The 56,409-nt window shown below is 63.8% G+C and carries 53 protein-coding genes and 1 tRNA gene; 33 read left to right on the top strand and 21 right to left on the bottom strand.

Going from position 1 to position 56,409, the window contains the following annotated elements:
• Positions 1 to 21: 21 nt before the first annotated feature.
• From QQL24_RS00470 to QQL24_RS00450, 5 genes are all read left to right on the top strand, one after another.
• Positions 22 to 1,002: a substrate-binding domain-containing protein gene (locus QQL24_RS00470; RefSeq protein WP_284309910.1), complete on the top strand. Its 981-nt coding sequence runs from the start codon at positions 22 to 24 to the stop codon at positions 1,000 to 1,002.
• 18 nt (positions 1,003 to 1,020) lie between these two features.
• The gene (locus QQL24_RS00465) at positions 1,021 to 2,541 is read left to right on the top strand and encodes a sugar ABC transporter ATP-binding protein (protein WP_284309909.1); all 1,521 of its coding nucleotides are present in this window, start codon (positions 1,021 to 1,023) and stop codon (positions 2,539 to 2,541) included.
• A complete protein-coding gene (locus QQL24_RS00460; RefSeq protein ID WP_284309908.1) occupies positions 2,538 to 3,161 on the top strand; it encodes a beta/alpha barrel domain-containing protein in 624 nt (207 codons plus the stop codon). The genes QQL24_RS00465 and QQL24_RS00460 overlap by 4 nt, the downstream gene beginning before the upstream one ends.
• Positions 3,162 to 4,259: 1,098 nt before the next feature.
• Complete coding sequence (locus tag QQL24_RS00455; RefSeq protein ID WP_284309907.1) at positions 4,260 to 5,327, top strand: class II aldolase/adducin family protein; 1,068 nt, start codon at positions 4,260 to 4,262, stop codon at positions 5,325 to 5,327.
• A gap of 54 nt (positions 5,328 to 5,381) precedes the next feature.
• Positions 5,382 to 6,809 carry a pyridoxal phosphate-dependent decarboxylase family protein gene (locus QQL24_RS00450; RefSeq protein WP_284309906.1) on the top strand — a complete coding sequence of 476 codons (1,428 nt, stop codon included), beginning with the start codon at positions 5,382 to 5,384 and terminating at the stop codon, positions 6,807 to 6,809.
• Between the two features lie 332 nt (positions 6,810 to 7,141).
• On the opposite strand, the gene QQL24_RS00445 is transcribed toward QQL24_RS00450, so the two are convergent.
• From QQL24_RS00445 to QQL24_RS00430, 4 genes are all read right to left on the bottom strand, one after another.
• The gene (locus tag QQL24_RS00445) at positions 7,142 to 7,351 is read right to left on the bottom strand and encodes a cold-shock protein (protein ID WP_284309905.1); all 210 of its coding nucleotides are present in this window, start codon (positions 7,349 to 7,351) and stop codon (positions 7,142 to 7,144) included.
• Positions 7,352 to 7,585: 234 nt separating this feature from the next.
• The gene (locus QQL24_RS00440; RefSeq protein WP_284309904.1) at positions 7,586 to 8,614 is read right to left on the bottom strand and encodes a GntR family transcriptional regulator; all 1,029 of its coding nucleotides are present in this window, start codon (positions 8,612 to 8,614) and stop codon (positions 7,586 to 7,588) included.
• A gap of 22 nt (positions 8,615 to 8,636) precedes the next feature.
• Entirely contained in the window at positions 8,637 to 9,521 is an 885-nt protein-coding gene (locus QQL24_RS00435) for a substrate-binding domain-containing protein (RefSeq protein WP_284309903.1), read from the bottom strand.
• Positions 9,522 to 9,531: 10 nt separating this feature from the next.
• Entirely contained in the window at positions 9,532 to 10,638 is a 1,107-nt protein-coding gene (locus QQL24_RS00430; RefSeq protein WP_284309902.1) for a mandelate racemase/muconate lactonizing enzyme family protein, read from the bottom strand.
• 204 nt (positions 10,639 to 10,842) lie between these two features.
• On the opposite strand from QQL24_RS00430, the gene QQL24_RS00425 reads away from it, so the two are divergent.
• From QQL24_RS00425 to QQL24_RS00415, 3 genes are all read left to right on the top strand, one after another.
• Positions 10,843 to 11,874: an aldo/keto reductase gene (locus QQL24_RS00425; protein ID WP_284309901.1), complete on the top strand. Its 1,032-nt coding sequence runs from the start codon at positions 10,843 to 10,845 to the stop codon at positions 11,872 to 11,874.
• A 358-nt stretch (positions 11,875 to 12,232) separates the two neighbouring features.
• A complete protein-coding gene (locus QQL24_RS00420) occupies positions 12,233 to 13,504 on the top strand; it encodes an arsenic transporter (RefSeq protein ID WP_284309900.1) in 1,272 nt (423 codons plus the stop codon).
• Positions 13,505 to 13,933: 429 nt separating this feature from the next.
• Positions 13,934 to 14,059 carry a hypothetical protein gene (locus QQL24_RS00415; RefSeq protein WP_284309899.1) on the top strand — a complete coding sequence of 42 codons (126 nt, stop codon included), beginning with the start codon at positions 13,934 to 13,936 and terminating at the stop codon, positions 14,057 to 14,059.
• A 417-nt stretch (positions 14,060 to 14,476) separates the two neighbouring features.
• Here QQL24_RS00415 and QQL24_RS00410 read toward each other — a convergent pair whose 3' ends face one another.
• Positions 14,477 to 15,022 (bottom strand): dual specificity protein phosphatase family protein, encoded by a 546-nt coding sequence (locus tag QQL24_RS00410; RefSeq protein ID WP_284309898.1) that lies wholly within the window; start codon positions 15,020 to 15,022, stop codon positions 14,477 to 14,479.
• A gap of 478 nt (positions 15,023 to 15,500) precedes the next feature.
• Here QQL24_RS00410 and QQL24_RS00405 point away from each other — a divergent pair, with 478 nt between their 5' ends.
• Positions 15,501 to 15,800, top strand: a complete 300-nt coding sequence (locus QQL24_RS00405; protein WP_284309897.1) for a transcriptional regulator — start codon at positions 15,501 to 15,503, stop codon at positions 15,798 to 15,800.
• A gap of 17 nt (positions 15,801 to 15,817) precedes the next feature.
• Positions 15,818 to 16,129, top strand: a complete 312-nt coding sequence (locus tag QQL24_RS00400) for an HdeA/HdeB family chaperone (RefSeq protein WP_284309971.1) — start codon at positions 15,818 to 15,820, stop codon at positions 16,127 to 16,129.
• A 184-nt stretch (positions 16,130 to 16,313) separates the two neighbouring features.
• On the opposite strand, the gene gndA is transcribed toward QQL24_RS00400, so the two are convergent.
• Together gndA and QQL24_RS00390 are read right to left on the bottom strand one after the other, a co-directional pair.
• Positions 16,314 to 17,738: an NADP-dependent phosphogluconate dehydrogenase gene (gene gndA, locus QQL24_RS00395; RefSeq protein WP_284309896.1), complete on the bottom strand. Its 1,425-nt coding sequence runs from the start codon at positions 17,736 to 17,738 to the stop codon at positions 16,314 to 16,316.
• Between the two features lie 265 nt (positions 17,739 to 18,003).
• Entirely contained in the window at positions 18,004 to 19,473 is a 1,470-nt protein-coding gene (locus tag QQL24_RS00390) for a C69 family dipeptidase (protein ID WP_284309895.1), read from the bottom strand.
• 186 nt (positions 19,474 to 19,659) lie between these two features.
• On the opposite strand from QQL24_RS00390, the gene QQL24_RS00385 reads away from it, so the two are divergent.
• Entirely contained in the window at positions 19,660 to 19,842 is a 183-nt protein-coding gene (locus QQL24_RS00385) for a hypothetical protein (RefSeq protein ID WP_284309894.1), read from the top strand.
• A 50-nt stretch (positions 19,843 to 19,892) separates the two neighbouring features.
• Here QQL24_RS00385 and QQL24_RS00380 read toward each other — a convergent pair whose 3' ends face one another.
• Positions 19,893 to 20,177, bottom strand: coding sequence for a hypothetical protein (locus QQL24_RS00380; protein ID WP_284309893.1), 285 nt, complete (start codon positions 20,175 to 20,177; stop codon positions 19,893 to 19,895).
• 115 nt (positions 20,178 to 20,292) lie between these two features.
• Here QQL24_RS00380 and QQL24_RS00375 point away from each other — a divergent pair, with 115 nt between their 5' ends.
• Entirely contained in the window at positions 20,293 to 20,631 is a 339-nt protein-coding gene (locus QQL24_RS00375) for a hypothetical protein (protein ID WP_284309892.1), read from the top strand.
• A gap of 297 nt (positions 20,632 to 20,928) precedes the next feature.
• Here the strand turns inward: QQL24_RS00375 and QQL24_RS00370 are convergent, their stop codons facing one another.
• Complete coding sequence (locus QQL24_RS00370; protein ID WP_284309891.1) at positions 20,929 to 23,010, bottom strand: EAL domain-containing protein; 2,082 nt, start codon at positions 23,008 to 23,010, stop codon at positions 20,929 to 20,931.
• A gap of 567 nt (positions 23,011 to 23,577) precedes the next feature.
• Positions 23,578 to 23,652: transfer RNA gene (locus QQL24_RS00365), tRNA-Thr, on the bottom strand.
• A gap of 103 nt (positions 23,653 to 23,755) precedes the next feature.
• Between QQL24_RS00365 and QQL24_RS00360 the strand changes: the two genes are divergently transcribed.
• The 3 genes from QQL24_RS00360 (at position 23,756) to QQL24_RS00350 (ending at position 26,634) form a co-directional block, all read left to right on the top strand.
• Positions 23,756 to 23,929, top strand: a complete 174-nt coding sequence (locus QQL24_RS00360) for a hypothetical protein (protein ID WP_284309890.1) — start codon at positions 23,756 to 23,758, stop codon at positions 23,927 to 23,929.
• A 160-nt stretch (positions 23,930 to 24,089) separates the two neighbouring features.
• Positions 24,090 to 25,385, top strand: coding sequence for a UDP-N-acetylglucosamine 1-carboxyvinyltransferase (murA, locus tag QQL24_RS00355; RefSeq protein ID WP_284309889.1), 1,296 nt, complete (start codon positions 24,090 to 24,092; stop codon positions 25,383 to 25,385).
• Positions 25,386 to 25,806: 421 nt separating this feature from the next.
• Entirely contained in the window at positions 25,807 to 26,634 is an 828-nt protein-coding gene (locus tag QQL24_RS00350) for a transposase (RefSeq protein WP_431310619.1), read from the top strand.
• A gap of 43 nt (positions 26,635 to 26,677) precedes the next feature.
• Here QQL24_RS00350 and QQL24_RS00345 read toward each other — a convergent pair whose 3' ends face one another.
• The 3 genes from QQL24_RS00345 to hemA form a co-directional block, all read right to left on the bottom strand.
• On the bottom strand, positions 26,678 to 27,529 hold the full coding sequence (locus tag QQL24_RS00345; protein WP_284309888.1) for an alpha/beta fold hydrolase: 852 nt from the start codon (positions 27,527 to 27,529) through the stop codon (positions 26,678 to 26,680).
• Positions 27,530 to 27,793: 264 nt separating this feature from the next.
• Complete coding sequence (locus QQL24_RS00340; RefSeq protein ID WP_284309887.1) at positions 27,794 to 28,801, bottom strand: glycoside hydrolase family 25 protein; 1,008 nt, start codon at positions 28,799 to 28,801, stop codon at positions 27,794 to 27,796.
• 388 nt (positions 28,802 to 29,189) lie between these two features.
• Entirely contained in the window at positions 29,190 to 30,419 is a 1,230-nt protein-coding gene (gene hemA / locus QQL24_RS00335) for a 5-aminolevulinate synthase (protein ID WP_284309970.1), read from the bottom strand.
• Positions 30,420 to 30,757: 338 nt separating this feature from the next.
• Between hemA and QQL24_RS00330 the strand changes: the two genes are divergently transcribed.
• The 6 genes from QQL24_RS00330 (at position 30,758) to QQL24_RS00305 (ending at position 35,851) form a co-directional block, all read left to right on the top strand.
• Positions 30,758 to 31,345 (top strand): hypothetical protein, encoded by a 588-nt coding sequence (locus tag QQL24_RS00330; RefSeq protein WP_284309886.1) that lies wholly within the window; start codon positions 30,758 to 30,760, stop codon positions 31,343 to 31,345.
• Between the two features lie 203 nt (positions 31,346 to 31,548).
• The gene (locus QQL24_RS00325) at positions 31,549 to 31,983 is read left to right on the top strand and encodes a CHRD domain-containing protein (RefSeq protein WP_284309885.1); all 435 of its coding nucleotides are present in this window, start codon (positions 31,549 to 31,551) and stop codon (positions 31,981 to 31,983) included.
• A gap of 195 nt (positions 31,984 to 32,178) precedes the next feature.
• A complete protein-coding gene (locus QQL24_RS00320; protein WP_284309884.1) occupies positions 32,179 to 33,057 on the top strand; it encodes a DMT family transporter in 879 nt (292 codons plus the stop codon).
• A gap of 275 nt (positions 33,058 to 33,332) precedes the next feature.
• Positions 33,333 to 33,620 carry a co-chaperone GroES gene (gene groES, locus QQL24_RS00315; protein WP_284309883.1) on the top strand — a complete coding sequence of 96 codons (288 nt, stop codon included), beginning with the start codon at positions 33,333 to 33,335 and terminating at the stop codon, positions 33,618 to 33,620.
• A gap of 142 nt (positions 33,621 to 33,762) precedes the next feature.
• The gene (gene groL / locus QQL24_RS00310; RefSeq protein WP_284309882.1) at positions 33,763 to 35,403 is read left to right on the top strand and encodes a chaperonin GroEL; all 1,641 of its coding nucleotides are present in this window, start codon (positions 33,763 to 33,765) and stop codon (positions 35,401 to 35,403) included.
• Positions 35,404 to 35,578: 175 nt separating this feature from the next.
• Complete coding sequence (locus QQL24_RS00305; protein WP_284309881.1) at positions 35,579 to 35,851, top strand: type II toxin-antitoxin system ParD family antitoxin; 273 nt, start codon at positions 35,579 to 35,581, stop codon at positions 35,849 to 35,851.
• A gap of 119 nt (positions 35,852 to 35,970) precedes the next feature.
• On the opposite strand, the gene QQL24_RS36405 is transcribed toward QQL24_RS00305, so the two are convergent.
• Complete coding sequence (locus QQL24_RS36405; protein ID WP_348536416.1) at positions 35,971 to 36,192, bottom strand: hypothetical protein; 222 nt, start codon at positions 36,190 to 36,192, stop codon at positions 35,971 to 35,973.
• Between the two features lie 225 nt (positions 36,193 to 36,417).
• On the opposite strand from QQL24_RS36405, the gene QQL24_RS00295 reads away from it, so the two are divergent.
• Positions 36,418 to 38,262, top strand: a complete 1,845-nt coding sequence (locus QQL24_RS00295; RefSeq protein WP_284309880.1) for a monovalent cation:proton antiporter-2 (CPA2) family protein — start codon at positions 36,418 to 36,420, stop codon at positions 38,260 to 38,262.
• Between the two features lie 12 nt (positions 38,263 to 38,274).
• Here QQL24_RS00295 and QQL24_RS00290 read toward each other — a convergent pair whose 3' ends face one another.
• Both QQL24_RS00290 and QQL24_RS00285 read right to left on the bottom strand, forming a co-directional pair.
• Positions 38,275 to 38,691, bottom strand: coding sequence for a nuclear transport factor 2 family protein (locus tag QQL24_RS00290; protein WP_284309879.1), 417 nt, complete (start codon positions 38,689 to 38,691; stop codon positions 38,275 to 38,277).
• Positions 38,692 to 38,807: 116 nt separating this feature from the next.
• Positions 38,808 to 39,224, bottom strand: a complete 417-nt coding sequence (locus QQL24_RS00285) for a nuclear transport factor 2 family protein (RefSeq protein ID WP_284309878.1) — start codon at positions 39,222 to 39,224, stop codon at positions 38,808 to 38,810.
• 494 nt (positions 39,225 to 39,718) lie between these two features.
• Here QQL24_RS00285 and QQL24_RS00280 point away from each other — a divergent pair, with 494 nt between their 5' ends.
• Positions 39,719 to 40,918 (top strand): amidohydrolase family protein, encoded by a 1,200-nt coding sequence (locus QQL24_RS00280; protein WP_284309877.1) that lies wholly within the window; start codon positions 39,719 to 39,721, stop codon positions 40,916 to 40,918.
• A gap of 46 nt (positions 40,919 to 40,964) precedes the next feature.
• On the opposite strand, the gene QQL24_RS00275 is transcribed toward QQL24_RS00280, so the two are convergent.
• Entirely contained in the window at positions 40,965 to 41,396 is a 432-nt protein-coding gene (locus QQL24_RS00275) for a winged helix-turn-helix transcriptional regulator (RefSeq protein ID WP_284309876.1), read from the bottom strand.
• Positions 41,397 to 41,614: 218 nt separating this feature from the next.
• On the opposite strand from QQL24_RS00275, the gene QQL24_RS00270 reads away from it, so the two are divergent.
• From QQL24_RS00270 to QQL24_RS00255, 4 genes are all read left to right on the top strand, one after another.
• Positions 41,615 to 41,917, top strand: coding sequence for a SemiSWEET family sugar transporter (locus QQL24_RS00270; protein ID WP_284309875.1), 303 nt, complete (start codon positions 41,615 to 41,617; stop codon positions 41,915 to 41,917).
• Positions 41,918 to 42,139: 222 nt separating this feature from the next.
• Positions 42,140 to 43,078 carry a choline ABC transporter substrate-binding protein gene (locus QQL24_RS00265; protein ID WP_284309874.1) on the top strand — a complete coding sequence of 313 codons (939 nt, stop codon included), beginning with the start codon at positions 42,140 to 42,142 and terminating at the stop codon, positions 43,076 to 43,078.
• A 236-nt stretch (positions 43,079 to 43,314) separates the two neighbouring features.
• Complete coding sequence (locus tag QQL24_RS00260) at positions 43,315 to 43,806, top strand: (2Fe-2S)-binding protein (RefSeq protein WP_284309872.1); 492 nt, start codon at positions 43,315 to 43,317, stop codon at positions 43,804 to 43,806.
• Positions 43,803 to 47,312: a molybdopterin cofactor-binding domain-containing protein gene (locus QQL24_RS00255; protein ID WP_284309871.1), complete on the top strand. Its 3,510-nt coding sequence runs from the start codon at positions 43,803 to 43,805 to the stop codon at positions 47,310 to 47,312. Before QQL24_RS00260 ends, QQL24_RS00255 begins: the two co-directional genes overlap by 4 nt.
• Before the next feature lie 123 nt (positions 47,313 to 47,435).
• Here QQL24_RS00255 and QQL24_RS00250 read toward each other — a convergent pair whose 3' ends face one another.
• The gene (locus tag QQL24_RS00250; protein WP_284309870.1) at positions 47,436 to 48,638 is read right to left on the bottom strand and encodes a D-alanine--D-alanine ligase; all 1,203 of its coding nucleotides are present in this window, start codon (positions 48,636 to 48,638) and stop codon (positions 47,436 to 47,438) included.
• A gap of 278 nt (positions 48,639 to 48,916) precedes the next feature.
• On the opposite strand from QQL24_RS00250, the gene QQL24_RS00245 reads away from it, so the two are divergent.
• The gene (locus tag QQL24_RS00245) at positions 48,917 to 49,606 is read left to right on the top strand and encodes a Crp/Fnr family transcriptional regulator (protein WP_284309869.1); all 690 of its coding nucleotides are present in this window, start codon (positions 48,917 to 48,919) and stop codon (positions 49,604 to 49,606) included.
• Positions 49,607 to 49,684: 78 nt separating this feature from the next.
• Here QQL24_RS00245 and QQL24_RS00240 read toward each other — a convergent pair whose 3' ends face one another.
• Genes QQL24_RS00240 through QQL24_RS00230 form a run of 3 tightly spaced genes read right to left on the bottom strand, consistent with a single transcriptional unit; the run spans position 49,685 to position 52,409 of the window.
• Positions 49,685 to 50,272 (bottom strand): hypothetical protein, encoded by a 588-nt coding sequence (locus QQL24_RS00240; protein ID WP_284309868.1) that lies wholly within the window; start codon positions 50,270 to 50,272, stop codon positions 49,685 to 49,687.
• Positions 50,269 to 50,739: a c-type cytochrome gene (locus QQL24_RS00235; protein WP_284309866.1), complete on the bottom strand. Its 471-nt coding sequence runs from the start codon at positions 50,737 to 50,739 to the stop codon at positions 50,269 to 50,271. Before QQL24_RS00235 ends, QQL24_RS00240 begins: the two co-directional genes overlap by 4 nt.
• Positions 50,736 to 52,409, bottom strand: coding sequence for a thiamine pyrophosphate-binding protein (locus tag QQL24_RS00230; RefSeq protein WP_284309864.1), 1,674 nt, complete (start codon positions 52,407 to 52,409; stop codon positions 50,736 to 50,738). Before QQL24_RS00230 ends, QQL24_RS00235 begins: the two co-directional genes overlap by 4 nt.
• 196 nt (positions 52,410 to 52,605) lie before the next feature.
• Here QQL24_RS00230 and QQL24_RS00225 point away from each other — a divergent pair, with 196 nt between their 5' ends.
• The 5 genes from QQL24_RS00225 to QQL24_RS00205 all read left to right on the top strand — a co-directional run bounded on the left by QQL24_RS00225 (position 52,606) and on the right by QQL24_RS00205 (position 56,328).
• Positions 52,606 to 53,037 carry a DUF2948 family protein gene (locus tag QQL24_RS00225; protein ID WP_284309862.1) on the top strand — a complete coding sequence of 144 codons (432 nt, stop codon included), beginning with the start codon at positions 52,606 to 52,608 and terminating at the stop codon, positions 53,035 to 53,037.
• A gap of 303 nt (positions 53,038 to 53,340) precedes the next feature.
• The gene (hisD, locus tag QQL24_RS00220) at positions 53,341 to 54,639 is read left to right on the top strand and encodes a histidinol dehydrogenase (RefSeq protein ID WP_284309860.1); all 1,299 of its coding nucleotides are present in this window, start codon (positions 53,341 to 53,343) and stop codon (positions 54,637 to 54,639) included.
• A gap of 154 nt (positions 54,640 to 54,793) precedes the next feature.
• The gene (locus QQL24_RS00215; protein WP_284309859.1) at positions 54,794 to 55,276 is read left to right on the top strand and encodes a UPF0262 family protein; all 483 of its coding nucleotides are present in this window, start codon (positions 54,794 to 54,796) and stop codon (positions 55,274 to 55,276) included.
• Positions 55,277 to 55,282: 6 nt separating this feature from the next.
• A complete protein-coding gene (locus tag QQL24_RS00210; protein ID WP_284309858.1) occupies positions 55,283 to 55,717 on the top strand; it encodes an arsenate-mycothiol transferase ArsC in 435 nt (144 codons plus the stop codon).
• A 146-nt stretch (positions 55,718 to 55,863) separates the two neighbouring features.
• On the top strand, positions 55,864 to 56,328 hold the full coding sequence (locus tag QQL24_RS00205; RefSeq protein ID WP_284309857.1) for an META domain-containing protein: 465 nt from the start codon (positions 55,864 to 55,866) through the stop codon (positions 56,326 to 56,328).
• Positions 56,329 to 56,409 lie beyond the last annotated feature (81 nt).

Genomic DNA, 56,409 nt, shown 5'->3' with positions numbered 1-56,409 from the left:
GAAGAACCAAGGAGGAAAGAAATGAAAATGACGACTCTCGGCTCAAGCCTGATGGGCGCGGCAGCGCTCAGCGCCAGCATGCTTTTCCTGGGCGGAAGCGCGCTCGCTGCGCCCAAGCTGCCTTCGAACTGCAGTGAAGCAAAGCCGACCATCGGCGTCGCGCTGCCGAATACGGTCAACCCCTATTACATCGCGATGCAGGACAGCTTCCAGAAAAACGGCGCCAATCTCGGCTACGCCGTCAATGTCGCCATCGCCAACGACAATGATTCCAACCAGCTCTCTCAAATCGATGCCTTCGTCCAGCAGGGCGTCTGCGCCGTCGTATTGAATGCCGTCAATTCCGGTCCCGGCGCGGCCAGCGTGAAGGCGCTCAACGAAGCAGGCATCCCCGTCTTCACTGTCAACGTCATCGTTTCGGACGACGACCTCAAGGCCCAGGGCGCCTCGTTTGTCGAATATGTCGGCGCGGATCAGGTGGCAGGCGGCCGGCAGATCGGCGAGCAGCTTCTCAAGGATCTCGGCGACAAGGGCAACATCGTGGCGGGTATCGTCGGCGATCCCGATCAGATTCCGACGAACCAGCGCGACAAGGGCTTCACCGACGCCATCACCAAGAACCCCAACTCGAAAGTCGTGGCCACCGTCAACAGCAAGGTCGACCCCAATGTCAGCCTTCAGGTGACGGGCGATCTTCTGCAGGGCCATCCGGACATCAATATCATCTGGGCTGATACCGGCCCCGGAGCCGTCGGCGCTCTGCAGGCCATTACGCAGCAAGACAAGGCCGGCAGTGTCAAGCTCTACGCGTTCTGCGCGGCTGACGCTCCGCTGACCGCGACCTACGCCGCCTGCGCCGCCCAGGAACCCGCCGACTATGCGCGCATCGCGCTCGAGAACCTCAAAAAGTATCTCAGCGGGCAGGACGTGCCGCCGCAGGTGCTGCAGCCGCTCAAGATCTTCCTGAACGGACAGAAGCCCGGACCGGGTGAAGTCGGCTGATTGCCCCAAGGAAAGCGAATGCCGATGAGCGCCCGAGAAAGCCTGGTTGTGGCCGAGGTCTCCAAGGTATACGGAGCGACGAAGGCCCTGACAGATGTCAGTCTGGAGATTCCGGCTGGCCAAATCGTGGCGCTCATCGGCCACAATGGTGCGGGCAAATCCACGCTGTTGCGTCTTTTGTCGGGGGCCCACACGCCCACCACAGGTTCCATCAGCATCGATGGCCGGCCCGTCACCTTTCAATCACCGTCCGAGGCGAGCGCTGCCGGCATCGCCTGTGTGTACCAGGAACTCAGCTTGATCGACGAACTGACGGTCGCCGAGAACTTGTTTCTTGGCGCCGAAAAGCTGAAAGGCGCCCTCCTCGACCGCCGAACGATGAATCGGGAAGCCGACGCGCTTTGCGCGGAATATGGCATTCCCGCCACGTCCACCGATCGCGTCGCCAGCCTTTCCGTCGCCCACAGGCAGCTTCTCGAGGTCGCGCGTGCCATTCATCGGGATGTCCGCTACCTCCTGCTTGATGAACCGACAACGGCCCTCGAGCAAAAGCAGATCGAAGAGTTGCTCGCCATCATTCGGCGTCTGGCACGCGAGCGCGGGGTTGGCATCCTGCTTATCGACCACAAGCTCGACGAGGTTTTCGCCGTCGCCGATCATATTGTCGGCCTTGCAAACGGCCGGATCGTCTTGTCAGGCGACGCCACCAAGATCGGGCGAGAGGAGGTGGTGGAAGCGATTGTCGGCGCTGGCCACGACGGCAAACACGCGTCCGGACATCGCGGGCGATTGGTCGGGGGCGAAGCGATCGGCGATGTCGTCTTCGAAGCCCGCGATCTGGCCGGCAATGGCCTTCAAGGCGTCAGCCTGAAGGCTCGCGCTGGAGAAGTGCTTGGTATTTATGGGCTGATAGGTTCGGGTCGTTCACGCTTTCTGCGCACAGTATATGGTGCCGAGACGGCTCCCGAGGGAGGAATGACCCTGAATGGAAAGGCCTTCGCGCCGACAGAACCCGAGCAGGCCATAGCCGCCGGAATTGCCTTTCTGTCCGAGGAGCGCAAATCGGATGGCTTCATTCCTCAGATGACGTCGATCGATAACGTCCTTCTGCCCGTGCTCGACCGCTTTGTTTCATCGGGCCTGTTGAGATGGGGCCTGCTGCGCAAGGCAGCCATCGAGGCGCTGACGCATGTTCCTATCCGAGGCGACATCCGCCAGCCCATAACGGCACTCTCCGGAGGCAATCAGCAAAAGGTTCTCTTCGCACGCTCGCTCTTGCAGTCGCCAAAGCTACTGCTGCTCGATGAGCCGACCAAAGGCGTCGATATCGGGGCCAAGGCTGAGATATACGAGATTATCGGAAACTTCGCGCGTTCTGGCGGATCGGTGCTTGTCGTCTCCAGCGAGGAAGAGGAACTACTCGAAATAGCCAATCGGATTCTTGTCTTTCGGCATGGCGCTTGTGATGGGATCGCAATCCCGGAAGACGAACTTTCGATTGCAGCGCTTCGGCGTCATGCCTGGTCGCAAGCGGCATGAAGCTTTCTCCCAGCCTCTATGCCGCCGACCCCTTCCGACTGCATGAGGCGATCGCAGCGGTGGCCCCCTATAGCGCCTCGTTCCATGTCGACATCATGGACGGGCGCTTTGCTCCCGCCTTTGGCTTTGGCGAAAGCGTCGTCCGCCGCCTCGTCAAGGAATACCCGGTCCCGATCGATGTACACCTCATGGTGGAGCATCCCAAGGCATGGGCCAGGCGCTTTGCAGAATTAGGCGTCCGCAGCGTGGCGTTTCATCTTGAAGCTACTTGTGAACCCGAGGCGCTCCTTGATGCCGTGCGCGCGGCCGGAGCACGTGCCTATCTCGCCCTGCTGCCGGATTCCCCGATCGAGAAAGCAGAAGCCATCATGACCTCAGCCGATGGCCTGCTGCTGCTCACCGCCCCGCCTGGCGGCGGGGCTTTCTCCAGCGACGCACTGGCTCGGCTCCACAAGGTGCCTGCCACAACACGCGTCATCGTGGATGGCAACTTGCAGGCTGAGCAGCTTATCTCGCCGGCCCTATCGCGGGTTGAACTCGCAGTGGTGGGGAAGACGCTGTTCGAAAGCTCCAATATTGCCCAACGAGCACAAGAATTGTCCGAGATCCTGAAATATTAATTGCCAAAGAAACGAGGCTGGTGCCTGCAAGAGTGCGGAGCATGTTCCCACCGGCCCGGCTGTTGCATGCCGCCTGAGTCGTCAGGCTGAGATCGAGCTTCGAGCCTTCAGGATAGTGCCCGCACCCTTTAGCGCAAATGCCGCAACCGCTTCTTCCAGCGCTCGCCGGGACCCCATCCCCAGCTTTGCCGGGTGTTTGGGTGCTCTTCCCCAGCGGGCTGCGTTTCCGGCACGACCTGCACAGCCGGTGCTGATGGCGGAAACGCCTTCGGGACTGGCGCGGGCGGATCCTGTTGCGTTCGCGTCGCGGTAATGCCCGCCGGAGCCTTCGCTGCAGAGGCAGCTTTCGGGGGCCGTCCTTTCTTTGCGGGCGCCGTCGCAACCCGCACCTTCTTGGCACGAGGTTCGGGCAGCTTGGATGGCGCCGTTTCCTGTGCTGGCGCCATCTGCACCGGCGGTTCATCCGCCACGACTGCAACGCCGGAGGTCTCTGTCGTTACAGGCCGCGCTGGTGCTCGAAATACATTCTCGGCGCTGAAGACTTCCTCACGCTGGTTAGTTGAGGCGGTCGTCAAGGACCTGAATGCCTGCTCGGCCAACTGGCGTGCTTCGGTGTGAGAGGCAGGAACGGGAGGGGCGATCGTCTCGGCCAGTATGGGCTGCCGGATCTGGACTGGCTCTCTAGCCGAAATGCCGGAACGCGAGCGCTTCACCTCGACAACGAAAGGTTTGATTGGCGTCTTCATCGAGCAACAAGAATCTGGAGGGGAATAATCCTCAATAGAGCATCGCTCTCGCAAAAGCCATGGCCTATGAATCATTGATAACGGTCAATGACTCCAGCCCTTCCTGCTCGCTGTCTTGCCGGTCGACAGGCTCGTCCGCGCCATCAGATGTGACGGTTAAGTCGGCCAACGCCTCGGTGAGCAATCCGGAATCCGTGAACGCAGTTCCACAAGGAAAAGGTCATGTCCGTGGATTCCGGCGTCCTCCCTCACAAGTAAAGCCTATGAGGATACGCTACGCTGGAATGACGACACGCCCTCAACAGCCCGGCGTTCACGAACCCGCAGCCAGTACACTCGGAGACACCACTGCATGACCCATCCTATGGCTGCCAATAGCGAATTCCAGGCCCTCAACGCCTTCTCGGCAACGCTCGGCCAGAATTCCGACCGCACCCAGGCGGCGGGTGGCAACACCTCGCTCAAGCATGACGGCGCGATGTGGATCAAGGCCTCCGGCACCTGGCTCGCCCATGCGCTGGAGCGCGACATCATGGTGCCGGTCGTGCTGGCGGACTTCCTCGCCGCCCTAGCCGACAAGGATCCGCGAGCCGAGACCGCCGTCGATTTCGTCGACCAGGCCCGCAACAGCCTCAATTTGCGGCCCTCGATCGAGACGAGCGTGCATGCCGTCATTCCCCATGCCGTGGTCGCCCATATCCATTGCGTCGAGACGCTCGCCCATGCCGTGCAGCCGGGCTGCGAGGCTGAGATCGCCAGGCGATTCGCCACGCTCGGCGACGTTGCCTCGGCCTTCGTGCCCTATTGCCGGCCCGGCGTGCCGCTGTCGGAGGAGATCCTGGCGCGTTCGACGCCGGCCACCAACGTGCTGATCCTCGGCAATCACGGCCTCGTCGTCTCTGGCGCCAGCGTCGCCGAGGTCGAGGACAGGTTGAACCGTGTCTGCCAGGCCCTCGCTTTGCCGCATCGCCCGGCGCAGGAAGCCGATCTCGGCAAGCTCGCGGCGATCGTCGCAGGCACGAACTACCGGCTGCCCGCCAACCCGATCGTGCATGGCGTGGCGCTCGATCCGGTCAGCGCCGGCCATGTGCGCGGCGGCTCGCTTTATCCCGACCATGTCGTCTTTCTCGGCCCGGGCGTGATCGAGACCGACGACATCGCCGCCGGCGAAGCCATCCGCAAGCCCGAGGCCAAGGACGGCCCGCCGCCCATGCTGGTGTTGCCGGGGCTCGGCATCGTGCTGCATCGCCGGACCACGACCGCGGCCGACGCGCTGGCGCTCTGCCTCTGGAACGTCGCCTCGCGCCTGCCGGCCGGCGCCGCGATCCAGCGCCTGACGCCGGAACAGGATTATCAGCTCACCCATTGGGAAGCCGAGAAATACCGGCAGGCGCTCGACGCCAAGGCGAAGGCTTCATGAGGGCGACGGTTCTGTCATAATCCCGATAACGAGAAGAGGCCGGGGAGGCCTGAGATGACGGAGCCGCCGACCAATATCGCGCATCTGTTCGCCCAGGCGGCAAAGTTGGCCTTTGCTTTTCGCGCTGGGCTCGACGAGCGCCCGCAACGGCCGGAGGTTGGTTATGCCGAGGCTCTGGCCGCCTTCGAGATGCCGACGCCACAGACGGGCGAACCAGCCGAGACGGTGCTGGAAGACCTGGTGCGGCGCGCCACGCCCGGATTGCATGCCACCACGGGCAACCGCTTCTTCGGCTGGGTGATCGGCGGTTCCCACCCCGTCGGAGTCGTCGCCGACTGGATGACCTCGACCTGGGGTCAGAATGCCGGCAACCACACCGCCTCCCCCTCGGCCGCGGCCTGCGAGACGGTGGCAGCGCGCTGGCTGCTTGACCTGCTCGACCTGCCGCGGGAAGCCTCGGTCGGTTTCGTCACCGGCGCTACCGTCGCCAATTTCGTGGCGCTGGCGGCCGCCCGCAGCGAGGTGCTGCGTCGGCTCGGCTGGGATGTCGAGGCCAAGGGCCTGTTCGACGCGCCGCCGATCCAGGTGCTGATCGGTGATGCCGCGCATTCCACCGTGTTTTCGGCCCTGCAATATCTCGGCCTTGGCCACGAGCGGGTCACCCGTATCGCCACCGACAGGGAAGGCGCCATGCTGCCCGACGCCTTCACCAGGGTGATGCGCAATGTCGACTGGGACGCACCCCTCATCGTGGTCACGCAGGCGGGCCAGATCAACACCGGGGCCTTCGATCCGCATCCGGCGATCATTCACGCCACCCGCGTTCATTCCAATTGCTGGATCCATGTTGATGGCGCCTTTGGCCTGTGGGCCCGCGCCTGCCCCACGCGCGCCGCGCTGGCCGATGGCATCGAAGGCGCCGATTCCTGGGCGACGGATGGGCACAAATGGCTTCAGACGCCCTATGACTGCGGCTATGCCATCGTCCGCAACCCTGATGCCCATCGCCGTGCCATGATGATCGCGGCGAGCTATCTGCCCTCGGTGGGCGACGGCGAGCGAGATCCCTCCCATTATGTCCCGGAGCTGTCGCGCCGTGCACGGGGCTTCGCGACCTGGGCCATGCTCCGCCATTATGGCCGCGAGGGCATCGCCGCGCTGGTGGAGCACCATTGCCGCCTCGCCCGTCTCATCGCCGACACGCTGCGCGAAGAGCCCGGCATCGCCATCGTCAACGATGTCGTGCTCAACCAGGTCATCCTGCGCTTTGGCGCGGGGGAGGGAGCGGAAAAGGGCGACGACCTTACACGCCGCACCATCGCCGCCCTCCAGGAAGACGGCACCTGCTTTGCCGGCGGCGCCCAATGGCAAGGCCGCTGGGTGATGCGCCTCTCGCTCATCAGCGGGGAAACCAGTGAGGCCGACGCCCTGCGCTCGGCCGGCGCGATCGCTCAGGTGTGGCGGGGCGTGCGGGAGGGCTGACGACTTCTCCGATTGCCTTCACCGATGCACACAGGGCTGTCATCGCCGGCCGTATCCTCACAAGCTTTGCTTGTGAGTGCGCTCTTGAGCGAAGCGAGAGAGGGCGAGGGGAAGGGGATCCAGAGGCTCGTAAGGCTGAGACCTTAAGCCCCTGGATCCCCTTCCCTCGGCCTTCTCACACAAGCAAGCTTGTGTGGATCTCGCCGGGGATGACAGCCCTGTATGCACCGATGAACAGCCACTTGAGCTTCTACATCGGTGTCACGCGCAATAAAAAAGGCCGAGCTTACGCCCGGCCCTCTCGAAATCCGTGGTTGTCCGCGGCTGAGGTCTTACGCAGCCGAAAGGCGGTCAGCCGACATCTTGCCGGAACGGCGGTCCTCAACCAGCTCATAGCTGATCTTCTGGCCTTCCTGGAGATCGCGCAGACCAGCGCGCTCGACGGCGCTGATGTGGACGAAGACGTCCTTGGAGCCGTCATCCGGCTGAATGAAACCATAACCCTTCTGGGTGTTGAACCACTTCACGGTACCTGTGCTCATGATGAACCTTTCCTATGGGCACGTGCCTTTGCAGCGAGTGTGCAACAAAAGCGCTGTTGGTCGAAATTGGTAGGAAGGTCATCAGCGTGCACGGCCACAGGACCGCGCGGCCAAAACGTCCGGCCGAGTTCGATGGCGTTTTATGATGTCATTAACGACTAAATGCAAGTAGCGCGATCACATCCGTTCAATTTTACCTTAACTCCACCCAATAGATATAACCCCTTCGCGCCCTCAGGCCGGGTCGAGATACGGGCTGAGGCGCGCGTGATCGAGCGGCGGCAGACCGGCCAGCCGCCCGGGATTGTTGTCGGAGGATTCCCGGAGATGGCTCTCCAGCGCGCGGGCGGCATCTTCAACCCGACCCTCGCCGAGATGGCTCAGAATGGCCTTGTGCATGACGATCATTCGCGGAATGTCGGGCTGCTCCTGGGAGGAACCGAAGGACAAATGCGCCGTGATGAGCGGCAGCTGGCAGCGATAAAGCGTCTCGCGCAGCTCATCATTGCTGCATTTGAGCACGATGTCGTGGTGCAGATCGACTTCCAGGCGATGCAGCAGGGTCTGATCGGCGCGGGCCTGCGGTGTTTCGGCATCGCAAACACGCGCCAGCCCCTCGCGGATCATGCGCGGATCGAGCCGCGGCGCGGCCTGGCGGAGCGCTGGAGGCTCCAGCAGGATACGCATCTCGTAAAGCTCCTTGATGCGGTCCGGCGTCAGGGGCCCTGCATACCAGCGCGCATTGGCTTCCTGGCGCACCAGGCCGACCCGCTCCAGCCGGAGCAGCAATTCATGCGCGATGGTGCGGCTGACGCCGAAATGCTCCGCAAGGATCTGCGAGCGAATCTGGAAACGCCCGAACAGCAGGCAGGAAGCGACCTCCTTCTCCACCGACGAATAGATCAAGGCGCGCCAATTGCGGATGCGCAGTTCCGCCGCGATGTCCGGCGGCAGCGCGACATGGGCGCCGAGTTCGCCCAGCATCGAGATATCCGTCGGACGGGGACCCACGATCACTCCGCGCATGGCGGGCCGGCGGTGGACAAGGCCTTCGGCCTCCAGCCGCATCATCGCCGACACCGCGGGCATGCGGCCGATGCCGAAGAGATCGGTCACCGCCTTTTCGCGGATGACGAAGCCCTCCGGCAAGGCGCCGGAGCGGATGTGATCGGCCAGCACCTGGCCGACGATCTCGTTCATCCGGCGCCGTCCGCCGACAGAGGCGGCACCGGGCTCGCGACCGGCGGCGAAGGTTCCGCTCATGGCCTCTCCTCCTTGGATGGCCTCACCTGAAGCCGGCCTCCGACAGGGCGCCGATACGCGCGACATTGGTGCGATCGATGATAGCGGCGCCGGCGTCCATGTCGACTGGCAGCAGGCCATAGCGGATGTTCAGCACCAGCTGGATCACAGGATAGAGCCCCTGCGCATAGGGCTGCTGGTCGGTGGTGCAGGCAAGATGCCCGGCTTCGATCAGGCGCAGGATCGTCGGGGAGAGATCGAAGCCGGCGGCATAGACAGGCCGCGACATCCGCTCCGCCGCCAGTGCCGCACCCTCGGTGTCGGCCTGGCCGGTGGCGAGCACCGCGGAAATTTCCGGCCGCTGCGCGAGAATGCGCAGAACGTGCCGGGCCGCCTCTTCGGGGTAATGGCCGGTGATGGTCTCGACCCACTCGATGCCATGATTGGCGAGCCCCGCCTTGATGCCGTCGCGCCGTTCCTCCAGCGCGGAAATGCCGGGATCGTGCATGGTGAGCAGCACGGTGCTGCCCGGCCTGATATCGGCGGCAACGCGCCGTGCCAGGGCCCGGCCAGCAGCCGGAAAGTCCTGGGCGATGCTGCTGAGCGTGCCAGCCTTGCCCCGCCCGGCATCGATGTTGAAGGCGACGACCGGCACGCCGCGGCTGCGCGCCTCGGCGATCACCGGCGCGAAGGCATCCGCATCGAACACCACGATGGCGAGCCCGTCGACACCCTGTTCGAGCCCCCGCCGCGCGATCGCCGTCATCCCAGCGGCATCGACCCCTACCGTGCCCGTGAACTCGGCCTCCACCCCCATCTGCGCGGCGGCGTCGGCCATGCCGCGCCGGACGGGGCCGAAGAAATCCTCGTCGCAGTTCACGGCAATGAACAGGAGCTTCAGCCGCTTGCTGGATTCGAGAGGAGCCATGCGCCGCTCCTCAGGAAATCGCCCGCGCCGAGCCTTCGGCCTGGTGGCGGCCGAGCGCCTCCCAGTCCCAGTCGATGCCGAGCCCAGGCTCGGCGGACGGCACTGCATAGCCGGCTTCGATACGCATGCCGGTACGGGTCACGCCGTCGAGCTGGGGAATATATTCCACCCAGCGCGCATTCGGCACAGCACAGCACAGGCCCACATGCAGTTCCATCAGGAAATGTGGGCAGACGGCGACGTTGAAGCTCTCCGCCATGTGGGCGACCTTGAGCCAGGGGGTAATGCCGCCGATGCGCGCCACGTCCACCTGCACCACCGAACAGGCGCGGCGCTGCAGGTAGTCGCGGAAATGCGAGGCGCTGTAGAGGCTCTCGCCCACGGCGATCGGGATGGTGGTCGAGGCGGAAAGGCGCACATGCCCGTCGACGTCGTCAGCCGGCAGCGGTTCCTCGAACCAGCCAATATCGGCCTCGCGATAATGATGGGCGCGCCGGATCGCTTCGTCGACGGCGAAGGCCTGGTTGGCGTCGGTGAAGATCTCGAAGGCCCCACCCACCGCCTCGCGCACGGCGATAAGCCGGCTAACATCCTCGCGGATAGGGCGCCCGACCTTGACCTTGCACCCTCCAAAACCATCCGCCTTGGCCTTGAGCGAGTCCTCGACGATGGCCTGCGTCTCCAGTTGCAGCCAGCCGCCCTCGGTGGTGTAGAGCCGCACCTTTTCCTGTGCGCCGCCCGCCATCACATGGAGCGGCAGGCCGGCCTTGCGGCAGCGCAGGTCCCAGAGCGCGGAATCGACCGCCGCGAGCGCCAGCGAGGTGATGGCGCCAACCGTGGTCGCGTGGCTGAGGAAGAGGAGATCACGCCAGATCTGCTCGACCATGCCGGCCTCGCGTCCGATCAGCGCCGGGGCGAAGGTGCGGGCGAGGAGCTCCAGCACCGAATGACCGCCCGTGCCGATGGTGTAGCTGTAGCCGGTGCCGACGGCGCCATCGGCATCGATGATGCGCACGATCGGGGTTTCCTGCGCTACGAAGGACTGGATCGCATCGACCCGTTTCACCTTGGGCTCGAGCACCACCATCGAGAGCTCGACACGTGTGATCCTGGCCATGAGGCCTCCCTTGCTGAGCGCTCCCAACGCCGCTTTTCCCGGCGGCCTCCCGTCAGGCATACGCCCCGCTTCTTGACGGCGTCAAGAATATTGCATGAACTATGCAATATGAGCTGTCGCGGCGGGAATCGTGCCCGCTGAGCCTTGCGCGGATTGCGCCGGCGCGTTCAATTGGGCCAACAGCCAGAAAAGCGAGGAAACGCCATGAAGACACGCAAGGTCGGCCGCACCAGCGTCGAAGTCACCGAGTTCTCCTTCGGCTGCACGGGCATCGGCAATCTCTACAAGCCGGTCAGCCGCGACGAGGCGGCGGCCACGCTCCAGGTCGCCTGGGACGCCGGCATCCGCTATTTCGACACTGCGCCGCGTTACGGGCATGGCCTTGCCGAGCTCAGGCTCGGCGATTTCCTTTATGGCAAAGCGCGCGACAGCTATGTGGTCTCCACCAAGGTCGGCCGCGTCCTGCGCCCTGTACCGGAACATGCGGTGCCCGATTACGGCTTTGCCGATCCCCTGCCCTTCGCCGCCGACTACGACTACAGCTATGACGGCATCATGCGCGCCTTCGACCAGTGCCTGACGCGCCTCGGCCTCAACCGCATCGACATCGTCTATATCCACGATATCGGCGTTCTCACCCACGGTCAGGCAGAGAACGACCGGCATGTCCGCGCGCTCCTCGACAGCGGCTTCAAGGCGCTCGGCGAGCTGAAGAGCCGGGGTGCCATCAAGGCTGTTGGCGTCGGCGTCAACGAAGTGCGGATCTGCCTGGATCTGATGGATCATTTCCCGCTCGACTGCATCTTGCTGGCGGGGCGCTATTCGCTGCTCGACCGCTCGGCCGAGCCGGAACTGCTGGCGCGCTGCCTCAAGGAGGGGACCTCCCTGGTGATCGGCGGCGTCTTCAATTCCGGCATCCTGGCCACCGGCCCGATCCCGGGCGCCACCTTCGACTACGGTCCGGCATCCGAGGATGTGCGGGAGCGCGTGCGTGGCCTCGAAACCGTGGCCTCGACCTACAAGGTGCCACTCGCGGCAGCGGCGATGCAGTTCCCGCTCGGCAGTCCGGCCGTCGCCTCGGTGCTGATCGGCACGGGCAATCCAAGGAGCCTGACGCGCAACCTCTCCCAGCTCGACTTCAAGGTCGATCCCGCCGCCTGGGCCGAGTTCAACCGCTACACGCTGATGGCGCCGGATCCCGCAGACGCCACGCCCTGGGCACAGACGGAAGGGTGATGGAAACGCGACTGGGCGGGCGGGTCTTCAGACTCGGCTCTCAACAGCTGTCCCCTCTCTGAAAGAGGCGGGTCTGGAAAGCCTGACCGGAAAGTCGACGGAACCTCGACTTCTGTCATTACCGGGCTTGTCCCGGCAATCCAGGGAAGCGCAAACGTTGGAAATGCGGTGTCTGGATACCCGGGACAAGCCCGGGTATGACAAAATCTGCGCCTCCCTCGGCTTCTTCACGACTTTTGAGTCAGGCTCTGAAGACCGCCCCGCCCCCCGAAACTGCGCCCATTTCCCTGGCGACGCCGGAACCAATTGTCCCGCCCAGCGCTAGTCAAGGCCAATCGTCATCGTGTAACAGGGCCGCATGTCTGAAAACCTCACGCTCGGCATAGCCGCTGTCTCGACCGCTGCCGTCATCCTGCGTCCGTTCAACTGGCCCGAGGCGATCTGGGCCGTGGCGGGCGCGGCGCTCTTGCTTGCCCTCGGCCTGCTCTCGCCGCACCTGGCGCTGGCCGGCGTGGCGCGCGGTACCGACGTCTATCTCTTCCTGATCGGCATGATGCTGCTGGCCGAGATCGCGCGCTATGAAGGGTTGTTCGACTGGCTCGCGGTGCAGGCCATGCGCCATGCCGAGGGCTCGCCGCTCCGCCTTTTCGCGTTGGTCTATGGCGTCGGCGTGGTGGTCACGGTCTTCCTGTCGAACGACGCCACCGCGGTGGTGATGACGCCGGCTGTTGCGGCCGCGATGCGCACGGCGCGGATCGACAAGCCCCTGCCCTATCTCCTCGTCTGCGCCCTGGTCGCCAATGCCGCTTCCTTCGTGCTGCCGATCTCCAACCCCGCCAATCTGGTGGTGCAGGGCACGGCCATGCCGCCTCTCCTGCAATGGCTCGCCATCTTCACGTTGCCCTCGCTCGCGGCGATCGCCGCGACCTATGCCGCCCTGCGCCTGACCTTCCGCAGCCATTTCGCCGGCGCGATCGCCAGCGACATCGCCGAGGCGCCGCTCTCGCGGGGCGCCATCACCGCGGCGCTCGGCATTGGCGCCACGGCCATCGGCCTGATGATCGCTTCGGCTCTCGGCCGCGATCTCGGCCTGCCGACGGCGATCGCCGGCATCGCCACCACGCTGGTCGTCGCCATCATCGGCAAGGAGGGGGCCCCCACCATGCTGCGCCATGTCATGCGTGACATTTCCTGGGGCGTGCTGCCGCTGGTGGCGGGCCTGTTCGTGCTGGTGCAAGCCCTGGAAGGAACGGGGGTACTCACCGCCCTGGTCGATCACCTGCAGGCGCTCGCCCGACAATCGGTCCCGGCGGCGAGCTGGATCACCGGCCTTGTCACCGCCTTCACCTGCAACGTCACCAACAATCTGCCAGCGGGGCTGATCGCCGGCAGCACGGTGCAAGCGGCTCAGGTGCCGGATGCCATCCGGGCAGCGGCGGTGATCGGCATCGATATCGGCCCGAACCTTTCGATTACGGGCTCGCTTGCCACCATTCTCTGGCTCACCGCGCTCAGGCGCGAGGGGCATGGCGTGAGCGCCTGGGCCTTTCTGAAGATCGGCTTCATCGCCATGCCGCCGGCCCTGCTCCTCGCTTTGGGCGCGCTCAGCCTGCAGGCTTGGTTCTGGTAAGGGGCCGTTAAAAACAAGTGAACCGGCAAGCCAGTGCCGGGAGTGCGGGAGAGGCGCGGTGCTTGAAGCGCTTAATCCTGAACAATCCCTTGGGTTACCCGATCAAACCGCTCGTCAGCGACCGGATCAATCGACAGCGCCCTGCCTGGCATCCTCCTTCGGCGGCAGGCGCAGTGCACACGGGATGACTATAAGGGTGTTCATCCGATTGGGTTGGACAAACACAGAACCGATATTGACTTTCTTTCGCCCCTATGTTTTATTCCCTGACGGAATGAGGCGTCAGCGGCCGGCGCAGGTACAACCCGGCTCCGAACGCCTCCATCCACCCCGACAGCCTGTCCAAGTGGCGGGCGCAAGCGGCGGTCCTGCTCCTCTGGAAGCCGGCCTCCAGGGGGTGACGAGCGGGACAGACGGGATCGGCACCCCATGGAAGTGCCACGCGATCCCTGGACGGAGCGTGACGGGCTTGAGCCCGGCGGCGCCTTCGTCCCATCTCCCGCCGATGCGGTGAAGACGGTTCATGCCACTGTCCGGCCAGGACTGCAGCGCTGAGCCCCTTGACCGAGCCGGCTGGTCAGGTTCGGATGGTCCGTGCCATCCGCTCCCGGCTCGCCTCCGCCTTCATAAGGCGGAAAAACAGGTGGCCTTGCGCGCCTTGTCAGCGGGCCAGGCAGCCGGAACGGGGCGATGGCGGCCTGCACCGACAGTGCGGCCTGCATCTTCCATGATCTTGCTTTCACGGCTGCCCCGCAGCCGCCATCTCCCGGTCTCCTCATCAACCCAGCCGGAAAGGGCGTGGGAACGAGACCGCTTGCGCATTGCGGTGAGAAAGCGGCGGAGGCGAGAGCGTCTGACGCTTGGGGATTGTTAAGGAATCAGTAAATCGGCAAGCCGGTGTTAAGCAGAGTGGAGAGGCGCAAAAGCGTCGTGCTGGAAGCACTTATTTTTAACGATCCCTAAACGGTCCTCTCAGGAATCGCCGAAACCGAGCCAGGGCTCGAGGCTCTCCCAAGTCTGGTCCATTGCATATTCGGGCACGAAGGGCAGCGAGACGTGCCCGAAACGCAGCGAAAGCTGTCCCTCGGCCGCGTCCTCGCCCTGCTTGGCGATCGAGGCCACGTAGAGGGCCGAGGCAAGGCCGGTGCGGTCGGAGCCGGAATTGCAGTGGATCAGCAAGGGCTTGGGCGCCTTCGCCATCAGCTCGATCAATTGCTGAGCCCGGGCCTGCGTCAACTCGTGCTTGGCGGACATGCTGAAATCGATATGCGCGACGCCGAGCGCCTTCGCGTCAGCCAGTTCCTTGTCGTACCAGTGCTCGCCGGGATTGGCACCGCGCAGATTGATGATGGTCTTGATGCCGTAGCGCTGAACGACGCGGGTCATCAGCCCGTTGCCGAGTTGGGCGGACCGATAGACCTCGCCGGGCACGACGGTGCCGAAATTACCGGTAAGGAGGGCATTGCTCGCATAGGCGCCGACGGCGAGCACGGCGGCGAGGAGACATCCGCCAGTCACGGCAAGGATCGATTTTCGGCCGGGAAGCATTACAGGACCACACACAACAAGGAGAGTTCCTATTCGCGCGTGGATTGCAGCCAAAAAAGGGCTGTTTATTTCCGGAAGGTAAAGATGGCAGCTATCTTTTGGGGGGTGTGCTGCCTGTGGCCCACGATCCACGATTGCAGGCATCGGCGAGGAACGGAGCTGCCAGGGCAATCGCTTCAGGTTCACGAAACGCGACGCGAACGATGATGGGGTATTGTGCAGGCTCACTCGTCATTGCGAGCGCAGCGAAGCAATCCAGGGGTCGAAGAGCAGTGTCCGTTGCCCCCTGGATTGCTTCGCTTCGCTCGCAATGACGACAAGGAGAGCGTCAAATCAACCCGAGGCGATTGCCCTCCCGAACCGCAGAAGCCCGGTTTCATGGGAAGGCCTTACAGCGTATAATCGCTGATGCGAATATGATCATAAGATCAAAAAGGGGAGAGGCTTCATGCATGCGACCCCGATCACAGGAGCCCAGATCCGGGCAGGCCGCGCCTTGCTCCGCTGGACGGCCCAGAAGCTGGCCGACGCCTCCAGGCTGGGTGTGGCGACTATCCGCCGTGCGGATGCCGCCGACGACGTCCCCCAGATTACCGCGGCCAATGCCGCAGCCATTCGACGGGCCCTCGAAACGGGAGGGGTCGAATTTATCTGGGATCATGGTAGAGGTGTCGGAGTCCGCCTCGCACGCAACCGCGCGCCGCAGGGGGAGCATTTTGACTTTGTCAGTGATGGGAATGAAGGGTGAGGAAGTCTGTCTTGGCCGTGGCTGCGGCGATGCCGGTGGTGTTGGGCGTATCGCAGGCGCAGGCCTATGATTACATGGCGGTCGGTATCGGCACCATGCCGTGCAAATATTGGCTGTCCACGCCGCAACTCGAGGGGGAAGGCAATACCTGGATTCTGGGTTGGTGGACGGGGCTGGATAGCCGCAACGACAATCATTGGGTCGGCAGCAGCACGGATGGCAATGGCATCATCTTGGTCGTGAAGAAAGAATGCCAGAACAACCCCAATAAGCTACTCATGAATGTGATCGCCGACCTTTTCAAGAAATGGAATCATCCGCCCAAATAAAGTTTTCGTCAGCGCGGGCTTGCTTCTGCTCCAATATGGGCATGAATGCAGGTGATTCTAGGCATATCCAGAATACACTGTTGCGATAGACATTTTGTTGCTGCGTTTCCCGCTTCTGAGCACGCGGGAGCTGCTCCGAATCAAAAAGGCTGGAGCCTCGCGGCTCCAGCCTTTTTCACGGGGTTCACTCGGCGCCCGTATGCCAGGGGCCATGATGGGCGCCGGGCTGGTCGATACGCTCGAAACCATGGGCGCCAAAGATGTCGCGCTGGGCCTGGACCAGGTCCACCGTGGCGCGGCTGGTGCGCAGTTGCTGCAGATAGTTCACCGCCGAAGTCAGCGCCGGCACCGGATGGCCGTTGGCGACGGCGAGGCCCAGGATTTTGCGGGCGGACGGCAGGGCCGCCTTCAGCTCACCGGCGAAGTCCGGATCGAGGATCAGCGATTCGGGCGCGGGCGTGGCGGAATAAGCCTTCGACATCGAATCGAGCATGCGCGAGCGGATGATGCAGCCCGCACGCCAGATCTTGGCGATCTCGGCCAGCGGCAGGTTCCAGTCGAATTGCCTGGAGCCGGCGGCGAGCACGTCGAAGCCCTGGGCGTAAGCGAGGATCTTGCCGGTGAGCAGCGTCTTCTCGATGTCGGCGATGATCTCAGGCGTGGCCGAACCGATCGGCGCCCGCTCGGCATCGCCCAAGGCCCCATTCACCGCCTGGCGCAGGCTGCGCATGGAAGAGAGGCCGCGGGCTTCCACCGCCGCCGCAATGGCGCTGGCAGGCACGCCGAGGTCGAGCGCCTCGATGGCGGACCAGCGGCCCGTGCCCTTCTGTCCCGCGCTGTCGAGGATGACATCAACCAGAGGCTTGCTCGTGGTCGGATCGACTGAACGCAGCGCCTGCACCGAGATTTCGGTGAGGTAGGAGGCCAACGGCCCCTTTGTCCAGCCTTCGAACACATCGGCGATGGCAGCGGGCGTCATGCCCAGGCCCGAGCGCATCAGGCCATAGGCTTCGGCAATCATCTGCATGTCGGCATATTCGATGCCGTTATGCAGCGTCTTAACGAAATGGCCGGCGCCGGCAGGGCCCATATAGCCGCAGCAGGACGCGCCTTCATAGCGGGCCGCGATGGCGTTCAGCACATCCTTGACGCGCTCATAGGCCTTGGGGCTGCCGCCGACCATGATCGAGGGGCCGTGGCGGGCGCCCTCCTCGCCACCGGACACGCCGACGCCGAGGAACTGGAAGCCCTCGGCGCCGAGCGCTTTGTCATGGGCGACGCTGTCGCGGTAATTGGCATTGCCGGCATCGATGATGATGTCGCCCTGCGAAAGATGGGGCTTCAACTGGTCGATGGTCTCGTCGACGGCGGCGCCGGCCTTGACCATCAGCAGAAGCGCGCGCGGCGGCTTGAGGGCAGCGATGAGCTCTTCGATCGTGTGGCAGGCGATCATGTTGCCGGCGAGATCGCCCGCTTCCTTGATCGCCTCATCCGTGCGCGCCGGGGAGCGGTTGAAGACGGCGACCTTGAAACCCTTTTCGGCGATGTTCATGGCGAGGTTGCGCCCCATCACCGCCATGCCGATGACTGCAATATCTGCCTGTGCCACTTGTGCGTCTCCCCTGATCACTCAGCAACCGATCATATTGTCAAAATCGATCCTTGCCAGCGCTATGCCGCCTTTGTCGCCCGATGTACAGACCTGGCGGCGCTCATTGTGTAGGCAAAGGCGCTTTCCGAAAATTTCGAAAGATCTCGGAAAATCGACGAGTTTGACCTATCCACCGGGCCGGTACGATCGATTCAACGCGGGATGCCCGGTGAAGGTTGCGCGTACCGCAGTCCAGGCATGCGCCCGCCCCGCCCTGTCATTGTCACCAGATCTGTGGCGGTGACAGAGGCACCGGATCGGTCCTGAAGCCGTGTCGGTAGCGGGTGCGCAGCTCCAGGCTTTGGGCAAGCTGCTCGATGCTGTCGAGGGCGCGCCTCAGCTCCGTGTGGCTGTAATAGGTCAGGAGCCCGGTCGCGAGCTCGCTCTCGCCGGCATCGAGGAGAACGGCGGCGCTGCGGACGATTCCGGCCTGGCTGCGGCTCAGCTCGGCCTCGATCGCCTCCCACAGCGCGGTCGCTTCCGGCAGGAAGGCCTCGTGATGCTGGAAGATGAGGTTGAGCAGGCGCTTGCCGGCCGCGCTGGCCGAACGGGTCGACTCGATGCCCTGCGGTATCAGCGAGACCGTGTCGGAGCGCCCCTTGTCCGCGTGCCGCGTGTCGAGGAAGCGGGCGGCCTCGCCCCCGCTGAGATAACGGTGGGCGCGATACTCTTCGGGAACCTCGGCAACGCCCATGAACACCGGCACGAAGGGCGCGGCAACGGCGCCGACCTGCGTGTGCCAAAGCATGCGGAGCTCCTTGTGGGCCGGCGTCGCCAGGGGCACCACTTGGCCATAGCCGGCCGTATCGCCGGTAAGCCGCGCCGTGCGCACGGCCCAAATCACATCGGCAAGCCCGATCTTGCCAGGCCGCCGGGCGCGTCCTGCCATCTCGGCCTCGATCCAGGCGGCACCGGCCCAGCGCCCCCTGCCGTCGCCATAGACTGCATTGGCATCGAACGGCCCCTCGCCGCTATACCAGCCCTGCCCGCGCGCGAAGGAGACGAAATGCGCGGGATAGAGGAAGTCGGCCGGGCGGGAGTCATGCACCGGCACCACGCCGACATAGCCCGGGCGCGAGGCACGGATGGCGTCGGGTCCGAGCCGCTCGGCCACCCACAGACCCTGCCCGCCCGAAAACTCGATCACCACCCAGGCTTCCTCGGCATCGGCGATCAGATGTGAGTTGCCGCCATAGTCGGCATAGCCATGGCGGGCAATGAGATCGGCGATGATTTCGACGCCGTCGCGTGCCGTCCTGGCCCTCTCCAAAAGGATACGGGCAAGGTCACTGTAATTGGGGCCACTCTGGTCCACCGGCGTCATGGCGATCAGCTCGGGACGGGACGGCGACCAGATGTCGCGCACGGCGACGCCATGCTCGTTGAGCCCACCATTGGTCAGCGGCGACGGCACGCCTTTGTAATGGCTGTAGCTGACGCGAATATGCCGCGATGTCTCGGCAACCTGCGGAATTTCGCTCATCCGCCCCGGTAGATCGGCCTGCTGCGTCACTCCGACGCTGATCACAGTGCCAGGTGCGTGGTGCCGGCGCGGCACGATTTCCAGCCAGTGGCTGGACGGCTCGTCGCCATAGCCGGCGAGATAGGCGATGCCGTCAGCCGTATGATTCCTGCCGATATAGAGACCGTAGCTCACACGCCCCTCCGCCTTGCCTGCCTGCCGGGCGTTCATGCCATGACAGCCACCCCTCACCAATAGGATAAGTGTCCCTCCTTATGGCCGAGTTGCGTAACAGGTGTGTCTTTGGTCACGTACCAATAACGCAGAGCGCGTTAACCTTTGTGCAAGGTCATCGCCTCTAGCGTGAGGAACTCAGGCAGCGGCGCTGCAACAATCGAATCGGAGGCCAGGCACGTCATGGCTGATATCGCGCAAAATGCTCAACTGTCGGGCGATCTGCTGCAGACAATGTTCGCCTCGAACATGACCAACATGATCGTTCTCGATCTTGTGGTTGCCGCCATCATTTTGCTCGCGCATCGTTTCTTTCTTGCGAACGAGCGTCGCATTAACTCTGCGTCATCCACGCCGAACGAATAAGTCCGAACCCACTTTGATGCTACGGCGGGCAAACCCTGGGTCGCCCGCCTTCACCAGTCCTTACGCTTCATAGCAGGCTGTCCCGCGACCCGCTCGGTGCCGGGAATGACATGGTCGATCTGCACCATGCAGAGCACCGCCCCCACCACCACGATCACCGCCCCCGTCAGCAGCGCCGGCACGAACGAACCGCCGGCCTCGACGATGAAGCCGGTCACGGCCGGGGTCGGCGCACCACCCGCATAGCCGCCGAAATTCTGCATCGAGGCGATCGAGGCCGCGGTGTTGGCGCGCTGCCATTTCTGACTCGCTCGGGGATCGAAGTGCCGGCGCAAGCTCCGCGCCGCCGCCCGGTTCGGCGCTGCGGGAACCTACCACTCCGGCGTGAGTTTTTTTCAGGAGCGGCGGACATCCGGCCGCGCCTTTCCACTCAATGCCGAGGAAGAACACATGGCAGACACCTTGTCACCGGAAGACATGCGCAAGGAATTCGATAAGCAGATCGCGGATCTGAAAAAGGAGGTCGGCGCTCTCAGCAAGATGCTCGCCCGGCAGGGCGCCGAGAGCCTTGAGCGCACGCGGGAAAGCGCTGCAGATGCCCTCGACCGTGCGAAGGGGCACGCCCGCGGCTCACTCCAGCACGTCCGCGAACAGGCTCAGTTCGTCTCGGACACCATGAAGGAAAATCCCGGCACGGCCGCCACCGTGCTCTCGTCAGCCGGCGTTATCGGCTTCGTGCTGGGCCTTATCGTCGGTACGCAGTTGTCCAGTCATTCCCGGCACTGGTAGTTCGCGAGGAGAGCGGCGGATCTCGATCGCCGCCCTCTCTTCCCACACGATCTTCGGTTAAAGCGAAATCGGGTCAGCAAAAGTGCGCGCCGTCATTCCGGGCGACCGAAGGGAGACCCGGAATCCATGAACACTAACTTCGAAGGACTGTGTTCATGGATTCCGGCGTTCCGCTTCGCTCCAGCCGGAATGACGGGCGTAGGCTGCGAATCTCTCTAATCGGGTATCGCTCGAGCGGCGACCCCGCATATGCGTGATGCCCAGCCTGACAGCTCCGCCACGGCAGGCGTTGCCGGGTCAGGAACCGACCTTCGACGCCGCTCGCGCGATGAGCGCCTCGAGGGGTTCCGGGCGATGCAGCAGGAACCCCTGGCCATAGTCGATGCCCAGCTCGTACAACATATCGAGCACATCCTCCTGCTCGATCCTCTCGGCCACCACGCTGCAGCCAAGGCTCCTGGCGATACCGGCGACAGCCACGACGATCTCGCGGTCGAAGCGGCTATGGGTGATGTTCTCGACGAAGGAGCCGTCGATCTTGATGGCATCGACCGGGAAGCGCCTGAGATATTCGAAGGAACTCATGCCGGCGCCGAAATCGTCGAGGCTGACCCGGCATTGGCGCTCTCGCGCTTTCTGCACGAATTGCGCGGCAGCCTCGTAATTGGTGACGGCCGCCGTCTCCGTGATCTCGAAGCCAATGCCGGCATGGGACGCGCCTGTTTCCTCGATCAGGTTGTCGACGAAGCTCCAAAGCTGCGGGTCGCTGAGCGTCTGCGCCGACAGGTTGAAGCAAAGTGTCACCTCTCCCGATCTTGTGGCGGCACCATAGAGCGAAAGGGCTCTCAGGATGATCCAGCGGTCGACCCGGGAGGCCAACCCGAACCGCTCGGCGACCTTGACGAAATCGCCCGGCGGAATGGACGTCCCGTTGCGCGTCGTCAGCCGGGCCAGGACCTCGATGCGGCGGCTTGCCTGCCAGGGCTTGCCGAGCAGATGGATCTGCTGCCCAAAGAGCTGCAGGGTGCCCTCGTCAAGAGCCTCGAGAGTATCCGTCGCCACGCGCGAGGAGTTGAGGCCCCTGGCGCCCGCTCCGTCAACGGAGAAGACGGCAAACCGGTTGCGGCCGGCGGCCTTGGCGGCGTAGCAGGCGTCGTCCGCATTGGCCAGCGCATCGGCAACGCTCGTGCTGCAATCGGTGATCAGGGCAATGCCGACGCTTGCCGCCAGCTTGCGCGACAACAGCCCTTGCCCGAGATCCGCATTGCGGATGGCGGCGAGGATCGTCTCGGCGAGCTTCCTGGCCTGAACCGCATCGCAAGTGGGAAACACCATCGCAAACTCGTCGCCCCCGAGGCGCGCCGCGAAAGCCGAGGGCGGCAGGCAGCCCACGAAGCTGGCGGTGACGTTCTTGAGGGCAAGGTCGCCGGCAGCATGGCCGGCAAAGTCATTCAAGGCCTTGAAGTAGTCGATATCGACGTAGAAGACCGCAAGCGGAAGCTGAAGGGGATCGCCGATGGTGCCGGACAGCTGCTTTTCGAATGCGGCGCGATTCAAGAGGCCCGTCAGCACGTCGTGTCGGGCCGCGAAAGCGAGCTCCTGCTGGCGCTGCCTTTCTTCCGTGATGTCACGCACGGTGCCGAGTATCCGCCCTGCCGAGGGGCCGTCGGACAGGTGGCGGACCAGCGACTCGATGTGACGGATTTCACCGTCGCGGCGAATGATGCGGTATTCGACGGCGGTAACGCCCTGATTCTCCAGGGGTTCCAGATGCGCCCGCTCCGTCGCCTCCTTGTCCTCGGGATGCAGGAAGGTATGCCAGAGATCCGCCGAGACTTCGTCCGTCTTGGAAACAACGCCGTAGATCTCGCGCGTTCGCGCATCCCAATAGCTCTTCGGGCTATTGAGCTCATGGTGCCAGATCCCGATGCCGGTAGCCGCCAGCGCCAACCTCAGCCGCGCATTGGCTTGCTCGAGCTCAGCCTCCGCCTCCTTCTGCCTGGTGATGTCGGTCTGGACGCCGATGACACGGATCGGCCGTCCCTCGCCATCGCGCTCGACGATACCGCCGCGGTCGAGGACCCATACCCAGCCGCCGGATTTGTGCTGCAGGCGCAGTTCGGTCTCGATCATATCCGTCAGGCCCGCGATGTGGCGCTCGCCACTTTCCAGCGCCTGCGCCTTGTCATCCGGATGCGTCAGCTTCAGCCAGCGGTCGAACGTATCGCTTAGTTCATGGGCGTCGTAGCCAAGCATGTGCGACCAGGTCGGCGAATAATAACATTTGCCGCTCCGCAGATCCCAGTCCCACACGCCAAGGCGGGCACGCTCGAGCGCCAGTTCCAGAGCCTCGACCTCGCGACTTCTATCTTTCGTCATAGCAATATATTGCGCGCCCGCTTGGGGTCATTGTGCATGAAACAAGCTCCGATGCACGCCATGTGCAAATCAGGATTTGAACTTCTCACTGCTTTACATTGCTCTCGATGGGCGCGTGTTGCAGATCCGACCATAGGATAAACCCGACAACACGTCGATCAGAAAGCGTGCCGCCCTTTATATCCCCGATTTCCTGTATCAAAGGTGTATTCCTTGGACTTGATATACAGAAATGGCCAAAGAAGGAATGACAAGGTTCTATCCGTCCTAGGCAGTGGCTTCCGCAATCCATTTTCGTCCAACGCCGTTATTGCTGCGGCGATGAGCGGTTCGTTCCGCGAAGGAGGGCCCCTCCCGCATTCTATGCCGCAATGCCCCGCTGCTGCCTCTTGGTCATCGAATATCCCCTGAATTGTCGCCTTTTCTATTTCGCGGAATATCTGTCAACCATGCGCCATGGCCATGCCGGCAAAAAAAGGGGGGAAGGCATCGGGGCGGTGCTCCCGCGCCAACATGCGCAGAGCCTCGCGAAGGTAACAGCCTGCAATTTCAACGGGTCAAAAAAGGTGGTGCTGCAAGAGAGGATTGAACTCTCGACCTCTCCCTTACCAAGGGAGTGCTCTACCACTGAGCTACTGCAGCATCTGCCAGGGGACTCGTCCGAAGGGACTTGCCCGGCGCGGCGCCCTAGTGCCACAAGGGAGGCTTCAGTGCAAGACGCCTGCCGTATAAAGTTGCTGATTAGATGAGTTCGCCTCCCAAAACCGAAGCCGAAAAGCGGGCCGAGCGCCTCGCCAAGGCCCTGCGCGCCAATCTTGGGCGGCGCAAGTCGCAGGCGCGCGGGCGCGATGCGGCTTCGGTCGAGGAGGCCGATGCGCCGAAAAGCGATGCGAAAAAGTCACAAGAGGATTCCGAATAGCCGCCACCCGCCTGCGGCCGGGGTTTCGCCCTTGTCCGGCCTTTGTGGTTCGTTTACTCAAACCGGTTAACCTTAGTGTTTGAGTGACTCGTTTCGGAGTCCCGGCCCCCTTATAGCTCTTCCCTCGCGAGCGGGCCGAAGCCATTTCGAAGGACTGATCATGGATCGCATCAAGATCACCGGCGGCGCGCCGCTCCACGGCGTCATCCCGATTTCCGGTGCCAAGAACGCTGCCCTGCCGCTGATGATTGCGAGCCTCCTGTCCGAAGACGTGTTGACCCTGACCAACGTGCCGCGCCTCGCCGACGTCGCCCTGCTCGCCCGCATCCTGGGCAATCACGGCCTCGACGTCACCATTGCCGGCAAGCGCCCGGGCGAGGTCGAGCTCACCGGCCAGACCGTGCGCCTTGATGCCCGCACCATCGTCGATACCACCGCTCCCTATGAACTCGTCTCGCGCATGCGCGCCAGCTTCTGGGTGCTCGGCCCGCTGCTCGCCCGCATGGGCCAGGCTCGCGTCTCGCTGCCAGGCGGCTGCGCCATCGGCACGCGGCCGGTCGACTTCCTGCTGATGGCAATGGAGCGCCTGGGCGCCACCATCGACATCGAGAACGGCTATGTGGTGGCGCAGGCCAAGAACGGCCTCAAGGGCGCCGAGATCGAGTTTCCGAAAGTTACCGTCGGCGGCACCCATGTGGCGCTGATGGCCGCCACCCTCGCCCACGGCACCACCGTCATCCACAATGCGGCGCGCGAGCCCGAAATCGTCGATGTCGCCGACTGCCTGATCAAGATGGGCGCCAAGATCAAGGGCGCCGGCACCTCCACCATCGAGATCACGGGCGTCTCCCGCCTGCAGGGCGCCCATCACCGCGTGGTATCCGACCGCATCGAAGCCGGCACCTATGCGATGTGCGTGGCGATGACGGGTGGCGACGTCATGCTCGACGGCGCCCAGCCCGGCTTGTTCGAGAACGCGCTCGACGTGCTGCGCGAGGCCGGCGCCGAGATCACCGCCACCAATGAGGGCATCCGCGTGCGCCGCAACGGCCACGGCATCGACCCGGTTGCGGTGACCACTGAGCCCTTCCCGGGCTTTCCCACCGACCTGCAGGCCCAGCTGATGGGCCTGATGACCAAGGCCAAGGGCAAATCGCGCATCACCGAGACGATCTTCGAGAACCGCTTCATGCATGTGCAGGAACTCGCCCGGCTCGGCGCCCACATCCATCTCGACGGCCAGACTGCTATCGTCGAGGGCGTACCCACCCTGAAGGGCGCGCCGGTGATGGCGACGGACCTGCGCGCCTCGGTCTCGCTGGTGATCGCAGGCCTGGCGGCGCAGGGCGAGACCACCGTCAACCGCGTCTATCACCTCGATCGCGGCTTCGAGAGCCTGGAGCGCAAGCTCGCCGCCTGTGGCGCGCAGATCGAGCGGATTTCCAGCGAGGGGTAACCCTGGGAGCGCGGACGTCCTTCCTGGGATCGCAGGCGTCTCGCCTGCCTCTTGGAAATATAGAGTTCAACAAAAAGGGCGCAGCCGATGAGGTCTGCGCCCTTTTCCTTTGCGTCGGTGGTTCAAGAACAGGCGAGACGCCTGCGATTGTCTATTCGAATCCTATCCTGAAAGCTTAGCTTTGGGGTGCCTCCAGCTCGGTGGCCGCCGAGCTGGAGGCGGGAGGGGACGGGTCGTGCCTGCGATCATCGAAGGACTGACTTAGGAGTCTGACCACCCCTCTCTTTTCCATGAGGCCTGAACGGATACCGGCTTAGCACCGGAGACAAGCAGAGGACTTGGAAAAGATGACGAGCAGCGTAGCACAGAACGTCGGCACCGATATCGGCAAAGATTATCTGGATGTCGCTCTCTTCGCGCCCTGATTGCCTGGCTTTCTTCCTGGATTGTCGAGCGTGTCGTATTCGAAGCCACCGGGGCTTACCATCGCCACTTCGAACGGGCCCTCAATGCAGCCGGCCTTGCAGCCGTCAAGCTCAACCCGCGCCAGGCCAGGCGCTTTGCCGAAGGCATTGGCAAGCTGGCCAAGACCGATCGCATCGACGCCATGACCCTGGCTCGTTATGGCCGTGCCTTCCAGCCGGAACCGACCCTCATCGTCAGCCAGGCCCTTGATGAGATGAAGCAATTGGCCGCAGCTCGCGATGCCCTGATGAAGATCAAAGTGGCGACCCAGACCCGCCAGCAGACGGCTGAACTGCCCCTGATCAAGCGCCAACTCGCCAAGACACTGGCCCTGACCGAAGCGCAGATAAAGGCCATCGACGCGGAGATCGCCAAGCGAGCCGACAAGGATCCCGCCTTCAAGCGCAGAGCCGAAATCCTCGACTCCATCCCCGCCGTGGCACCCATCACCGCGCACGCCATGCTCATCCACATGCCCGAACTGGGCACCCTGTCCCCCGCTCAAGCGGCCAGCCTGGCCGGGCTCGCCCCTGTCCCACGCGACAGCGGCAGCAAAAATGGCAAGCGCTTCATTCGCGGCGGAAGAGCCCTTCTGCGACGAGCCCTCTATATGCCTATGGTCTCCGCCATCCGATGGAACCCAGATCTCGGTGCCAAATACCAAGCCATGGTCGCTGCCGGAAAGCCCAAGAAGCTCGCCATCGTCGCTATCATGCGAAAGCTCATTATCCTCGCTAACGCTCTCTTGCGAGATAATCGTAGTTGGACACCGAAACCCGCTTGACCGAATACGGATACTCCCAGAAAGGACGTCCGCGCTCTCAGCCCTACTCCCCATCCAGGAAATCCAGCACCGCGGCGTTGAAGAAGTCCGGGTCCTGCAGGAAGGCGAAGTGGCTGGCATTGGGCAGGATCAGGAGCCCTGCCCCCGGTACGATGGTGGCGATATATTCGGTGTGCTCGCGCTTGATCGCCTCGTCATGGTCGCCGTCGACCACCAGCACCGGCGCCTTGATCGACTTCAGATCGGCGTCCGACCAGTTGGGTTGGCTCGCCCACATATGGCTGATCTGGTCGACGAAGGCGTCATATTCCTTCGGCGTGGCCGAGAGCTTCCCGTACTCCTTGCCGGCGCGCTCGATATAGGCCGCGAAGGTCGGATTCTTTTCCACGCCGTCCTTCACGCCGGAGGTCACGGTGTTGGCCGCGAAGGCGAAGATCTTGTTGACGCGGTCGGGATGGCGGATGGCAAGGTCGAGGCCCAATATGCCGCCATCGCTCCAGCCGACGATATCAGCGCGCTGGATCTTGAGATGGTCGAGCAGCGCCACGACGTCGTCGGCCATCAGGTCATAGCCGTAAGGTCTGGCATCGCGCATGCTGCGGCCATGGCCGCGGCTGTCGACCAGGATCACCTGGTGATGCGGGGCCAGCGCCTTGACCTGCAGCCCCCAATAATCGGAATTGCCAAGGCCGCCATGCAGCATCACCACCGCCGGTCCCTTGCCGATGGTGGCGTAATAGAGCTTGATGCCGTTGACCTCGGCAAAGCCGCTCTTCTCGCCGGCGACGGGAGGCGGCGTCGGCGGCAGGGTCTCCCAGCGCTCGGCAGCGAGAACCGTCCCGAGCGAGGCGATCAACAGCAGGAAGGCGGAGAAGGCAGCAGAGATCACGCGCATGGCAGGGTCCATCGGTTTCCGATCCGGTCGCAGGCGACGATCCACCTTTTAAGCGCGAAGGTAAAGATCTACAAAATTAGTAGACTGATGCCGGGAGCGCGGACAGCCCCTGGGAGCGCGGACGTCCCTACGACACTCAAGCGAGTGTCGGACGATCCGCTCTTAGAAACGTCGCGTGAGGGGAAGGCCCTGCCGTAGTTAACGCTGCACCCCTTTTTACAGGCGTCCCGGTTCCAAGAGCGGACGAGACGTCCGCGCTCCCAGCTACCCCGCATTGTCGCCGATCCAGCGATACCAGGCATCGGCACTGCCGTTGAAGACGTTGAGATCGATCTTGCCATCGACGCCGTGGGACAGGCCGGAGCCGGAATATTGCCAGAAGATCCACTTCCGATCGTCGAACACCTTCGAGGGGTGCTGCGCGACCGAGCGCAGCCAGAAGGGATAGTCGAGGAAGGCGCCTTCCAGATTGTCGTGATAGAAGCCCGGCGCGGTGTAGATGATGGGCCGCTGGCCGTAATAGCGCTCCACCATGGTGATGAAGACGCGCATCTTTTCCTGCACCTGGGCGGGTGACAGGCGCGCCTTGCAATCCGAATCGGCGTTCCATTCCACATCGAGCACGGGCGGCAGGGCGCCCTCGGCCCTGGGCACATTGCGCATGAACCAGCGCGCCTGCTCGGCGGCGTTGCGGCACCAGTAGAAGAAGTGGTAGGCGCCGCGCCTCAGGCCGGCCTGATGCGCCGCCTGCCAGTTGTATCTGAACATCGGATCGAGATGATCGCCGCCGTCGGTGGCCTTGATGAAGGCGAAATTGGCACCCTGGAGGCGCAGGGTCTGCCAGTCGATGTCGCCCTGCCAGCGCGAGACGTCGACACCATGCACGGCGAACACACGGGGGGAGGCCCGGCCGAAATTGATCGGCTTGGCATCGCTGAAGCGGCGGCCGTAGATGCGGTCGCGCGGACCGGACCGCATAGCCGGCTCCCGCGGCAGGGGAACGGCGTCCGGGCGGACCGGCGGGACGGCCACGAAGGCGACCGTTTTTCGGGGGCCCAGGGCTGGCAAGGGCTGGGCATCCGGCAAGGCTTGTGAATCCGGCAAGGGTTGCTCGACCGGCGCCGGTGGCAGGGGAGCAGTCGTATCGGCGATGGACGCGGTGGTGTCCGGCGTCGAAACGCGCGGAGAACCGGAGGTATAGCTGCTGACTGCGCCGCAGCCGGCCAAGAGAAGGCAAGCGCCGAGAAGGGCGAAAAGGCCGGGAACACGCATGGGTACTCTGTCGAACAAACGCCAAAACTGCCGCAGCCTTGGTTGCCCGAGGCTGCAGCCCAAGATCTGGGCCAAATTCGCAAAAAATGGCTGAATCCTGGCGCGTTATGGCCGGCCTGCGGCAGCGGGAGCGCGCCAATCCCGAATCATGGTGACTATTTGCTTACGAGACGGCTGGAATCGCAGGCTTCCAGCCTGCCTCTTCCCGGGTGCGCGGACGTCCCGTCCGCTCTTTGGCGGTATCGAGTGCTGCGAGAGCCCCGGTTGAGCATGCGCGCGAGACGATGCCGGCGGCAACTCCTATCCGGGAATGCGTTGTTTCCAAGAGCGGACGGGGACGTCCGCGCACCCGGGAAGAAACAGGCTGGAAGCCTGCTTTCCCCGAGTTCTACTCCGCGGCCTGCGCCTTCACCTGAAAGGGCAGGTCCAGTCTGTGCCAGACCGCCACCAGAGCCTTGGTGAGATCGGCGATCAGAGCCTCGTTATGGAAAGGCGTCGGCGTGATGCGCAGGCGCTCGCTGCCGCGCGGCACCGTCGGATAATTGATCGGCTGGATATAGATGCCATGATCGGCCAGCAGCAGGTCGCTCGCCGCCTTGCAGCGCTCGGCATCGCCGACGATCACCGGCACGATATGCGTATCGGAGATCGCCACCGGGAGACCGGCGCGGGCGAGGGCCGCCTTGGTCCTCGCGGCATTGGCCTGCTGGGCGGCACGCTCGGCCTGCGAGCTCTTGAGATGGCGGACCGAGGCCTGCGCCGCCGCCGCGACCGCCGGCGGCAGGGCCGAGGTGAAGATGAAGCCCGGCGCATGCGAGCGCACAGCGTCGACGATCGGCGCCGCTGCGGCGATATAGCCGCCCAGGGCACCGAAGGCCTTGGCGAGCGTGCCCTCGATCACGTCGACACGCTCCATCACGCCGTCGCGCTCGGCGATGCCGCCACCACGCGGACCGTACATGCCCACCGCGTGTACCTCGTCGAGATAGGTCATGGCATTGTAGCGCTCGGCGAGATCGCAGATGCGACCGATGGGGGCGACATCGCCATCCATCGAATAGACGCTCTCGAAGGCGATGAGCTTGGGCCTTTCCTGGCCGGCCTTGCGCAGGAGCTCTTCCAGATGGTCGAGATCGTTGTGGCGGAAGATCGCCTTCTCGCGGCCGGACTGGCGCACGCCCTCGATCATCGAATTGTGGTTGAGCTGGTCGGACAGGATCAGCGCGTCCGGCAGGAGCTTGCCGATGGTGGAGATGCCGGTCTGGTTCGAGACATAGCCGGAGGTGAAGACGAGCGCGGCTTCCTTGCCATGGAGATCGGCAAGCTCAGCCTCGAGCATCACCACCTGGTGGCTGTTGCCGGAGATGTTGCGGGTGCCGCCGGCGCCGACGCCGAGCTGCCTGGCCGCGGTCACCATCGCCTCGATCGAGGCGGGGTGCTGGCCCATGCCGAGATAGTCGTTCGAGCACCACACCACGATCTCGCGCCGGCCCTGCGGCGAATGCCAGAGGGCATGCGGGAATCGCCCGGCGATACGCTCGATATCGGCGAACACCCGATAGCGCTTTTCCTGCCGGAGCGAGTCGACCGCATTTTCGAAGATCGCGGTGTAATTCATCATCTCAACCCAACTTTGCCGATGCCTGGGCCTCAATAACCGGACCTCGCCGGAGTGCCTGTGCACCAGGATACATCACGGGATTTCCCGTGTGGAACTCCTCAAAACTGAGAAAGTCATATCGTCATTCCTGTGATAATGCATCAGGCAGCGTGACATGGATGGCGATTGGTCGCGCCCCGCTCCGTCCGGACCCCTTGCCCGAGGAGGCTGCTAGGCCCGGGCATACCTCGATCGGCCTCCTCGATTGAACCGATCGGGCTTGCCACACGTATTACCGTCGCGTCTGCGGCAATCCTGCTCCTGCGCTTTCTGGAACGATGGTCTGCAACGGTGCCATGAAACGGTTTGGCTGGCTTGGCCGCATCAACGCCTATTTCGGCAACGACGAGCCTCACCTCGCGGCGGCAGGCTCCGTGGCGCTCATCATCGCGGGAAACCAGCCTTTCTATCCGCTCTATGTCGCAGCGATCGCGGGAGGAAAATTCTGGCCCGCCCTGTTGACCTGGTTCTCCACGCCGTTCTTCCTCGCCGTGCCGGCGGTCTGTCGCCGCGCACCGCTTTCAGGCCGGCTCCTGCTGGCGGCTTGCGCGATCGGCAACACCATGGTCACAGCCGCCGCGCTGGGGCCTCGCAGCTGGGTAGAGTTGTTTTATCTGCCGTGCCTCGCTTTGGCGCCATTGCTCTTTGCCGGCAAGGAAGCGGGCTACGGCCTGATCGCCTGCGTCATTGGCAGCGGCGTTGGTCTCCTCGTCATCCATGGCAGCCATCAGCACGGGCTCGCGGCATTCGATGACGAACAATTTCGAGCCCTCGCCCGCCTGCATGGCTTCAGCGTCGCCGGGTTGCTTATCGTCTTCGCTTTCCTTGCCCTGCGCCTGCGAAGGCAGTTGCGAGCCACCACCGTTTCTCATTCGGGACACTAAGCAGACTTGCATTGGCAAACCAATGCTTCGCCTGCTTAGGTCTTTGTTTCGACGCAGGTTCTTGTAGGAAAGCCGTGGTACACTTTTCTGGAACCTGCTTAGGACACCACAGTGCTGGATCACATGAGCGTGACGTCCTACGATAGTCACGCAAGCGACCACAATCGGCCCTAACATTGTCCGCCCTTTGAAGGAGGTACATCATGTCATTTCGCCGTCTGACGCTCTTCTCCGCCCTCGGCCTGTCGCTCGCTCTCTTGGCCGCTCCCGCCCATGCCGAGATCATCAAGTACAAGGCAGACCTCTCCGGCCCGGGCGAAAACCCGCCGACCACCTCCAAGGGCACCGGTTCAATCGAGGCTGATCTCGATACCGCCACCCGCAAGCTGACCTGGTCCGGCAGCTATGCCGGCCTTACGGGGCCCGAGACCGCAGCGCATTTCCATGGCCCGGCGCCGGCAGGAGCCAATGCCGGCGTGATGGTGCCGGTGACGGCGAAGACGAGTCCCTTCAAGGGTTCCGCCACGCTGACGCCTGAACAAGCCAAAGCCTTTGCGGACGGCAATGTCTATTTCAACGTCCATACCGACCAGAACAAGGGTGGCGAGATCCGCGGCCAGATGATGCCTGAGAAATAGGCAACCTCCAGCGAATCGTCTTTCGCTGCCTCTGAAAATGGCGATTGCGGCGCAGGAGATGCCTCTTTATTGAGAGGCTGGTTCCCTTCCTGCGCTGCGACCGTACCCTGTGTCTTCACCCCCTGAAACCCGCATTCGCGAGCCTGCCGGCCAGGCTGCCAGCGGCTGGCTGGCCTTTGTCTGCGATCGCGCGCCATGAGGAACGAAACCTCCTTCCGCCCGATTTTGATGTCGGGTCTCGGCGTCACCTTCCTGTCCTTCCTCGACGCCTGCATGAAGGTGATTTCGGAGACTTATCCGCTCACGCAAGCCGTCACCCTGCGCTATGGCGGCGGCGCGCTGTTCGCCGTGCTGATCTACCTGATTGTCGGCGGGGGCCGGCCGAGCCTGGCAGCCATGAGGCGCAACGCCCTGCGCGCCCTCATCGTGGTGGCGACGGCAGCCTGCTTCTTCACCGCCATCGCCCGCCTGCCATTGGTGGAAGCGATCACCCTCACCTTCCTCGCACCGCTGCTGATGGCGCTGCTCGGCCGCCTCATCCTCAAGGAGCCGGTGGCGATCCCGGCGCTTGTCGCCATCCTGGTGGGCTTTGCCGGGGTGATCGTCATCGCCCGCGGCCAGGAGGTGGGCGAGACCCACAGCTTCGATCTCGTCGGCCTGCTGGCAGCGCTCGGCTGCGCCTTCTTCTATGCGATTTCCATGGTGCTGATGCGCCAGCAGACAGCCCAGGATTCGACTGTCACCATCGTCTTCCTCTCCAACTGCTTCGCTTTTCTTTTCGTGCTGCCGACAGCAGTATGGAACTGGCAGCCGGTGCCGCCCTTGCATTGGCTGATCGCCGGCGCCGTCGGGCTGTTCGGCACCTGCGGGCATCTGTGCCTCGCCTGGGCCTATGCGCGCGGCCATGCCGGCCGCCTCGGCATCATGGAATACACCTCCTTCATCTGGGCGATGCTCTTCGGCTACTTCATCTTCGCCGAGATCCCGACAAGCTGGACGCTCGCCGGCGCGGCCTTGATCATGGCTGCCTGCCTGTTCGCGACCTTCAGCCAGGGCCGAGGCCGGACGGCATGAGGCATGCCCGGGACGCTGGTGTCCAGGCCGGCATGGAACGCAGTGCGTGCAGGACAGGAAGCCGGTCTGAAGATCGGCACACCAATCCCGCCTTCATGAAAACACGCCCGCCAGAAATTCTTTGCCCACGCGCTTCTTGACAGTCCGAGGGGGTCTGACTAAATCCGGGCCAGCCGTTAGCACTCGCTTGAGGTGAGTGCTAACGGCGTCAAGATAATCCCTTCGATGTGGAATGTGGGCGCACCCCGCGCCTGTCGCACAAGAGGAAATAAGCCATGAAGTTCCGTCCGCTCCACGACCGCGTGGTCGTACAGCGCGTCGATGCCGAAGAAAAGACCAAGGGCGGCATCATCATCCCCGACACGGCCAAGGAAAAGCCCCAGGAGGGCAAGGTCGTCGCCGTTGGCCCCGGTGGCCGCGACGAGGCCGGCAAGCTGACCCCGCTCGACGTCAAGGCTGGCGATCGCGTGCTGTTCGGCAAGTGGTCGGGCACTGAGATCAAGCTCGATGGTGAGGATTTCCTCATCATGAAGGAATCCGACATCATGGGTATCGTCGCCTAAAGCAAAATGCGTTCAGGTCGAAGCATTCTTCCAGATAATGCATTGGAAGAAGGAGCATTTTGCGATGCTTGGCAATTCGATCTGAAAGTAGAACACTTTAGCCAGCGGATATCACACATAATTTCACTCTGAGGACACCAATATGGCTGCCAAGGAAGTCAAATTCTCCACCGATGCGCGCGACAAGATGCTGCGCGGCGTGGACATTCTCGCCAATGCCGTCAAGGTCACGCTCGGCCCCAAGGGCCGCAACGTCGTGATCGAGAAGTCGTTCGGCGCTCCCCGCATCACCAAGGACGGCGTCACCGTCGCCAAGGAGATCGAGCTCGCGGACAAGTTCGAGAACATGGGCGCCCAGATGGTTCGTGAGGTCGCCTCCAAGACCAACGACACCGCTGGCGACGGCACCACCACCGCCACCGTCCTGGCCCAGTCGATCGTTCGTGAAGGCGCCAAGGCTGTGGCCGCCGGCATGAACCCGATGGACCTGAAGCGCGGCATCGACATGGCCGTCCAGGCTGCCGTCAAGGACATTGCCGACCGCTCCAAGAAGGTCGCCAACTCCTCCGAGATCGCCCAGGTCGGCACCATCTCGGCCAATGGCGACGCCTTCATCGGCGGCGAAATCGCCAAGGCCATGCAGAAGGTCGGCAATGAAGGCGTCATCACGGTCGAAGAGGCCAAGAGCCTCGACACCGAAGTCGACATCGTCGAAGGCATGCAGTTCGACCGTGGCTATCTCTCGCCTTACTTCATCACCAACGCCGAGAAGATGATCGCGGACCTCGAGGATCCCTATATCCTCATCCACGAGAAGAAGCTCTCGGGCCTCCAGGCCATGCTGCCGGTGCTCGAAGCCGTCGTGCAGACCGGCAAGCCCCTCCTCATCGTCGCTGAAGACGTCGAAGGCGAAGCTCTCGCAACGCTCGTCGTCAACAAGCTGCGTGGCGGCCTGAAGATCGCTGCCGTCAAGGCTCCGGGCTTCGGCGATCGCCGCAAGGCCATGCTGGAAGACATCGCCATCCTCACGGGCGGCCAGGTGATCTCCGACGACCTCGGCATCAAGCTCGAGACCGTGACCCTCCAGATGCTCGGCCGCGCCAAGAAGGTGTCGATCGAGAAGGAGAAGACCACGATCGTCGACGGCGCTGGCAAGAAGAAGGACATCGAAGGCCGCGTTGGGCAGATCAAGGCCCAGATCGAGGAAACGACATCCGACTACGACCGCGAGAAGCTCCAGGAGCGCCTGGCCAAGCTCGCTGGCGGCGTTGCCGTGATCCGCGTCGGTGGTTCCACCGAAGTGGAAGTCAAGGAAAAGAAGGATCGCGTTGATGACGCGCTGAACGCCACCCGCGCGGCCGTTCAGGAAGGCATCGTCCCCGGCGGTGGCGTGGCTCTGCTGCGTGCCAAGGCTGCGGTTTCGAAGCTGACTTCCGACAATTCCGACATCCGCGCCGGTATCAAGATCGTCGAGAAGGCGCTGGAATCGCCGATCCGCCAGATCTGCGAGAACTCGGGCGTCGAAGGCTCGATCGTCGTCGGCAAGATCCTCGAGAACAAGTCGAAGACGTTCGGTTTTGACGCTCAGACGGAAGAATATGTCGACATGCTCGAGAAGGGCATCGTCGATCCGGCCAAGGTCGTGCGCACCGCGCTTCAGGACGCCGCTTCGGTGGCTTCGCTCCTGATCACCACGGAAGCCATGATCGGCGAAGCGCCGAAGGAAAAGTCCGCAATGCCCCCGATGCCGGGCGGCGGCGGCATGGGCGGCATGGACTTCTAAGTCCAAGCTCCCTGTGAGATGAAGGAAGGGCGGTGCCGCGAGGCACCGCCTTTTTTCTTTGCCGGGAGCGCGACAACCGCGCTCAACCCTCGACGAAGTGGATTGGGGCGCAAACGCAGACTATGATAGTATTCCATCCTACTGCCCTGCTATCATTGATCCGGGAGGAGCTCCTATGAGAACAACCCAGCAATTCAGCATAACGCTGCCGAACGATATGGCGGATGTCGTGGAGCAGAAAGTTACATCGGGGGCCTATGCCTCGGTCAGCGAAGTGCTGCGTGAGGGTGTGCGGGCGCTCATTGAACGCGATGCGGCGGTCGAGCGTTGGCTTCGCGACGAGGTGCTTGCAGGGCACCAGGAATATCTCAACGATCCGTCTAAAGGCGTCCCTGCCGAAGATATTCTAAAGCGCATGAAGGCCAGGCGCGCCACCGGAGCGGTGTGATAGGTCGTGCAGGTCATCTTTACGCCTCTGGCTGAGCGCCACATCGGTCAGCTCCACGCCCACATCGAAGGCAAGGCGAGCGAAGCCATTGCTGACGGCTACATCACCCGCATTCTTGACTATTGCAAAGGTTTGAGGACCTTCCAAAACGCGGCACGAGGCGCGATGATCTCATGCCCGGATTGCGTACGATCGGTTTCGAACGGCGAATTACCATTGCCTTTGTCGTTGCAACCGACAGGGTGCTGATCGAGGGCATATTTTATGGCGGGCAAGACTTTGAGGCGGTCTTCAAGGGCGACGACTAACAAGACGAATAATAACTGGTCCTCACGGGGCACGGATGCGCTTCCTGAGTTCCGAGCATCGGGTCCCGCTTACTCACGAACCTCCCAAGATCTGGTTCCTACCAATTACGTTTTCAGAAGATCCCCTTCTTGAAACCAGCCTTTTCAAGAATAGATCTTGGGTCACTCTCATTCTTCGTCGTATCGCTTCCAAAAGCAGGTAGGGATGCCTGCGCTCCCAGCGTTGACCTCTCCCTCCCATCAGTTGCATGAAGGCTCATGGAACACGCGAACACCTCCTTTCTTCCCAGCCTTCTCCTTTTCCTGGGTGCCGCGGTCATCGCGGTGCCGATCTTCAAGCGCATCGGGCTTGGCGCCATTCTCGGCTATCTGATCGCGGGCGTCGCGATCGGTCCTTCTGGCTTTGCCCTGTTTACCGACACCGGCACGATCCAGCATATCGGCGAGATCGGCATCGTGCTGCTGCTCTTCGTCATCGGGCTCGAATTGCAGCTCTCGCGCCTGCTCGCCATGCGCAAGGATATTTTCGGCCTCGGCGGCCTGCAGCTGGTGGTCTGTGCGCTGGTGATCGGCGGCATCGCCTATTCCCTGGGCCTGTCGATCCTCGGGGCGGCGATCACCGGCATCTCGCTGGGCCTGTCCGCCACTGCCATCGCCCTGCAGGTGCTGAACGAGCGCGGCGAATTGCAGGCCCCTTACGGCCAGCGCAGCTTCGCGGTGCTGCTGTTCCAGGACATGTCGGTGGTGCCGATCCTGGCCCTGATCCCGCTCTTTTCGGTCGAGATGGCGCACGCGTCCCATGAGGGCAATGGCCTGCTCAATGCCGCCATCATGATCGGTTCGATCGCCGTGGTGGTGCTGGCCGGACGCTATCTGCTCAACCCGCTCTTCCGCATCCTCGCCTCGACCGAGGCGGGCGAGGTGATGACGGCCGCCGCCCTTCTCCTGGTGCTCGGCACCGCCCTGCTGATGCAATGGGCGGGCATGTCGATGGCGCTCGGCGCCTTCCTGGCCGGCGTGCTGCTGGCCGAATCGCAGTTCCGCCATGAGCTGGAGGCCGATATCGAGCCCTTCCGCGGCCTGCTGCTCGGCCTTTTCTTCATGAGCGTCGGCATGGACATCAATGGCCGGCTGGTGCTCGACAACTGGCTGGCGCTGATCGCCCTCGCCCTTGGCCTCGCTTTGGTCAAGTCGGTCTCGGTCGCGGCCGTGTTCCGCCTGATGGGTTCGTCCCGCCTCGATGCGCTGCGTTCCGGCATCCTGCTCTCGCCGGCCGGCGAATTCGCCTTCGTGCTCATTCCCCTCGGTGCGGTCTATGGCTTCCTGAACGCCGAGCAGGCGGCCTTCGCCAAGGCGCTCGCCGCCCTCACCATGCTGTTCGGCCCGCTGATCGCGGCGGGATCGGAGCGCCTCCTGAAGCGCTTCGCGCCGCCCGCGCTCACCATCGAGGAGGATTATTCCGATGCCCACGGCAAGGCGCTGGTGATCGGCTTCGGCCGCTTCGGGCAGGTCGTCAGCCAAGTGCTACGCACAGCCGCCATCGAGACGACCATCATCGACAAGGATGTCGAGATGATCGACGTCGCCTCGCGCTTCGGCTCCAAGGTCTATTTCGGCGACGGCGCCCGGCTCGACGTGCTGCGCGCCGCGGGCGCGGCCGATGCGCGCGTGATCGCCATCGCCATCGACAACCGCGCCGATGCCGTGAAGATCGTCGAGATGGTCAAGGCCGAGTTCCCGCTGACCGAAGTCTATGCCAGGGCCTATGATCGCCAGCATGTATTGGCGCTGCTGACAGCCGGCGTCGACTACCACATGCGCGAGACCTTCGAGAGCGCCCTCGCCTTCGGCCGCTCCACGCTGGAGGCTCTCGGCGTCGACAACATGGAAGCCGAGGAGATCATCGACGATGTACGCGACCGCGACGCCAAGCGCATCGTCGCCCAGCAGCAGGGCGGCATCTATGCCGGCATCGATCTGGTCAACTCCAAGCGCCTGCTGAAGCCCGAACCGCTGGAGCGGCCGGATACCAAGGGCGTCACGCTGAACCGCGACGCCATCAACGCCGCCGAGGAGGCGAAGGAGGACGAGGAGACGGGCTGAGCGGCTTGTCTCTCACACGGGCAAGATATCCATTGCCCTGGCTGCCATGTGGGTATCGCAGAATTGCAGGAAGTCGGCGATCTTGCCGTCAGCGATAGTCATAAGATCGAGCGTTTCTGTCGGGAAGCTTTGCTGCTTCGGAACATAAAACATCGTGCCCTTACTGTGCACGACGGCGCGGTTGCCTTCCACCACCACGGTGTCGACCCGGTAGTCCCTCCAATCCCAGGCATTCGTCAGACGTTCCAGAATCGCGCGTAGATCCTCGCGGCCGCGCACCTCGGTGGTCAGGGGACCCAGAATCTCGTCGCCCGCCAGCCGGAAGTGCGGATCGGGTCCAAACATGGCCATCAGGCCATCGACGTCGCCCGCGCAGCGACGGGCATAGATTTCGCGAACGACGGCTTCAACTTGGTCACGATTGCTCAAGACGTTCCTCCCTTCGGGTTGTCGGCAAGTCCAGGGCGGCATGGCACCGCGAGCCGCCTTGGTTATGGAAAAGGGCCGGCCTGGGGCGTGTCGTCAGGCCCAACCACCGGAAACGGTCAGGCAGCCAATGAACTCATCGCTTTTGCAACGGTGTGCGTGTCGCAGAACTCGACGAACTCGCTGATCTTGCCATCGACGAGGGTGAGCAGGTCCAGCGTCTCCGTGGTGAAGCGCTCGCCTGTTGGCAGGAAACGGACCACGCCCTTGCCGTGCACGACGATGCGGTTGCCCTCGATCAGGATGGTGTCGATGCCATGTTCGGACCAATCCCAGAGCTCGACCAGAGACTGAACCATCTGGCGCAAAGCCTCGCGACCACGGATCTCCTTGGTCAAGGCGCCGAGGATCTCATCGCCGGCCAGCCGAAAAACGGGATTGGCCCCGAAATCCCCCATGATGCCTTCGATATCGCCCGCGCGGCGCCGGCTATAGCTCTGGTGCACAAAGGCTTCGATCAGACTTCTGTCGCTCATGTTGTTCCCCCTTGCCGCATTCAGCACATCGCCTCGCAGGGAATGATTCCACCGGCAAGAAACGGCTGGCAGAGCAGACTGACACCACACGTTTGGATGGAGACCTGAGGCCATACTACGCCTCTGCCTTGCCTTCGGAAAGAGAGGCGGATTGCATGAGGCGACGCGGTTGCCCCGGCGAGCGCCAGGGCTCCGAACTTGGGTTAACAACAGTAGGGGGCGGACCGGTTCGTCATTCCGGCTGGAGCGTAGCGACACGCCGGAATCCATGAACACAGACCTCACAGGACAGTGTTCATAGATTCCGGGTCTCCACGCACAAGCGAAGCTTGTGAGGATACGGTCATCCAACCAAACCTTTGGTTTGGTTGTGGGAATGACGTTCCCCGCCTTTATAAACCCACGTTCCGAGCTCTGCGCCAGCGCGATGCTCGCTTGAGCTCCCCGGAATTGTTTGTAGACTAACGACTTCAGGCCAACCAAGGGAGCGGATGATGGCGCAAGAGGAAACCAAGGCCGGCGGAGCCGATGACAAGCTGGTCATCCGCAATATCGGGCTGCTTCTGAGCGGCGATATCACCAGGCCCATCCTCGACGCCGACACCATCGTCTCCATCGGCGGCAGGATCGCCGCCATCGGACGCTCCGGGGATCTCGACCTTTCCGGCGCCACCAGCATCATCGACGCCAACGGCACGGCGGTGACGCCGGGCCTGATCGACAGCCATGTCCATCCCGTCGCCGGCGACTGGACGCCGCGCCAGAACCAGCTCGGCTGGATCGAGTCCAACCTCCATGGCGGCGTCACCACCATGGTCTCGGCCGGCGAGGTGCACACGCCCGGCCGCCCGCGCGATGTCGTCGGCCTCAAGGCGATGGCAATCTACGCCCAGCGCTGCTTCACCGCCTTCCGCCCGAGCGGCGTGAAGATCCACGCCGGCGCGCCGGTGATCGAGCCCGACATGGTCGAGGAGGATTTCAGGGATCTCGCCGCCGCCGGCGTGAAGCTGCTCGGCGAAGTGGGCCTCGGCGGCGTCAAGGACGGCCCAACGGCACGCCGGATGGTGGCCTGGGCTCGCAAATACGGCATCCAGTCGACCATCCACACCGGCGGCCCCTCCATCCCCGGCTCCGGCCTGATCGACAAGGATGTGGTGCTGGAGGCCGATACCGATGTGGTCGGCCATATCAATGGCGGCCACACCGCCTTGCCCACCGACCAGATCCGCTGCATCTGCGAGGGCTGCGGCCGCGGCCTCGAACTCGTGCACAACGGCAATGAGCGCGCGGCCCTCTACACGCTGCGCATCGCCCGCGAGATGAACCAGCTCGAACGCGTCATCCTCGGCACCGACGCCCCCGCCGGCTCGGGCGTGCAGCCGCTCGGCATCATGCGCATGGTCTCGATGCTCTCCTCGCTCGGCGACGTCCCGGCCGAAACAGCGCTCTGCTTTGCCACTGGCAACACCGCCCGCCTACGCTCCCTCGACTGCGGCATCGTGGAAGTCGGCCGCGCCGCCGACTTCGTCATCATGGACAAGGCCCAGCATTCGGCCGGCAAAGACCTGCTCGATTCCATCCAGCTCGGCGACCTGCCCGGCATCGGCATGACCATCATCGACGGCGTGGTCCGCACCCAGCGCAGCCGCAACACGCCGCCGGCAACCAAGGTGCCGGTGATCGTGGGGCATTGAGGGCTGAAACCGCCCCTCACCGTGGAAGAGGCTTTAGAGACCCACCCTACTCAATGGTCGGCTCGTTTGAGGTGTACTCGTAAAGGGCCGCTTGTGGTGGCCCTGTCCCAACCACTCCCGAGTCTGCCGAATCTGACTGTTGGAGCCGTTCTCCCCAATCGCGCATGCTCAACAGCACGGGCGCGAGCGACTCACCGAGTTCCGTCAGCTCGTATTCTACTTTCGGGGGTACTTCAGGAAACACGGTTCTCTTGACGATTCCATCCACTTCGAGCTCGCGCAGCTGCAAGGTGATCATTCGCGGCGTGGCCGAGGGCGTGACCCGGCACAGGGCGTTGAAGCGCAACTTGCCGTGCAGCAGATGAAAAACCAGGACCGGCTTCCAGACGCCACCGATAACGGAAAGCGTCGCTTCGACCGCGCAGCCGGTACGACCGGCTTTGCGCTGCCTTGATCGGCGGGTAGCACTATCATCCATGATACTACATGTCCTGTTTGTACGTACTCCCTATCTCCATAGTGAACCGCTATAGTCCGACCTGCAAGCGCACCCTTCGTGAGCGGTGCCAAATGCTCGCGGTCTATAGCGTTTTGCGATTTTCCGGAATCGGCAAGAATCGCAAAGACGCGTTAAAACAAGGAATTAGAGCAATGAGCGGTTGCGTGTAAACGCGCTTTGCTCTTGGGAGAGTCGGCATGGACGCTATCGAATATATCGGCCTCGTGGCCAGCAGCCTGGCAACACTCGCGTTCCTGCCGCAGGTTGTGAAGACCTGGCGCAGCCGCAGCGCGAATGATTTCAGCTTGGCCACACTCCTGATGCTTGAAGCCGGTACGAGCCTCTGGATTTTTTACGGCGCGTTGCGAGATGCTCCGGCGATCTGGCTCGGCAACGGCATCACATTCATGCTTGCCGGCTTCATCCTGTCGGTGAAAATGAAAACTGTTCTGCTTTCTACCGGTTCGCCAACGGGAAGATCGAAACCGTCTGTTCGGTGATCGACCAAGCTGGAATCGAGACGTAGCCCTGGCCTTTGGTGGAAGGGAGCAATAGTGCCTGCAGGCACATAGGCGGAACCAGCTCCCCGTGCTTGGCTGGAGCGCCTAATCTCGTCTTCAGCGACACCGATCCGCAGTGTACCGAGCGTAGAGGGTTACGCGTCTCCAGCCGGGATTAGCGACAAGCGAAAAAATCGTCGTCATCATCCCGGGAACCATGACATGAAGCGCTTCAGCACGTTCCTCGCCTTTGCCTTGCTTTCAGCCAGCCCTGCCCTCGCGGGCGATCCGGACAGCTGCAAATCGGTCCGTTTCTCCGATGTCGGCTGGACCGACATCACCTCGACCACCGCCATCTCCTCGCGCATCCTCAAGGGGCTCGGCTACGATCCCCAGACGACGGTGCTGTCCATCCCCGTCACCTATGCCTCGATGAAGAACAAGGACATCGACGTCTATCTCGGCGACTGGCAACCAAGCATGGAGAACGACCGCAAGCCCTATCTCGACGACAAATCGATCGTTGTCTCCACCGCCAACCTGCCTGATGGCGCCAAATACACGCTCGCCGTACCGCAATACACCTATGACAAGGGCCTCAAGGATTTCGCCGACATCGCCAAGTTCAAGGATTCGCTGCAGAGCAAGATCTACGGCATCGAACCCGGCAACAACGGCAACCGCATGGTGCAGGGCCTGATCGACGCCAACAAGGATGGGCTGAAGGGCTTCGAGGTGGTCGAGTCCTCCGAACAGGGCATGCTGGCCCAGGTCCAGGGCAATGTCGCCCGCAACGAGGACATCGTCTTCCTCGGCTGGGCGCCGCATCCGATGAACGTCAACTTCAAGATCCAGTATCTGACAGGCGGCGACGACACTTTCGGCCCAGACTTCGGCAAGGCGGTCGTCTATACCGATCTGCGCACCGGCTGGGCCGAGCAATGCCCGAATGCCGCGAAATTCATCGGCAATCTGAAATTCACCGTGGGGCTTGAGAACCAGGTGATGCAGATGATCACCGGCGACGGACTGGACGGTCCCACCGCAGCCGAGAAATATCTCAAGGCCAATCCCGGCATGCTCGATGCTTGGCTCGACGGCGTGACCACCTTCGACGGCCAGTCGGGCCTGCCCGCGGTGAAGAAGAGCCTGGGGCTTTGAACGCGATGCTGCGCTGATAGTCCTGAACAGCTTTCCAGGATGGGCGCGACTCCCGCGCACACAATTTGTGTGCGCGGGAGTCGCGCCTTCTGTCTTAAAGACCAGCCCGCCTCCCCCAACCCCTGGTCGCGCGCAGTTGTCAAAGCGTCAGGCTTGGGTCATCTTGTGTGTACACTAACGATTCCTGCGAGGCGCTGCTCCATGCGAAGCCGTCCTTGGCCGAAGAAACAGTCGCCATGAGAGACACGCATTCGTATCGCCTTCATGTCAACGGATCCGGCTATGCCGTGGAGGCCGCGGGCAATACGGCGCTTCTGCACATACTGCGCAACGACCTCGAACTGAACAGCCCCAAATATGGCTGCGGCCTCGGCGAATGTGGCGCCTGTACGGTGCTGATCGACGGCGTCGCGGCACGAAGCTGCGTCCTTCCCCTGCGCCTGGCCGAAGGACGCGAGATCGTGACACTCGAGGGCCTCGGCACGCCGCAGGCCTTGCATCCGGTGCAGCAGGCTTTCATCGAAGCCGAAGCGGCCCAGTGCGGCTATTGCACCAATGGCATGATCCTGACCATCGCCGCCCTGCTCCAGCGCCAGCCGGATCCCGACGATGCCACGATCCGCAATGAACTGCGCTACAATCTCTGCCGCTGCGGCACGCATATCGAAATCCTGCGCGCCGCCAGGCTGGCAGCGGACAGGCTGCGGGACGCGGGTGCCCGGTCATGAGCATTCCCTCCCGCCGCGACTTGCTGTTGCATAGCGGCGTGCTCGCCATCACCGAGCCTCATCACGGCACGCATGGCCGGGAGACCGATATCCATGTCTGCCTGACCGATGAGGGCAAGGTTTACGCCTTCTGCGGCCATGTCGACCTGGGTACGGGCATTCGCACCTCCCTCGCGCAGATCGTGGCCGAGGAGTTGGATGTCTCCTTCGACTGCGTCACCGTGATCCTCGGCGATACCGAGGAGACCCCGAACCAGGGGGCGACCATCGCCAGCGAGACGATCCAGGTCACCGCCAAGCCGCTGCGCATCGCCGCGGCGCAGGCCCGTCACCATCTTGTCGAGCTCGCTTCCGAGACGCTGGGGGTGCCCACGGACAGTCTCGCCACCGAGAACGGCGTCATACGCTCGCTCAGCGACGCCACCCAGAGCGTGAGCTTCGCCGATCTCTTGCGCAACCGCCGCATTCACATGCATGTCGCGCATGAAACGCCGTTGAAGCCCGTGAACGAGCATCGCATCATCGGCAAGCCCATCGGCCGGGTGGACATTCCCGACAAGGTGGCGGGCCGCTTCGTCTATGTGCACGATGTGCGCGTGCCCGGCATGCTGCATGGCCGTGTCGTTCGCCCGCCCTATGCCGGCATCGACAATGGAGATTTCATCGGGCGCAGCCTGGAGGCTGTCGATCATGGTTCGATCGCGGGCCTTCCGGGCATCGTGGCCGTGGTGGTGGAAGGCGATTTCATCGGCATTGTCGCCGAGCGTGAGGAACAGGCGGCGGCCGCCGCCGCGGCGCTCAAGGTGACCTGGAAACCTTGGACAACGGGGCAGAATCTCAACGATCTCGACAAGGCCTTGCGGGCCCAGCCCGTGCATTCGCGCCGCCTGATCGACGAAGGCGACGTCGAGACGGCATTGGCCGGGGCGGAGAACCGGCTCGACCGCACCTATGTCTGGCCTTATCAGATGCATGGCTCGATCGGCCCTTCCTGCGCGGTCGCAGATGTCAGGCCCGATCGCATCACGGTATGGTCCGGCACGCAGAACCCCTTTCCGCTGCGCACCGATCTCGCCTTGCTGACCGGTTTGCCGGAAGCCTCCATCAAGGTCATCCGCGCCGAGGCCGCCGGCTGCTATGGCCGCAATTGCGCCGACGATGTGGTTGCCGATGCGGTCCTGATGTCGCGCGCCGTCGGCCGGCCGGTGCGGGTGCAGTTGACGCGCGAGCAGGAGCATCTGTGGGAACCGAAGGGGGCCGGACAATTGATCGATGTCGCCGGCGCTCTCGGCCCGGGCGGCAGCCTGCTCGCCTATGATTTCCAGACGCGCTACCCCTCGAACACGGCGCCGACCCTGGCTTTGCTTCTCACAGGCCGCGTTTCTCCCGAACCCGTCGTCGTCCAGATGGGAGACCGCACGGCACGCCCCTCCTACGACTATGAGAATTTGCGCGTCACGGTGCATGACATGGCGCCGCTTGCCCGCGCCTCATGGCTGCGCGGCGTCTCGGCATTGCCCAATGTCTTCGCTCATGAAAGCTTCATCGACGAACTGGCGGAGCAGGCCGGCGTCGATCCCGTCGAATTCCGCCTGCGCCATGTCGACGATCCGCGTGCGGCCGAACTGGTCAAGGCCACGGCAGAACGCGCGGGATGGCAGCCTCATGTCGGCCCCGCGCCGCAGGAGGAAGGTGCCACTATCCTGAAAGGGCGCGGCTTCGCCCAAGCGCGCTATGTGCATGGCCGATGGCCAGGGGTGGGCGCGGCCTGGTCGGCCTGGGCCGCGGATGTCGCCGTCAACCGCTCGACTGGCGAAATCAGCGTGACGCGGGTGGTCGTCGGCCAGGACACCGGCATGATGATCAATCCCGCCGGCGTGCAGCACCAGATCCACGGCAATGTCGTGCAATCCACCAGCCGGGTGCTGAGGGAGGAAGTCAGCTTCACGCAAACCATGGCGGTGGCGGAGAAGGAATGGGGCAGCTACCCCGTCCTCGCCTTCCCGGAACTGCCTGCCATCGACGTCATGATGATGGATCGGCAGTTCGAGCCGCCTCTCGGCGCCGGCGAGTCTGCCTCCGTTCCCAGCGCCGCCGCCATCGTCAACGCCGTCTATGATGCGACTGGCGTGCGTTTCCGTGAATTGCCGCTGACGCCCGAGCGCGTGCTCGCGGCCCTCGGCAAGGCACCCGCGAAGCCGGCGGCCGCGAAATCCTGGCGCCGGACGGCCATGCTCAGCGGCATCGGTGCATTGTTTGCCGGCTTGGCCGGCCTCACAACGATTGCGATGCCGATCCGCAGCGCCATTCCGCCGATCCCGCGGCCCGATCCCGCCGTCTATTCGGCGGCGACCATCGAGCGAGGACGCATCCTGGCGGCGCTTGGCGCCTGCGCCACCTGTCACACCAAGCCGGGCGGCGCGGCTTTTGCCGGCGGCCTCGCGCTCGCCACGCCCTTCGGCACGGTGATGACCACCAACATCACCCCCGATCCCGAAGCCGGCATCGGCGCCTGGTCCTTCCCGGCTTTCGCGCGTGCGATGCGCGAAGGCATCCACCGCGACGGCCGCCATCTCTATCCGGCCTTCCCCTATCCGAGCTTCACCAAGACGAGCGAGGCCGATCTCGAAGCCCTCTATGCCTATCTGATGGCGCAGCCCGCCGTGGCGAAGACAACACCACCTAGCCGGCTAACCTTCCCTTTCAATCTCCGCCCGCTGATGGCCGGCTGGAACCTCCTTTACAACCGCAGCGGCGAGCTCGCGGCCGATCCCGCGCAATCGACGCAATGGAACCGCGGGCGCTACCTCGTCGACGGCCTCGGCCATTGCGGCGCCTGTCACAGCACGCGCAACGTTCTGGGAGCCGAGGGCACCGGCGCGGCCTATCTCGCCGGCGGAACGGCCGAGGGTTGGGATACTCCCGCCTTGACGCTGCTGTCCTCGGCGCCAATTCCCTGGAGTGAGGACGAGCTCTTCGCCTATCTGCGCAGTGGCGCTTCGGCCCATCATGGCGTCGCCGCAGGCCCGATGGCGCCGGTGATCAGCGAATTGAAGGCCCTGCCGGATGAGGACATCCGCGCCATGGCGGTCTATCTCGCCACCTTCAGCACGCCCTCCACGCCAGGGCAGGCGCAGACACAAGCGGCCAACCTCGTACAGGCGAGTGCCTCGTCCCTCCACCCCGCGACCACGTCGGCCGCACGCCTCTTCGATGGCGCCTGCGCCGTCTGCCACGAGGCCGGGCGCGGCGCGCCGCTCGTCAATGACGGACCGCCGCTCGCCCTCAACACCAACCTCCACGCCGCTACGCCAGTGAACTTCCTGCGCGTGCTGGTGGACGGCATCGACAACTCCAGCCATGGCGCCATGCCGGCCTTCGGCAAGGCGCTCAACGATCAGCAGATCGCCGACCTCACCCGCTATGTGAGGGCACGCTTCGCACCGGACAAGCCGGCGTGGACGGATGTGGAGGAGACTGTGGCGGTGGTACGAGCGGGGCATTAGCGCGCCGGCAACGCAACCTCCCGGGTGCACGGACGTCTCGTCCGTTCTTGGAAACGAGACGCTTGCCGAAAAGAAGGAACGGACGAGACGTCCGTGCACCCGGCAAGAAGCCGGCGCTCCCAGTCACCGCTTGAACAATCTCGCATCCACCGGTGTCGGGTCGCTCGGCAACTGCGCCGCGCGGTGGCAGACCTTGGCTTCTTCGATCAGTTGGTCGAGCAGCGCCGTGAACAGCACCGGCTTGGCCGCCGCCTCCCAGAGGAAGTAGCCGAAGGAGCCCGGGCAGGGATTGACCTCATTGAGCCAGACCTCGCCGGTCTTCTCATTGGAGAGAAAGTCGATGCGCGGCGCCCCGGTGCCGTTGACCGCCTGGAAAGCCTCGCTCGCCCATTGCCGGATGGAATTCTCCAACCCTGCCGGGATATCCGGGTTGATGTCGCGCGTCAGCGAGAGCATGCCCTGGCTGGAGGCGCCGGGCTGCTTGCCGCCACCGGTCTTTTTGGAGCCGCCGGACATATATTTGGTCTTGAAGTCGAGCAGGTCGCTCTGGCGCTTGGGCCGCTCGATGGCCGAGGTGACGACGGCGCCGTTCTCGCGCCGCACCGCGACATTGTATTCGACCAGGTTCTCGACGAAGGGCTCGATGATGGCCTGGGTGTCGAACTTGAAGATGGAGGGCAGCACCTGGCGCACCGTGTCGATATCCTCGGCCTTGGCGACACCGATGGAGGAGCCGAGATGGGCCGGCTTCACGATCACCGGGAAGGCGATATTGCGTAGCGCCTCCTCCAGGCTTGCCTTGTCGGGGATCAGGCCCGTGGCAGGGCGGTTGACCACCGCATCCGGCAGCATGCCGATGCCGCGGCCGGCGAAGGCGCGCTTGGTGATCGCCTTGTCCATCAGGATGGTCGAGGCCATGGTGCGCGCGCCTGTATAGGGCACGTTGGCGGTCTCGAACACACCCTGGATCTGGCCGTCCTCGCCGATATTGCCGTGGAAGGCGAGCAGCGCCACGTCGAAGCCGATCGGCTCGGGCTTTTTTGCGAAGAAGCCGCCCTTGCTGCGCGGGATCAGTTGGCCCTTGTTGGCGGAGAGGTCGAGATCGACGCGGACGAGGTTCTTGCGGGCCTCCTCGCCGGGGATGTAGTTGGCGCGGTTGCGCAGGGCATCGCCGGTGAACCAGGCGCCGTCGCCCGCGATATAGACCGGGAAGCCCTCATATTTCGTGCTGTCGAGCGCGTTGAGCGCCTGCAGGCCGGAGACGATGGAGACGTCATGCTCCGGCGAGCGCCCCCCGAACAACACCGCGACGCGCGTTTTCGACATCGTGTACCCTTGGTTTGGCGCGTCTTCGCGATTCCTGGCGATGACGCCAAATCGCGGAACGCTATGGAATAAGCCGAATCGTTTGTGCGAAAATAGGATGCGGGGCGCAGCGAGGCAAACCGGGACAGGCGGATCACGCGCCGGCGGCTCCGAATTCGTCCGCAAACGGCGGAATCACGCCGGGCTTCGGTCCTTCGGTGTAGCTCAGGCAAACGCGGTCTTGCCACGACACGCGCCATGAAGCACCTTGCGCACAAGAAAGCCCGCCGGCCGGAGGAATGATGTCGAATACCCTGTCGCAGATTCCATTGTTCCACTCGTTGGGCGAGGCAACGATCAAGGCGTATGACGGGCGGGTACGCTGGGCCAGGTTCGAAGAGAACGAACTGGTCGTGGACTATGACGACAATTCCAATGACGTCTACTTCCTGCTGTCGGGCAAGGTACGCGTGCTCTACCGCACCATCACCGGCAAGGAGGTGATCCTGGCGGAACTGGGCGGCGGGCAGTTCTTCGGGGAGCTTTCAGCCATCGACGGCGTCGGCCGCTCGGCCAATGTCACCGCGCTCAACCGCTCGCAGATGTGCATCATCTCCGGTCCGATCTTCATGGAGCTGATCACCACCAACGCCTCGGTGTGCAGGCAGATCCTCACCCTGCTGGCGAGCCGCGTGCGCGCGCTCAACACCAAGCTCGCCGAGCATTCCTTCTTGCAGACCAAGCACCGGCTCTATGCCGAGTTGATCCGCCTCTCCCAGCCCCGAGCCGGCCATTCCGGCCAGCGCGTGCTCTCGCCGCCCCCTTTCCACCACGACCTCGCCGCCCGCATCGGCTGCCGCCGCGAAGCGGTGTCGCGCGAATTGTCGGCGCTGGAGAAGGAGGGGCTGGTGGCCAAGACGAGAGGCGCGCTGGCGCTGGTCAATCCCGAGGAGCTCAACAAGCGGATTTCGGCGGCACTGGCGGATTGATCCCTTGGGATCGCAGGCATCTCAGTCACAACCATCTTGATGGTTGTGACGACAGCCTGCGGTCCCAGGGCGGCTGTGCTACCGGTGCCATCTCGGCTCGAACCCATTGCGCAGCGCCGTCACGACTGCCGGCGGCGTCAACAGCCGCACCGGCTTGTCCTGCCAATCCGCCACCTCGCGCCAGCCTTCCGGCGACCAGCGCAACACCCCGCCCTCTCGGCGCGTGAAGGCTTCCCGGTCATCCGCCCACACCGCCCCATCAGGCAGGTCCGCAGCCGTCTCAATGCGATGCTCGGCCAGGCGTTCGGCATGGAGGATCTCGTCCATGCGGCCGGCGAGGGCGTCCTTCTCTGGAAACGCCGCCGCGAAGGCCTTGGCGTCCGCCCTCCGGCATTCGAAACAGGGGCGGTGGCCGGCCGCCAGCGCCGTGACCTCGTCGAGGAAGAAGAGCTCGGTATAGGTATTGCGTGGCGCCATCACTTCGCGGTGCCAGCCCTTGAAGTGGAGCTCGCAGCAGATCCAGGCCTTCGAGGCCCAGCGCCGCCGGCGCAGGCGCTTGTGATCGTCATGCAGCCGGCCGCCGCGGTTGCCCATCATGGTGCCGCGGGCGCTGAGCGCGACGATCTCGCCGAAGGGCGTGACGCGGTTCTGCAGGGGCTCGCTCATGGCGCCGGCGATCCATCCGGCTTGAAGGTTTTCAGATAGGCGATGACGTCGTCGATCACGGCCGGATCGCCCAAACCAGCAAACGTCATCCGGGTGCCGGGGATGAAGGCGGAGGGTGCGGCGAGATAGGCCCTCAACGAGGCTTCGTCCCAGGTCTTGCCGGAGGTCTTCATGGCCTGCGAATAGGCATAGCCGACCACGGAACCGGCAGGGCGGCCTACAACGCCGTTGAGCTCGGGGCCGACGACATTCTTGGCGCCCTCGCCGATGCGGTGACAGAAGCCACATTTGGTGAAATTGGCCTTGCCGTTGGCGGGATCGGCGGCGAGAGCGGGGGTGGCGAGGAGGAGGAGGGCTACTGGGAGCGCGGACTTCCAGTCCGCCCCCTTTACCCAATCGCCCCGTTTCCAAGAGCGGACATCGCGACATGCAGGCATGTCGCTGTGATGTCCGCGCTCCCAGGTCATCTCGCCAATGCCTGTTCGCGGATCTTCGCGATTGTCGTCGTCGGCGTGATCGCTTCGGGGTCGAGCCGGCAATGCAGGATGGCCGGCTTTCCGGACGCCAGCGCCCGCTCATAGGCCGGGCCGAACTCCTCTGCCGTCACAACCGTCTCGCCATGGCCGCCGAAGGCCCGGGCATAGGCGGCGAAATCCGGGTTCTTCAGCGTCGTCGCCGAGACACGGCCAGGATATTCGCGTTCCTGATGCATGCGGATGGTGCCGTAGATGCCATTATCGACGACGACGACGATGATGGGCAGTTCATACTGCACGGCGGTGGCGAATTCCTGGCCGTTCATCAGGAAGCAGCCGTCGCCAGCGAAGCACACCACCGTCCTGTCGCGATGGAGCGCCTTGGCGGCCACGGCGGCGGGCACGCCATAGCCCATCGAACCGGAGGTCGGCGCAAGCTGCGTACCGAAGCGGCGGAAGCGCAGATAGCGCTGCACCCAGACGGCGTAGTTGCCGGCGCCGTTGCAGATGATGGCATCTTCGGGCAGGCGGTCGCGCAACCAGAGAAGCGCCTCGCCATATTGGAAACTGCCGGGAATGGGCTTGGGCTCGTCGGTCCAGGCATGGAAATCCTGGTTGGCCTGCCGCGTTTCACCTGACCAGGGCAGGCTGTTGGGCGGCTGCAATCCTTCCAGAGCCGAGGCGAAGGCCTGGGCAGAGGCGTGGATGGCGAGCGTCGGCTGGTACACGCGCCCGAGCTCCTCGGCGCCGGCATGGATATGCACGAGCTGCTGTTTCGGGGTGGGAATATCCACCAGCGTGTAGGAAGAGGACGGCATCTCCGAGAGGCGCCCACCGGCGAGGATGAGGAGATCGGCCTCTTTCACACGCTGCGCGAGCTTGGGATTGGGGCCGATGCCGACATCGCCGGCATAGTTGCGATGATCGGCGGGGAACAGCATCTGGCGGCGGAAGGAGGTGCCAACCGACAGGTCGAAGCGTTCGGCAAAGCGTACCAGGCTCGCCATTGCCTTCGGCGACCAGCCCGAGCCGCCCGCGATGACGAAAGGCTTCTTCGCCGCCCAGAGCAGGCTTTGCAGTCGCATCATGTCGGCATTGCCGGGCCAGGTCTGCGCGGGCTCGACATAGGCGGCGTCAGCGATCTCGGCCATGTCCACCAGCATGTCCTCCGGCAGCGCGATCACCACCGGGCCGGGGCGCCCCTGCATGGCGACGCGGAAGGCACGGGTGACGAGTTCGGGGATGCGCTCGGCCTTGTCGATCTCCACCACCCATTTCGCCATCGAGCCGAAGAAGGCCTTGTAATCGACCTCCTGGAAGGCCTCGCGCTCGCGCATGCCGGTCTCGATCTGGCCGATGAACAGGATCATCGGGGTCGAATCCTGCATGGCGATATGGACGCCATGCGAGGCATTGGTGGCGCCCGGCCCGCGCGTGACCATGCAGATGCCCGGCCTTCCGGTAAGCTTGCCCGCGGCCTCCGCCATCATCGCCGCCCCGCCTTCCTGCCGGCAGACCGTGACATTGATAGGCGCATCATGCAGCGCGTCGAGCACGGCAAGATAGGATTCGCCCGGCACGCAGAACACATGCTCGACACCCTGAGCCACCAGCGCATCGACGATCAGGCGGCCACCATTGCGGGAAGGAAACTGGGTCATGGATACTCTCGAAAGGACTGCCCTTCTCATACGCCGTCTGGAAGGCAAGGCAACCCCGTGGCGTGGGTCCGGATGCACGAGCATCTTGCTCGTTCTTCTCTCCCCTCAAACGCTCAGGTTCAAGAACGGGCGAGATGCCCGTGCACCCGGAAGGTCACCCCTTGCCCCACGAACGACCAAACATTACATCCAGATCATGTTGTCACCTGAGCCCCTCAAGCTGCTTGCCTTCGACGGCGAAGACCTGGAGGTCATCTCGACGCATCTGCAGGATGCGGCCGTCAAGCCTGTCGACATGGCTTTCCTGCCGCGCGAGAAGCGTTTCGCGCTGGTGGTCGATCGCTATGACTGGTGCGGCGCGCAGAGCGGAGAGCGCACGCGCCGGCGTTCGGGCCTGCATTTCGAACGCGTGCTCGGCGTCAAGCGTTCGCATTTCGAGCAGAATTGCGAGAAGTCCGAAGTGCTGCTGTCGATCTCCTTCCAGGCGAGCGACGATCCGGCCGGCCAGGTGACCCTGTTCTTCGAAGGCGGTGGGGCCATCCGCCTCGAAGTCGAGTGCCTGGAAGCGGCGATGTCCGATCTCGGTCCCGCCTGGCCCTGCGGCTCCCCGCCGCCTGTAAGGGCCTGAGGACGGCACTCCGGGTGCACGGGCATCTTGCCCGTAGGCGCTAACGTTGCACAGTGACACGCAGAGCGGGAGTGTCGATCACCGATCGACAATCTTGGAAACGATGCATTTTGCAGAATGCGAAGAGGGCGATCGGTGATCGCCCCTCCCGGTTTCCGCAGCTTCGGCCAGCAAGGCACCCGGAAAAGGCAGCCCTTTCATCGAGACAAGGCGGGGTGACTTCCGCCCGAAAATTCTTCATAGGGTGCGGCGGCAGGCTCGCGCCTCGCCTCCATCTTGCCCTTCATCTTCCAGAGGATTGCCATGCCGGTTCGGCTCGATAGTTCAAAGGCCGATTTCGCCGCGGCGTTTGCGGCGTTGCTCGCCGCCAAGCGCGAGATCTCCGAGGATGTCGATGCCTCCGTGCGCGGCATCATCGCGGATGTCGTCGCCCGTGGCGACGAGGCGGTGATCGACTATACCAGCCGCTTCGACCATCTCGACCTGGCGCCCGGCACCCTGCGCGTGACGCAGGCGGAAATCGATGCCGCCCGCGCCGAATGCGAGCCGAGGGCGCTGAAGGCACTGGAACTGGCGGCCGAGCGCATCCGCGCCTTCCACGAACGGCAGAAGCCCGCAGATCTATCTTTCACCGATGCACTTGGCGTCGAGCTTGGCTGGCGCTGGACGGCCATCGAGGCCGTCGGCCTCTATGTGCCCGGCGGCACGGCCGCCTATCCCTCCTCGGTGCTGATGAACGCCATCCCAGCCAAGGTGGCGGGCTGCCCGCGCGTGGTGATGGTGGTGCCGAGCCCCGGCGGCCTGCTCAACCCGCTGGTCCTGGCGGCGGCCAAGCTTGCCGGCGCCGACGAGATCTACCGCATCGGCGGCGCGCAAGCGATCGCCGCCCTCGCCTATGGCACCAGGACGATCGCCCCCGTCGCCAAGATCACCGGCCCGGGCAATGCCTATGTTGCCGCAGCCAAGCGCCGTGTCTTCGGCCATGTCGGCATCGACATGATCGCCGGCCCCTCCGAGGTGCTCGTCATCGCCGATGATAGCGCCAATCCGGCCTGGATCGCAGCGGACCTGCTGGCGCAGGCCGAGCACGACACCGCCTCGCAATCCATCCTGATCACCGACAGCCCCGCGCTGGCGGATGCGGTGGAGCGCGAGGTGGCGGCGCAGCTCGAGACCCTGCCGCGCGCCAATATCGCCGGCGCGAGCTGGCGCGATTTCGGCGCGGTGATCACGCTCGGCTCCCTCGACGAGGCACCGGCCCTGGCCGACCGGCTGGCGGCGGAGCATCTGGAGATCATCACTGTTGATGCCGAGGGGCTCGCCGCACGCATCCGCAATGCCGGCGCCATCTTCCTCGGCGGCCATACGCCGGAGGCGATCGGCGATTATGTCGGCGGCTCGAACCATGTGCTGCCGACGGCCCGCTCGGCCAAGTTCTCATCCGGCCTCGGCGTGCTCGATTTCATGAAGCGCACCTCCATCCTCAAATGCGGGCCGGAACAGCTCGCGGCCCTCGGCCCGCCGGCAATCACCCTGGGCGAGGCGGAGGGGCTCGCCGCCCACGCGCGCTCGGTTTCGATCCGCAGCAATCGCGTGCTATGAGCGGAGCGACGTCATTCCGGGGCTCCCGAAGGGAGAACCCGGAATCCATGAACACTATCCTGAGAGGACTGTGTTCATGGATTCCGGCGTTTCGCTTCGCTCCAGCCGGAATGACGCGGCGCGCCAAGGCCAAGATAGTTGTAGAGGACCAGGCTTGGAAGAATTCGGCCCCGATTGCCGGCTGATCGCCGTTCATCTCGATGAGCGCAGCATCGGTCGCGGCAGCCCCGACCAGGAGCATGAGCGGCGCGTGGCCGCCTATGACCTGATCGAGGAGAATGTCTTCGCGCCCGTGGGGTACGATACCGGACCTTACGGCCTGCACATCTCGCTTCAGGATGGCCGTCTCGTCCTCGACATCCGCAATGTCAACAGTGAGCCCGTGGTGGCGCATGTGCTCTCGCTGACGCCGCTGCGCCGCGTGGTGCGCGATTACTTCGCGATCTGCGACAGCTATTACACCGCCATCCGCATGGCCACGCCCTCGCAGATCGAGACCATCGACATGGCCCGGCGCGGCCTGCACAACGAGGCGTCCGAACTGCTGCGCGAGCGCCTCGCCGGCAAGATCGCGCTCGATCTCGCCACGGCGCGGCGGCTCTTCACCCTGATCAGCGCGTTGTACTGGAAAGGCTGAGACGTGATGGGGGGCCGCCGTCCACAGTCGGTCCTGTTCGCCTGCGGGCACAACGTCATCCGCTCGCCCATGGCCGAGGCGATCGGGCGCTATTATTTCGGCCGCTCGATCTTCTTCGGTTCGGCGGGCGTGCGCCCGGGGGAGCCCGACCCCTTCGTGCCGATCGTGCTGGACGAGATCGGCATTTCCCTCGGCAAACACCGCCCGCACAGCTTCGAGGAGCTGGACGAATTGGAGGGGCTCAACTTCGACCTCATCATCACGCTGGCGCCGGAGGCGCACCACAAGGCGCTCGACCTCACGCGCACCCTGGCCGCCGATGTCGAATATTGGCCGACGGCCGATCCGAGCCTGACCAGTGGCAACCGCGACCAGAAGCTCGATGCCTATCGTGCCCTGCGCGAAGGCCTGATCGACCGCATCACCGCACGATTGGGCTGAGGACAAGGGGCCGCCGCTGTTCCCCCGGACATAGAAAAACCATACCGCCAGAACGTCATTCTTTTAAACACAGCTAAACTGTATAAGCCGCGTTGCGATTTTCTCGCTCCCCCACTATCGTGCGCCGCGATGAACCGGAGGTTTTGATGCGCGTTCTGCGTCCCCTTGCTCTTGCCGCCCTGTCGGCCTTCACCCTGGCGGGTTGCTCGATGTTCGGTTCCGTACCGCCGAACAATGTGCCGCCGACGCTGCCCAAGCCCCTGGACAACAAGACATCGCTGCCTTTCCCGCTGAATCGGACTTTCGCGGCAATCTCCTACAAGGACCAGACCTTCAAGGACGACCGGCCGACGATCCTGATCTCGGACATGAACCGCGGCATCGGCTTTTCGGCCTGCAACAACTGGTCGGCCACCATCCTGCCGCGCCAGGACCAGCGCCTCGTCATCGGCCCGGTCGCCATCTCCAAGCGCAAATGCGAGGACCGCCTGATGCACAACGAGCAGGTCTTCCTGTTCGTGATGCGCACCTCGCAGGAATGGTTCTATGACGGCTACACGCTGACCTTCCGCGGGCCCTACGGCGAGATGAAGTTCCAGCCGGCAGCGTAAGGCGCGGGTGGGTTATGGATATGAAGAAGGCCGGTCTTTCGACCTAATGCGGTTCACTTAAGAGCCTTTACGAACCTAGTG

Source organism: Labrys miyagiensis (genome assembly GCF_030160835.1).
Lineage (GTDB): Bacteria > Pseudomonadota > Alphaproteobacteria > Rhizobiales > Labraceae > Labrys > Labrys miyagiensis.
This window is presented reverse-complemented; position numbering and strand designations above follow the sequence as displayed.

Coding starts and splice junctions, on each gene's coding strand:
- QQL24_RS00330 (WP_284309886.1), top strand. CDS start 30,758: ATGAAACGGTTTGGCTGGCTTGGCCGCATCAACGCCTATTTCGGCAAC.
- QQL24_RS00415 (WP_284309899.1), top strand. CDS start 13,934: ATGGAAGTGCCACGCGATCCCTGGACGGAGCGTGACGGGCTTGAGCCC.
- QQL24_RS00265 (WP_284309874.1), top strand. CDS start 42,140: ATGAAGCGCTTCAGCACGTTCCTCGCCTTTGCCTTGCTTTCAGCCAGC.
- QQL24_RS00360 (WP_284309890.1), top strand. CDS start 23,756: ATGAGTTCGCCTCCCAAAACCGAAGCCGAAAAGCGGGCCGAGCGCCTC.
- murA (WP_284309889.1), top strand. CDS start 24,090: ATGGATCGCATCAAGATCACCGGCGGCGCGCCGCTCCACGGCGTCATC.
- QQL24_RS00345 (WP_284309888.1), bottom strand. CDS start 27,529: ATGCGCGTGATCTCTGCTGCCTTCTCCGCCTTCCTGCTGTTGATCGCC.
- QQL24_RS00255 (WP_284309871.1), top strand. CDS start 43,803: ATGAGCATTCCCTCCCGCCGCGACTTGCTGTTGCATAGCGGCGTGCTC.
- QQL24_RS00275 (WP_284309876.1), bottom strand. CDS start 41,396: ATGGATGATAGTGCTACCCGCCGATCAAGGCAGCGCAAAGCCGGTCGT.
- QQL24_RS00455 (WP_284309907.1), top strand. CDS start 4,260: ATGACCCATCCTATGGCTGCCAATAGCGAATTCCAGGCCCTCAACGCC.
- QQL24_RS00260 (WP_284309872.1), top strand. CDS start 43,315: ATGAGAGACACGCATTCGTATCGCCTTCATGTCAACGGATCCGGCTAT.
- QQL24_RS00405 (WP_284309897.1), top strand. CDS start 15,501: ATGCATGCGACCCCGATCACAGGAGCCCAGATCCGGGCAGGCCGCGCC.
- groES (WP_284309883.1), top strand. CDS start 33,333: ATGAAGTTCCGTCCGCTCCACGACCGCGTGGTCGTACAGCGCGTCGAT.
- QQL24_RS00470 (WP_284309910.1), top strand. CDS start 22: ATGAAAATGACGACTCTCGGCTCAAGCCTGATGGGCGCGGCAGCGCTC.
- QQL24_RS00375 (WP_284309892.1), top strand. CDS start 20,293: ATGGCAGACACCTTGTCACCGGAAGACATGCGCAAGGAATTCGATAAG.
- QQL24_RS00435 (WP_284309903.1), bottom strand. CDS start 9,521: ATGGCTCCTCTCGAATCCAGCAAGCGGCTGAAGCTCCTGTTCATTGCC.
- QQL24_RS00240 (WP_284309868.1), bottom strand. CDS start 50,272: ATGAGCGAGCCCCTGCAGAACCGCGTCACGCCCTTCGGCGAGATCGTC.
- hisD (WP_284309860.1), top strand. CDS start 53,341: ATGCCGGTTCGGCTCGATAGTTCAAAGGCCGATTTCGCCGCGGCGTTT.
- QQL24_RS00340 (WP_284309887.1), bottom strand. CDS start 28,801: ATGCGTGTTCCCGGCCTTTTCGCCCTTCTCGGCGCTTGCCTTCTCTTG.
- QQL24_RS00450 (WP_284309906.1), top strand. CDS start 5,382: ATGACGGAGCCGCCGACCAATATCGCGCATCTGTTCGCCCAGGCGGCA.
- QQL24_RS00390 (WP_284309895.1), bottom strand. CDS start 19,473: ATGAACGCCCGGCAGGCAGGCAAGGCGGAGGGGCGTGTGAGCTACGGT.
- QQL24_RS00440 (WP_284309904.1), bottom strand. CDS start 8,614: ATGAGCGGAACCTTCGCCGCCGGTCGCGAGCCCGGTGCCGCCTCTGTC.
- hemA (WP_284309970.1), bottom strand. CDS start 30,419: ATGAATTACACCGCGATCTTCGAAAATGCGGTCGACTCGCTCCGGCAG.
- QQL24_RS00270 (WP_284309875.1), top strand. CDS start 41,615: ATGGACGCTATCGAATATATCGGCCTCGTGGCCAGCAGCCTGGCAACA.
- QQL24_RS00225 (WP_284309862.1), top strand. CDS start 52,606: ATGTTGTCACCTGAGCCCCTCAAGCTGCTTGCCTTCGACGGCGAAGAC.
- QQL24_RS00285 (WP_284309878.1), bottom strand. CDS start 39,224: ATGAGCGACAGAAGTCTGATCGAAGCCTTTGTGCACCAGAGCTATAGC.
- QQL24_RS00235 (WP_284309866.1), bottom strand. CDS start 50,739: ATGACCTGGGAGCGCGGACATCACAGCGACATGCCTGCATGTCGCGAT.
- QQL24_RS00325 (WP_284309885.1), top strand. CDS start 31,549: ATGTCATTTCGCCGTCTGACGCTCTTCTCCGCCCTCGGCCTGTCGCTC.
- QQL24_RS00425 (WP_284309901.1), top strand. CDS start 10,843: ATGAAGACACGCAAGGTCGGCCGCACCAGCGTCGAAGTCACCGAGTTC.
- QQL24_RS00230 (WP_284309864.1), bottom strand. CDS start 52,409: ATGACCCAGTTTCCTTCCCGCAATGGTGGCCGCCTGATCGTCGATGCG.
- QQL24_RS00385 (WP_284309894.1), top strand. CDS start 19,660: ATGGCTGATATCGCGCAAAATGCTCAACTGTCGGGCGATCTGCTGCAG.
- QQL24_RS00280 (WP_284309877.1), top strand. CDS start 39,719: ATGGCGCAAGAGGAAACCAAGGCCGGCGGAGCCGATGACAAGCTGGTC.
- QQL24_RS00420 (WP_284309900.1), top strand. CDS start 12,233: ATGTCTGAAAACCTCACGCTCGGCATAGCCGCTGTCTCGACCGCTGCC.
- QQL24_RS00320 (WP_284309884.1), top strand. CDS start 32,179: ATGAGGAACGAAACCTCCTTCCGCCCGATTTTGATGTCGGGTCTCGGC.
- QQL24_RS00445 (WP_284309905.1), bottom strand. CDS start 7,351: ATGAGCACAGGTACCGTGAAGTGGTTCAACACCCAGAAGGGTTATGGT.
- groL (WP_284309882.1), top strand. CDS start 33,763: ATGGCTGCCAAGGAAGTCAAATTCTCCACCGATGCGCGCGACAAGATG.
- QQL24_RS00460 (WP_284309908.1), top strand. CDS start 2,538: ATGAAGCTTTCTCCCAGCCTCTATGCCGCCGACCCCTTCCGACTGCAT.
- QQL24_RS00295 (WP_284309880.1), top strand. CDS start 36,418: ATGGAACACGCGAACACCTCCTTTCTTCCCAGCCTTCTCCTTTTCCTG.
- QQL24_RS00305 (WP_284309881.1), top strand. CDS start 35,579: ATGAGAACAACCCAGCAATTCAGCATAACGCTGCCGAACGATATGGCG.
- QQL24_RS00370 (WP_284309891.1), bottom strand. CDS start 23,010: ATGACGAAAGATAGAAGTCGCGAGGTCGAGGCTCTGGAACTGGCGCTC.
- QQL24_RS00250 (WP_284309870.1), bottom strand. CDS start 48,638: ATGTCGAAAACGCGCGTCGCGGTGTTGTTCGGGGGGCGCTCGCCGGAG.
- QQL24_RS00465 (WP_284309909.1), top strand. CDS start 1,021: ATGCCGATGAGCGCCCGAGAAAGCCTGGTTGTGGCCGAGGTCTCCAAG.
- QQL24_RS00245 (WP_284309869.1), top strand. CDS start 48,917: ATGATGTCGAATACCCTGTCGCAGATTCCATTGTTCCACTCGTTGGGC.
- QQL24_RS00205 (WP_284309857.1), top strand. CDS start 55,864: ATGCGCGTTCTGCGTCCCCTTGCTCTTGCCGCCCTGTCGGCCTTCACC.
- QQL24_RS00210 (WP_284309858.1), top strand. CDS start 55,283: ATGGGGGGCCGCCGTCCACAGTCGGTCCTGTTCGCCTGCGGGCACAAC.
- QQL24_RS00430 (WP_284309902.1), bottom strand. CDS start 10,638: ATGGCCAGGATCACACGTGTCGAGCTCTCGATGGTGGTGCTCGAGCCC.